Annotated in this window: 50 protein-coding genes (1 of these 50 cut by a window edge); 19 read left to right on the top strand and 31 right to left on the bottom strand. The window is 70.9% G+C overall.

What is annotated here, in order from left to right:
- The 6 genes from C8E84_RS15790 to C8E84_RS15765 all read right to left on the bottom strand — a co-directional run.
- Nucleotides 1-138, bottom strand: the 5' portion of a protein-coding gene (locus C8E84_RS15790; RefSeq protein WP_159903635.1) for a hypothetical protein. Its footprint begins 78 nt before the window's first position; 138 of the gene's 216 nt are visible here — the first part of the coding sequence; the start codon lies at nt 136-138; its stop codon lies off the left edge, out of view.
- A 136-nt stretch (nt 139-274) separates the two neighbouring features.
- Nucleotides 275-700 (bottom strand): PPOX class F420-dependent oxidoreductase, encoded by a 426-nt coding sequence (locus C8E84_RS15785; protein ID WP_281348954.1) that lies wholly within the window; start codon nt 698-700, stop codon nt 275-277.
- A gap of 27 nt (nt 701-727) precedes the next feature.
- Nucleotides 728-2,890 (bottom strand): alpha-galactosidase, encoded by a 2,163-nt coding sequence (locus C8E84_RS15780; RefSeq protein WP_159903633.1) that lies wholly within the window; start codon nt 2,888-2,890, stop codon nt 728-730.
- Nucleotides 2,887-3,813 carry a carbohydrate ABC transporter permease gene (locus C8E84_RS15775; RefSeq protein ID WP_159903631.1) on the bottom strand — a complete coding sequence of 309 codons (927 nt, stop codon included), beginning with the start codon at nt 3,811-3,813 and terminating at the stop codon, nt 2,887-2,889. The genes C8E84_RS15780 and C8E84_RS15775 overlap by 4 nt, the downstream gene beginning before the upstream one ends.
- Nucleotides 3,810-4,730, bottom strand: a complete 921-nt coding sequence (locus C8E84_RS15770; RefSeq protein WP_159903629.1) for a carbohydrate ABC transporter permease — start codon at nt 4,728-4,730, stop codon at nt 3,810-3,812. The genes C8E84_RS15775 and C8E84_RS15770 overlap by 4 nt, the downstream gene beginning before the upstream one ends.
- A 25-nt stretch (nt 4,731-4,755) precedes the next feature.
- A complete protein-coding gene (locus C8E84_RS15765) occupies nt 4,756-6,108 on the bottom strand; it encodes an ABC transporter substrate-binding protein (RefSeq protein ID WP_159903627.1) in 1,353 nt (450 codons plus the stop codon).
- Nucleotides 6,109-6,372: 264 nt separating this feature from the next.
- Between C8E84_RS15765 and C8E84_RS15760 the strand changes: the two genes are divergently transcribed.
- From C8E84_RS15760 to galT, 3 genes are read left to right on the top strand one after another with little or no spacing between them, the layout of a single operon-like run.
- Complete coding sequence (locus tag C8E84_RS15760) at nt 6,373-8,361, top strand: beta-galactosidase (protein ID WP_159903625.1); 1,989 nt, start codon at nt 6,373-6,375, stop codon at nt 8,359-8,361.
- A gap of 2 nt (nt 8,362-8,363) precedes the next feature.
- Nucleotides 8,364-9,194 carry a DeoR/GlpR family DNA-binding transcription regulator gene (locus C8E84_RS15755; RefSeq protein ID WP_159903623.1) on the top strand — a complete coding sequence of 277 codons (831 nt, stop codon included), beginning with the start codon at nt 8,364-8,366 and terminating at the stop codon, nt 9,192-9,194.
- A complete protein-coding gene (galT, locus tag C8E84_RS15750; RefSeq protein ID WP_246196981.1) occupies nt 9,191-10,309 on the top strand; it encodes a galactose-1-phosphate uridylyltransferase in 1,119 nt (372 codons plus the stop codon). The genes C8E84_RS15755 and galT overlap by 4 nt, the downstream gene beginning before the upstream one ends.
- 66 nt (nt 10,310-10,375) lie before the next feature.
- Here galT and purN read toward each other — a convergent pair whose 3' ends face one another.
- The 4 genes from purN to sucC all read right to left on the bottom strand — a co-directional run bounded on the left by purN (nt 10,376) and on the right by sucC (nt 14,523).
- A complete protein-coding gene (gene purN, locus C8E84_RS15745) occupies nt 10,376-10,987 on the bottom strand; it encodes a phosphoribosylglycinamide formyltransferase (RefSeq protein WP_159903621.1) in 612 nt (203 codons plus the stop codon).
- The gene (locus C8E84_RS15740; RefSeq protein ID WP_159903619.1) at nt 10,984-12,279 is read right to left on the bottom strand and encodes a cell division protein PerM; all 1,296 of its coding nucleotides are present in this window, start codon (nt 12,277-12,279) and stop codon (nt 10,984-10,986) included. The genes purN and C8E84_RS15740 overlap by 4 nt, the downstream gene beginning before the upstream one ends.
- Before the next feature lie 137 nt (nt 12,280-12,416).
- Nucleotides 12,417-13,310 (bottom strand): succinate--CoA ligase subunit alpha, encoded by an 894-nt coding sequence (sucD, locus tag C8E84_RS15735; RefSeq protein WP_159903617.1) that lies wholly within the window; start codon nt 13,308-13,310, stop codon nt 12,417-12,419.
- A 34-nt stretch (nt 13,311-13,344) separates the two neighbouring features.
- Nucleotides 13,345-14,523, bottom strand: a complete 1,179-nt coding sequence (sucC, locus tag C8E84_RS15730) for an ADP-forming succinate--CoA ligase subunit beta (protein WP_159903615.1) — start codon at nt 14,521-14,523, stop codon at nt 13,345-13,347.
- A gap of 178 nt (nt 14,524-14,701) precedes the next feature.
- Between sucC and C8E84_RS15725 the strand changes: the two genes are divergently transcribed.
- Nucleotides 14,702-15,643, top strand: a complete 942-nt coding sequence (locus C8E84_RS15725; protein WP_159903613.1) for an esterase/lipase family protein — start codon at nt 14,702-14,704, stop codon at nt 15,641-15,643.
- A 272-nt stretch (nt 15,644-15,915) separates the two neighbouring features.
- Nucleotides 15,916-16,614 (top strand): M23 family metallopeptidase, encoded by a 699-nt coding sequence (locus C8E84_RS15720; RefSeq protein ID WP_159903611.1) that lies wholly within the window; start codon nt 15,916-15,918, stop codon nt 16,612-16,614.
- Between the two features lie 6 nt (nt 16,615-16,620).
- Here C8E84_RS15720 and pcrA read toward each other — a convergent pair whose 3' ends face one another.
- Complete coding sequence (gene pcrA, locus C8E84_RS15715; protein WP_159903609.1) at nt 16,621-19,044, bottom strand: DNA helicase PcrA; 2,424 nt, start codon at nt 19,042-19,044, stop codon at nt 16,621-16,623.
- A 48-nt stretch (nt 19,045-19,092) separates the two neighbouring features.
- Between pcrA and ligD the strand changes: the two genes are divergently transcribed.
- On the top strand, nt 19,093-20,082 hold the full coding sequence (gene ligD / locus C8E84_RS15710; protein ID WP_159903607.1) for a non-homologous end-joining DNA ligase: 990 nt from the start codon (nt 19,093-19,095) through the stop codon (nt 20,080-20,082).
- Nucleotides 20,079-20,528 (top strand): alternative ribosome rescue aminoacyl-tRNA hydrolase ArfB, encoded by a 450-nt coding sequence (gene arfB / locus C8E84_RS15705; protein ID WP_159905030.1) that lies wholly within the window; start codon nt 20,079-20,081, stop codon nt 20,526-20,528. Before ligD ends, arfB begins: the two co-directional genes overlap by 4 nt.
- A gap of 82 nt (nt 20,529-20,610) precedes the next feature.
- Here arfB and C8E84_RS15700 read toward each other — a convergent pair whose 3' ends face one another.
- The 3 genes from C8E84_RS15700 to mmsA form a co-directional block, all read right to left on the bottom strand.
- Nucleotides 20,611-21,717: a substrate-binding domain-containing protein gene (locus C8E84_RS15700; RefSeq protein ID WP_159903605.1), complete on the bottom strand. Its 1,107-nt coding sequence runs from the start codon at nt 21,715-21,717 to the stop codon at nt 20,611-20,613.
- A gap of 100 nt (nt 21,718-21,817) precedes the next feature.
- Nucleotides 21,818-23,110: a multiple monosaccharide ABC transporter permease gene (mmsB, locus tag C8E84_RS15695; protein ID WP_159903603.1), complete on the bottom strand. Its 1,293-nt coding sequence runs from the start codon at nt 23,108-23,110 to the stop codon at nt 21,818-21,820.
- A gap of 23 nt (nt 23,111-23,133) precedes the next feature.
- Nucleotides 23,134-24,714 carry a multiple monosaccharide ABC transporter ATP-binding protein gene (mmsA, locus tag C8E84_RS15690; protein ID WP_159903601.1) on the bottom strand — a complete coding sequence of 527 codons (1,581 nt, stop codon included), beginning with the start codon at nt 24,712-24,714 and terminating at the stop codon, nt 23,134-23,136.
- A gap of 255 nt (nt 24,715-24,969) precedes the next feature.
- Between mmsA and C8E84_RS15685 the strand changes: the two genes are divergently transcribed.
- Nucleotides 24,970-26,169 (top strand): ROK family transcriptional regulator, encoded by a 1,200-nt coding sequence (locus tag C8E84_RS15685; RefSeq protein WP_159903599.1) that lies wholly within the window; start codon nt 24,970-24,972, stop codon nt 26,167-26,169.
- Here the strand turns inward: C8E84_RS15685 and C8E84_RS15680 are convergent.
- Complete coding sequence (locus C8E84_RS15680) at nt 26,126-27,109, bottom strand: FAD-dependent oxidoreductase (RefSeq protein ID WP_170296292.1); 984 nt, start codon at nt 27,107-27,109, stop codon at nt 26,126-26,128. The two genes, C8E84_RS15685 and C8E84_RS15680, sit on opposite strands and share 44 nt — an antisense overlap.
- A 56-nt stretch (nt 27,110-27,165) precedes the next feature.
- Between C8E84_RS15680 and C8E84_RS15675 the strand changes: the two genes are divergently transcribed.
- From C8E84_RS15675 to C8E84_RS15665, 3 genes are read left to right on the top strand one after another with little or no spacing between them, the layout of a single operon-like run.
- Nucleotides 27,166-28,002, top strand: a complete 837-nt coding sequence (locus C8E84_RS15675; RefSeq protein ID WP_159903597.1) for a uracil-DNA glycosylase — start codon at nt 27,166-27,168, stop codon at nt 28,000-28,002.
- Nucleotides 28,003-28,060: 58 nt separating this feature from the next.
- Nucleotides 28,061-29,047, top strand: coding sequence for a quinone oxidoreductase family protein (locus C8E84_RS15670; RefSeq protein WP_159903595.1), 987 nt, complete (start codon nt 28,061-28,063; stop codon nt 29,045-29,047).
- A gap of 37 nt (nt 29,048-29,084) precedes the next feature.
- Complete coding sequence (locus C8E84_RS15665) at nt 29,085-29,441, top strand: ArsC/Spx/MgsR family protein (RefSeq protein ID WP_159903593.1); 357 nt, start codon at nt 29,085-29,087, stop codon at nt 29,439-29,441.
- Between the two features lie 35 nt (nt 29,442-29,476).
- Here the strand turns inward: C8E84_RS15665 and C8E84_RS15660 are convergent, their stop codons facing one another.
- Genes C8E84_RS15660 through C8E84_RS15650 form a run of 3 tightly spaced genes read right to left on the bottom strand, consistent with a single transcriptional unit; the run spans nt 29,477 to nt 31,861 of the window.
- Nucleotides 29,477-29,818, bottom strand: a complete 342-nt coding sequence (locus C8E84_RS15660) for a hypothetical protein (protein ID WP_159903591.1) — start codon at nt 29,816-29,818, stop codon at nt 29,477-29,479.
- A 25-nt stretch (nt 29,819-29,843) separates the two neighbouring features.
- Nucleotides 29,844-30,572, bottom strand: a complete 729-nt coding sequence (locus C8E84_RS15655) for a LuxR C-terminal-related transcriptional regulator (RefSeq protein WP_159903589.1) — start codon at nt 30,570-30,572, stop codon at nt 29,844-29,846.
- Entirely contained in the window at nt 30,569-31,861 is a 1,293-nt protein-coding gene (locus C8E84_RS15650) for an ATP-binding protein (RefSeq protein ID WP_246196980.1), read from the bottom strand. The genes C8E84_RS15655 and C8E84_RS15650 overlap by 4 nt, the downstream gene beginning before the upstream one ends.
- 126 nt (nt 31,862-31,987) lie before the next feature.
- On the opposite strand from C8E84_RS15650, the gene C8E84_RS15645 reads away from it, so the two are divergent.
- Together C8E84_RS15645 and C8E84_RS15640 are read left to right on the top strand one after the other, a co-directional pair.
- Nucleotides 31,988-33,394 (top strand): PspC domain-containing protein, encoded by a 1,407-nt coding sequence (locus C8E84_RS15645; protein ID WP_159903587.1) that lies wholly within the window; start codon nt 31,988-31,990, stop codon nt 33,392-33,394.
- Nucleotides 33,394-33,762: a hypothetical protein gene (locus C8E84_RS15640; protein ID WP_159903585.1), complete on the top strand. Its 369-nt coding sequence runs from the start codon at nt 33,394-33,396 to the stop codon at nt 33,760-33,762. The genes C8E84_RS15645 and C8E84_RS15640 overlap by 1 nt, the downstream gene beginning before the upstream one ends.
- 9 nt (nt 33,763-33,771) lie before the next feature.
- Here the strand turns inward: C8E84_RS15640 and C8E84_RS15635 are convergent, their stop codons facing one another.
- Nucleotides 33,772-34,440, bottom strand: coding sequence for an NUDIX hydrolase (locus C8E84_RS15635; RefSeq protein ID WP_159903583.1), 669 nt, complete (start codon nt 34,438-34,440; stop codon nt 33,772-33,774).
- Entirely contained in the window at nt 34,437-35,573 is a 1,137-nt protein-coding gene (locus tag C8E84_RS15630) for a glycosyltransferase (RefSeq protein WP_246196979.1), read from the bottom strand. The genes C8E84_RS15635 and C8E84_RS15630 overlap by 4 nt, the downstream gene beginning before the upstream one ends.
- A 36-nt stretch (nt 35,574-35,609) precedes the next feature.
- Between C8E84_RS15630 and C8E84_RS15625 the strand changes: the two genes are divergently transcribed.
- Together C8E84_RS15625 and C8E84_RS15620 are read left to right on the top strand one after the other, a co-directional pair.
- Complete coding sequence (locus tag C8E84_RS15625; protein ID WP_159903579.1) at nt 35,610-36,458, top strand: PIG-L deacetylase family protein; 849 nt, start codon at nt 35,610-35,612, stop codon at nt 36,456-36,458.
- A complete protein-coding gene (locus tag C8E84_RS15620; protein ID WP_159903577.1) occupies nt 36,455-37,498 on the top strand; it encodes a lysylphosphatidylglycerol synthase transmembrane domain-containing protein in 1,044 nt (347 codons plus the stop codon). The genes C8E84_RS15625 and C8E84_RS15620 overlap by 4 nt, the downstream gene beginning before the upstream one ends.
- On the opposite strand, the gene asnB is transcribed toward C8E84_RS15620, so the two are convergent.
- The 3 genes from asnB to C8E84_RS15605 all read right to left on the bottom strand — a co-directional run bounded on the left by asnB (nt 37,489) and on the right by C8E84_RS15605 (nt 42,308).
- On the bottom strand, nt 37,489-40,179 hold the full coding sequence (asnB, locus tag C8E84_RS15615; RefSeq protein WP_159903575.1) for an asparagine synthase (glutamine-hydrolyzing): 2,691 nt from the start codon (nt 40,177-40,179) through the stop codon (nt 37,489-37,491). The genes C8E84_RS15620 and asnB overlap by 10 nt on opposite strands.
- A 113-nt stretch (nt 40,180-40,292) precedes the next feature.
- The gene (locus C8E84_RS15610) at nt 40,293-41,216 is read right to left on the bottom strand and encodes an alpha/beta hydrolase (protein WP_159903573.1); all 924 of its coding nucleotides are present in this window, start codon (nt 41,214-41,216) and stop codon (nt 40,293-40,295) included.
- A 336-nt stretch (nt 41,217-41,552) separates the two neighbouring features.
- Nucleotides 41,553-42,308, bottom strand: a complete 756-nt coding sequence (locus C8E84_RS15605; protein WP_159903571.1) for a cutinase family protein — start codon at nt 42,306-42,308, stop codon at nt 41,553-41,555.
- A gap of 275 nt (nt 42,309-42,583) precedes the next feature.
- Here C8E84_RS15605 and C8E84_RS15600 point away from each other — a divergent pair, with 275 nt between their 5' ends.
- Entirely contained in the window at nt 42,584-43,765 is a 1,182-nt protein-coding gene (locus C8E84_RS15600) for a sensor histidine kinase (RefSeq protein ID WP_159903569.1), read from the top strand.
- A complete protein-coding gene (locus C8E84_RS15595) occupies nt 43,762-44,457 on the top strand; it encodes a helix-turn-helix domain-containing protein (RefSeq protein ID WP_159903567.1) in 696 nt (231 codons plus the stop codon). Before C8E84_RS15600 ends, C8E84_RS15595 begins: the two co-directional genes overlap by 4 nt.
- Nucleotides 44,458-44,568: 111 nt before the next feature.
- Here C8E84_RS15595 and guaA read toward each other — a convergent pair whose 3' ends face one another.
- The 3 genes from guaA to C8E84_RS15580 are packed head-to-tail and all read right to left on the bottom strand — an operon-like array spanning nt 44,569 to nt 47,296.
- A complete protein-coding gene (guaA, locus tag C8E84_RS15590) occupies nt 44,569-46,182 on the bottom strand; it encodes a glutamine-hydrolyzing GMP synthase (RefSeq protein ID WP_425495959.1) in 1,614 nt (537 codons plus the stop codon).
- Between the two features lie 3 nt (nt 46,183-46,185).
- A complete protein-coding gene (locus C8E84_RS15585; protein ID WP_170296251.1) occupies nt 46,186-46,554 on the bottom strand; it encodes a DUF3817 domain-containing protein in 369 nt (122 codons plus the stop codon).
- Complete coding sequence (locus C8E84_RS15580) at nt 46,541-47,296, bottom strand: SURF1 family protein (protein ID WP_159903561.1); 756 nt, start codon at nt 47,294-47,296, stop codon at nt 46,541-46,543. Before C8E84_RS15580 ends, C8E84_RS15585 begins: the two co-directional genes overlap by 14 nt.
- Before the next feature lie 71 nt (nt 47,297-47,367).
- Between C8E84_RS15580 and C8E84_RS15575 the strand changes: the two genes are divergently transcribed.
- Together C8E84_RS15575 and C8E84_RS15570 are read left to right on the top strand one after the other, a co-directional pair.
- Nucleotides 47,368-49,149 (top strand): ABC transporter ATP-binding protein, encoded by a 1,782-nt coding sequence (locus C8E84_RS15575; protein ID WP_159903559.1) that lies wholly within the window; start codon nt 47,368-47,370, stop codon nt 49,147-49,149.
- A complete protein-coding gene (locus C8E84_RS15570) occupies nt 49,149-50,924 on the top strand; it encodes an ABC transporter ATP-binding protein (protein WP_159903557.1) in 1,776 nt (591 codons plus the stop codon). Before C8E84_RS15575 ends, C8E84_RS15570 begins: the two co-directional genes overlap by 1 nt.
- A gap of 26 nt (nt 50,925-50,950) precedes the next feature.
- On the opposite strand, the gene C8E84_RS15565 is transcribed toward C8E84_RS15570, so the two are convergent.
- The 5 genes from C8E84_RS15565 to C8E84_RS15545 form a co-directional block, all read right to left on the bottom strand.
- Complete coding sequence (locus C8E84_RS15565; protein ID WP_159903555.1) at nt 50,951-51,634, bottom strand: DedA family protein; 684 nt, start codon at nt 51,632-51,634, stop codon at nt 50,951-50,953.
- 67 nt (nt 51,635-51,701) lie between these two features.
- Complete coding sequence (locus C8E84_RS15560) at nt 51,702-52,010, bottom strand: DUF1905 domain-containing protein (protein WP_159903553.1); 309 nt, start codon at nt 52,008-52,010, stop codon at nt 51,702-51,704.
- On the bottom strand, nt 52,007-53,812 hold the full coding sequence (locus tag C8E84_RS15555; protein WP_246196978.1) for a GMC family oxidoreductase: 1,806 nt from the start codon (nt 53,810-53,812) through the stop codon (nt 52,007-52,009). The genes C8E84_RS15560 and C8E84_RS15555 overlap by 4 nt, the downstream gene beginning before the upstream one ends.
- Entirely contained in the window at nt 53,809-55,398 is a 1,590-nt protein-coding gene (locus C8E84_RS15550; protein WP_159903551.1) for a succinic semialdehyde dehydrogenase, read from the bottom strand. Before C8E84_RS15550 ends, C8E84_RS15555 begins: the two co-directional genes overlap by 4 nt.
- Before the next feature lie 163 nt (nt 55,399-55,561).
- The gene (locus C8E84_RS15545; protein WP_159901161.1) at nt 55,562-56,860 is read right to left on the bottom strand and encodes an IS256 family transposase; all 1,299 of its coding nucleotides are present in this window, start codon (nt 56,858-56,860) and stop codon (nt 55,562-55,564) included.
- Nucleotides 56,861-57,261: the final 401 nt, after the last annotated feature.

Raw genomic sequence — 57,261 nt, 5'->3', positions numbered from 1 at the left:
ACCGGGGAGGCCACCACTGTTCACGAGCTTGTGGACCTGGCCGAAGCACGCGGCCTGTGCCGGTGCGGCCCGGGCGGTGCTGGAGAAGCCGACCATGGCGAAAGCGGCAACTGCCCCTGCGACGAGAAAGCGCTTCATGATGCGTCCCTTCAGTTGGTGGGGTGCCTCTCTGCACCCGCTGACAGTCATTCCGTGAAGGGGGCGACCCCGGATGCACCGTGCCAAAGAATCTTTCCCGGCGCGGTCCGGGGAGAGCTGGTCGACGCTGCCCGGCTCAGGTCGCGTACGGCGAGGGTGGCAGCGGGTGCGGCCAGTCCCCACCGAGCACCCGGTCGACGTCGAGCACGATGACGACTCGCTCGGGGTTCTCGCGCGGCACGCGGTAGCGCTGCGCGTACCGCTGCTCGGCATCGCGCACGGATGCCGGGTCCTCCAGCACCCTCGTCGACCCTTCGAGGGTGATCCAACGACGGGCCTGCACCTGCGACAGCGCCGCCCGGCGGCCGGCGCGGGCCTGGACGACCTTGGCGCTGCTCCGACTCGCGATGACGCGCGCGACGAGCAGGTCGTCATCCCAGGTGAACCCCACCGGCACGACGTGCGGTGATCCGTCAGCCCGCAGGGTGGTCAACGTCGCGAGGTGCCGCTCCGTCATGAACTCCAGAGCGGCGAACGACAGGTGCGAAGGAGGGATGGCCACCGACCGAGTCTGTCACCAGCCGGGCCCTCAGGCGTCGACGCCCTCCAGGTGGAGGAGGAATCCCTGGGCCGGTGCCAGCACGGGCAGGGCCAACCCGACCTCGCCGAGTGCCGCCCCGCTGACGACGATCCCGTCGCCCAGCGCGGCATCCCACCACGCGGGTGGATGCACCTCGATCACGGCCGGCAACCCGGCCTCCGACCGCACCCGCACCCGGTAGCGGCGCCCGGCATCCAGCCCCGGCAACGGCACGACACCGGGCGCGACCCCGCGGCCCGACACCGCCTGGATGACCGTGAACACCGCGGCCGACCGGTCGGCAGCCACCACCCCGCCGACGACGAGGGCCGGGTCCGGGTGGTCCGAGCGCACGGCATCCCCGCCGTGCAGCAGCGGTCGCAGCTGGCGGTAGAGGGCCGACCACGCCCGCAGCGCGTCGAGCTCGTCGGTGCTGCACGTGGTGATGTCCCACTCCAGCCCCGCGTGCCCGCCGAGCGCGACGAGCATGCGCAGCGACAGGTCGAGGTGGCGGTGGGTGGTGTGCGCGGTCGGTGGGCCGATGTGCGTGCCCATCCGCTCTGGCGGCACGAGCAGGCCGGTCCAGCGCTGGATGGCCACCCGTTCGAGGGCGTCGTTGCAGTCCGAGGTCCACACCCGGTCGGTGCGTTCGAGCACCCCGAGGTCGACGCGCGCCCCACCGCTGGAGCACGACTCGATCTCCAGACCCGGATGCCGCCGCCTGAGCTCGTCGAGCAGCCGGTAGGTCGCGCTCGTCTGGGCGTGCACGGCGGGCCGGTCCGTGCCGGAGCCGTCGGTGCGCACCGCCTCGTGCAGGTCGCGGTTGTGGTCCCACTTGATGAAGTCGATGCCGTACTGCGCCACGAGGGCACTCATCGCCTCGAGGACGTGCGCAAAGGCGTGGGGTTTGGCCAGGTCCAGCACGTGCTGGTGGCGCGAGGGCAGCGGCACACCCGCAACCGGGCCGAGCACCCAGTCGGGGTGGGCGCGCACGAGGTCGGAGTCGAGGTTGACCATCTCGGGCTCGAACCAGAGCCCGAACTCCATCCCGAGACCCTTGACGTGGTCGACGATCGGGGCCAGCCCCTCGGGCCAGACCTCCCGCGACACCACCCAGTCACCGAGGCCGCGGTGGTCGTCGCGTCGCGACCCGAACCAGCCGTCGTCGAGCACGAAGCGCTCGACGCCGATCGTCGCGGCAGTGTCGGCGAGGCGGCGCAACTGGTCGAGGTCGGTCTGGAAGTACACGGCCTCCCACGTGTTGAGCACGAGCGGCCGTGCCGTGGTGCGGTACCCCGACTGTGCGCGCTGGTGCCGCACGAGGGATCGGGTGATGCCGTCGAGCCCCTCGGCGGAGTGGACGAACACGACGCGCGGCGCCCGGTAGGTCTCCCCCGGCGCGAGCCTGACCTCACCGGGTGTCAGCGCCTCACCACCACCGAGCACGGCGGCGTGGGCGCCGGCACCCTCGGGCAGGCGCTCGACGAGGTGTTCGTGGTTACCGCTCCACGCGACGTGGGTGGCCCACACCTCTCCGGAGCGGAAGCCGAAACCGGTGGTACCAGCGGCCATGAGCAGGGTCGCGTCGTGGCCGGTGCGCCCCCGACGACCGGTGCGCACCCACGTGCCGTCCGTGAGCGGGCGCCGCTGAGGCGCGCGCTCGAGGCACCAGCGGCCCGTGAGGTCGAGCACCTCGTCGGCGCGGGTCGGCAGGGGCAGCACGGCGCGCAGCGCCCCCACGTCGACGGGCTCGCCATCGGCGGCGGTGTTGGTCAGTTGGGTGTCGACGGTGAGCACCCCGTGCTCGTCGAGGCGGTAGCGCACGACCACCTCGAGACCGACGTCGGATGCCGTCGCACGCACCGTCGCGTCGTGGTCGCCGCCCTCGAGGGTGGCCACCCACCGAGGAGCGGTCCGTCCGCCGGCACGGTGGATCTCCAGCGCCGGCGTGCCGAGCCAGCCCTGGCCCGACGTGGGCAGGACGGAGATGTTCCACGGGGCATCGGGCTGGTTGTGCGGGACGGGCGCGCCGGTGAGGTACGCGAGGTCGCCGAGCACGGCATCCGGGAGGTCTGTTCCCCAGTGGACGACGTGCGGCAGGGCACCGCCCTCGTCCTGCGTGAGGACGAGGGCGGAACCAGCACCACGAATGACGACCAGTGGTGTGCTCATCCCTTGGTTGAGCCGAGGGTGAGGCCGGCGACGAACTGCTTCTGCAGGACGAAGAAGACGATGAGCACGGGCAGGGCGACGATGATCGACCCGGCCGCGACGAGGTTGGTGTCGGCGAAGAACTGGCCGCGCAGGTTGTTCAGGGCGCTCGTGACGGGCAGCTTGTCGCCGCGGGAGATGAGGACCGTGGCCCAGAAGAACTCGTTGTAGATCCACGTCACCTGCAAGGTCGCCAACGCCGCCAGGGCCGGGCGCACCAGGGGCATCGTCAGCTGCCAGTACTGCCGCCACACGCTGGCGCCGTCGAGCTGGGCCGACTCGTAGATCTCGTAGGGCAACGTCTTCATGTAGTTGCTCAGCACGAAGGTGCAGAACCCCATCTGGAAGGCGGTGTTGACCAGGATCAGCGCCCAGAAGCTGTTGAGCATGGTGCCGCTCTCGCTCATGAAGGTCGGCAGCGGGATCTCGCGGAACATCTTGAACACGGGGATGAGCAGGGCCTGGGGTGGCAGCAGGTTGGCGGCGAGGAAGACCCCGAGCAGGGTGAGGTTGAAGCGGTAGGAGAACCGCGCCAGGACGAACGCGACCATCGAGGACAGGAACAGCGTCAGTGCCACCGCCGGGATGGTGATGAGCAGCGAGTTCTTGAGGTGCAGCCCGAAGTTGCCGCGGCTCCAGGCGTTCTGGTAGTTGTCCAACGTCCAGCCGCCGAAGGAGAGGTAGCCGTTGGTCTGCGTGTAGCTGTAGCTGCGGAAGGAGTTGTAGAGGGCCCACAGCAGCGGGAACAGCCACAGCAGGGCGAGCAAGAGCATGACGACCGTCGCGATGGTCCCGCGGCGCTTGTTCATCACCCCGCCGGCGCCCGTGTGGACGGACGGCTTGGCCGCGCCCGTGGTCGAGGGTGACGTGGTCGTGGCGCTCATCGGCGCTCCTCCCGGAAGACGATGCGCAGGTAGATGACGATGAACACCGTGGAGATGAGCATCATGATGACCGCGAGCGCGGAGCCGAAGCCGAAGCGGGTCGCTTCCCCGACGACGTTCTGGGCCACCAGTGCCCCGATGAGCTCGAGCCCGTTGCGGCCCTTGTTGATGATCCAGACGAGGTCGAACGCTCGCAGCGACTCGATGACGACGATGACGAGGACGACCATGTTGATCGGCCGCATCACCGGAAGGATGATGTGGAAGAACGTCTTGACCTCGCCGGCCCCGTCGACGGCCGCTGCCTCACGCAGCGACGCGTCGACGCCCTTCAGGCCTGCCAAGTAGATGAGCATGATGTAGCCGGTGTGCCGCCACGAGGTCGCGCCGAGCACCGACCACAGGTTGATGTCCGGGTCGCCGTACCAGTCGATGTTGGTACCGAGCACGGCGTTGAGCAGACCCTGGTCGGTGGAGTAGAACAGCTGCCAGATGAAGCCGACGAGCGCCATCGACAGCACGACCGGCAGGTAGAAGGCCGTCTGGTAGAAGCGGCTCCCCCGCATCTCCCGGTCGAGGACCACGGCGATGAGGATCCCGCCGATCGTCGGTAGCACGAAGAGGAAGACCAGCCAGATGAGGTTGTTCTGGATGGCCGGCCAGAAGGGCGGGTAGATCGAGACGATGTCCTTGTAGTTCTGCGTGCCGACCCACTCGATCCCGCTGAGCCTGAAGCCGTTCCACCTCGTGAAGGACAGGGCCACCGACGCGAGCGCCGGGAGCCAGACGAGCCAGATGACGAGCAGGGTGGGAACCCCGACCATCGCGATGACGACCAGGCGGTCGCGCGTGCTCTGTCGCTTCTCGACGCGGCGCGTGCTGCCCTTGCTGCGTCGTTTTGTCGTGGCGATGGCCATGGGGTTCCCCTCCTCGCGTCGTTCGTCAGCCGAGGATGGACGCGGCCTGCTGCTGGATGGACGCGGTGATGCCGTCAATGTCGCTGGGGTTCTTGATGAACTCCTGGAGCGACGCGGTGATGACGGTGTTCGCGAGGTCGGCGTTGGTGTCGCGGTCGAGGAACTGCGCGATCGACTTCGCGTTCTGGACGACCTCGGCCGACTTCTTCTGCAGCTCGCCGTACTTGGCGGTGCTGGCGCCCGCGTTGGCCGCGATGAACGGCGCGGATGCCGCGTTGTTCCCCGCATCGGCCGCCTCGGCGGAGCCGAGCCACTTGATGAACGCCTTCCCGGCATCCTGGTTGTCACTGGCGGCCGAGACACAGAAGCCGTCGATCGGCGCGTCGAGCGCGTCGTTGCCGATGGCGGCGTCCAGCGTGGGGAAGGTGAAGAAGTCGAGGTCGTCCTGGGCCTCCGGCGGGACGCCGTCCACGACGAAGGTGCCGAGCAGGTACATCCCGCACTCCTCGTTGGCCATCGAGGTGGCCGCCTCCTGCCAGGTGCGGCCGAGCGAGTTCTCCTGGTGGTAGGGCAGCAGCGTGGCCCAGGTGGAGAAGACGTTCTTGACCTCCGCGCTGTCCCACTTCTGCTTGCCCTGGCACAGCTCCATGTGGAAGTCGTAACCGTTGAGGCGCATGTTGAGGATGTCGAAGGTGCCCATCGGAGCCCAGGCGTCCTTGGCTGCGAACGCGAACGGCGTGATCTTCTTGCCCTGCATGTCCTTCATGAGGGCGTTGAGCTCGTCGAGGGTCGTCGGCTGGGTCCAGCCGTTCTTCTCGAAGACGGACTTGCGGTGGAAGACCGCCCACGGGTAGTAGCTGACCGGCACGAAGTACTGCTTGCCGTCGGGGGCCGTCGCGGACTTCTTGAACGCGTCGCTGAGGCCGTCGATGGGCCACACGTCACTGATGTCGCTGATCAGCTGGTTCTCGGCGAACTGCGCCATGCGGTAGCCGGCGAACCACGTGAAGACGTCGTCGGGCGTGCCCTGGAGGTAGGTGTTGATGCTCTCCTGGAACGTGTTGTGGTCGACCGCGTTCTGCGTGACCTCGACACCGGCCTTCGTGGCGTAGGCGGCGGCCATCGCGGCAAGGCGCTCGTAGGCGGGGCCGGAGCCCTTGGCCTCGTTCATGCCGAACTTCACCGGGCCGGCCGCGGCCGAGGCGCCACCCGAGGCCGAGGGCTCCGTGTCGCTGCCACAGGCTCCGAGGAGCGCTGCGCCTCCGAAGAGGGCCCCCGCGCCGATGGCGCCGCGCAGCAGGCTGCGCCGGTCGACGCCTCGCACGGAGGCGGGGAGGGTGCTCGAGAACTGTGCCTCACGCGAGGTCGGGCGTGCCATGGTGTCTCCTTTGACGGGGGCTGTTCTGACAACTTCGATCAGAAACGAACATCTACGAACCTGAGTGTTCTGGCCAGAGGCAGCCGCTGTCAAGGGGTGTTGGTTACGGATTCGACACGATCGTCGCGCCCACCGTGCAACAAATCGCCCGTTGCATACAGGAATCGGGCCGCTCCGGGCACCGAGGGCGGTTCGCCGAGTCGAGGGAGATGGGCTGTTGATAATTGTTGACAGATGTTTGTTCAAGGTCACAGACTGGCAACCATGCGTCAGTGGCCCGAGAACCGAATCGCCTTCGGCGGCGACTACAACCCTGAGCAGTGGCCCCGTGAGGTGTGGCTCGACGACCTGCGCCTGATGGCGCAGGCCGGCGTCAGCTTCGTCACGCTCGGCGTGTTCTCGTGGTCATGGCTCGAGCCCAGCAAGGGCGAGTACAGCTTCGACTGGCTCGACGACATCATGGACCTGCTCGGCGAGCACGGCATCGCCGTCGACCTCGCCACGGCGACCGCGACGCCCCCGCCCTGGCTCACCTCCGCCTATCCCGAGATCCTCCCCGTGGACCGGGAGGGCCACACCCTGTGGCCGGGCAGCCGCCAGTCCTGGTGTCCGTCCTCGCCGCTGTACCGGGAGTTCGCACTGGCCCTCACCGAGCGCCTCGCCTCCCGCTACCACGACCATCCCGCGCTCGCGATGTGGCACGTCTCCAACGAGTACGCCTGCCACAACCTGCCGTGCTACTGCGACACCTGTGCCGTCGCCTTCCGACGCTGGCTCGAGCAGCGCCACGGCACCCTCGAGGCGCTCAACGACGCCTGGGGCACGGCCTTCTGGAGCCAGCGCTACACCTCGTGGGACGACATCCTCCCGCCGCGCATCACGACGACGTTCGCGAACCCGACCCACGTGCTCGACTACTCACGCTTCGGCTCCGACACCTTGCTCGACTTCTACCGCAGCGAGTACGAGGTCATCCGCCGGCACTCCCCCGCCGTGCCGATCACGACGAACTTCATGACGATGAGCCAGTTCCGCTTCCTCGACTACCACGACTGGGCGCCGCACCAGGACGTCGTCAGCACCGACCACTACGTCGTCAACAGCCTCGAGCACCCCCAGGCCGAGCTGTCCTTCCACGGCGACCTCACCCGCGGGCTGGCCGGGGGTCGTCCGTGGATGCTCATGGAGCACTCGACGAGCGCGGTCAACTGGCAGCAGGTCAACCCCGCCAAGGTGCCCGGAGGCACGATCCTGGACTCCCTCGCCCACGTGGCCCGCGGCGCCGACACCCTGGGGTTCTTCCAGTGGCGCCAGTCGCGGTCGGGCTCGGAGAAGTTCCACTCGGCCCTGGTCCCCCACGCCGGTGAGGACAGTGACCGCTTCCGCGAGGTCTGCGAGCTCGGGGCGATCGCCGACCGGCTCGGCGAGGTCCTCGGCAGCCGCGTCGACGCCGACGTCGCGGTGCTGTGGGACTACGAGGCCCTGTGGGCCATGAGCGGCCCGTGCATGCCGAGCAGCGCCCTCGACTACGCCACCGCGGCGCACACCATCCACCGGCTGCTGCGCGACCGCGGGGTCACCTGCGACGTCGTGCACCCGTCGTCCGACCTGTCGCGCTACCGCGTCGTCGTCGTCCCGACGCTCTACCTCGTGTCCGACGAGGATGCCGCGTCGATCGCCGCCGCTGCCGCCGCCGGCGCGCACGTGGTCGTGACCTACTTCTCCGGGATCAGCGACGCCAACGACCACGTCCGGCTCGGGGGCTACCCGGGGGCGTTCCGTGACCTGCTCGGCGTGCGCGTCGAGGAGTTCTTCCCGCTGAGGGAGCGGGAGTCCGTCGCGCTCTCGGACGGCGGCACCGGCTCGCAGTGGAGCGAGGACGCCACGGCCACCGACGCGCAGGTCGTCACGACCTACGCGAACGGGCCCCTCGCCGGACGTCCGGCCGTGACCCGTCGGGACGTAGACGCCGGGGTCGCCTGGTACCTGGGCACCCTCCCCGACGACGCCTCCCTCGGTTCCCTGCTGGACACCGTCCTGCGCGAGTCGGGCGTCGAGTCGGTGGTGCGCACCTCGCCGGGAGTGGAGGTCGTGCGACGCCGATCCGACTCCGGCAGCTGGTTGTTCGTGCTGAACCACACCGACGACGCCTGCCAGGTCACGGCATCCGGCCACGACCTCGTGTCGAGCACCGACGTCGGGCCGACGCTCCACCTGTCGCCGCGCACCGCGGCCGTGGTGAGGGAGGGGTGAGCGTGCTCGCCAGCCAGCGCCGTTCCGCCATCCTCGCGCTCGTCGAGGAAGCGGGCGCCGCGCGGGTGTCCGAGCTCGTGGACCAGCTCGGCGTGTCCGACATGACCGTGCGCCGCGACATCGAACGCCTCGACGCCGAGGGGCTGCTCGAGCGGGTGCACGGCGGCGCCATCGCCCTGCTGCCACGGGCCGCCGACGAGCCCGGGTTCAGCGCGAAGTCCTCGCTGATGACCGCGGAGAAGCACGCCATCGCGCTGGCAGCGGCTGCCCTCGTCGAGCCCGGGGCCACCATCGGGATCTCCGCCGGGACGACGACGTACGAGTTCGCCCGGGCCATCCGCAACGTCCCCGCCCTCACGGTGGTGACGAACTCCGTCCCGGTCGCCCAGCTGCTCCACGAGGGCAGCGGCAACCACGTGGTCGTGCTCACCGGTGGGGTGCGCACCCCGTCCGACGCCCTCGTCGGGCCGGTCGCCGTGTCCGCCCTGAAGGGCCTGCACGTCGACCGCCTCTTCCTCGGCGCCCACGGCATCGACCGCAACGCCGGGCTCACCACCCCCAACCTCGTCGAGGCCGAGACCAACCGCGCCCTCGTGGGTGCCAGTCGCTCGGTGTGCGTGCTGGCCGATCACACCAAGGTGGGGATCGTCGGCCTCTCGACGTTCATGGCGCTGGACGAGGTCGACACCCTCATCACCGACGCGGGGGTGCCGTCGCGCGCGCGCGGCATCCTCGAGGAGAGCGTCGACCACCTGCTGCTCGCCGACGTGGCCGGGACCCACCTGACCAGCGCCCGGCAGGCCGGCGACGCCGCGAACGGTGGTCGGTCGTGAGCGCCACCACGACGGTGCGGCGCACCGTGCGGAACCTGGCCGACGGCCGCGAGATCATCTACTACGACGACACCCCCGGCGCCCCGCCGCGCACCACCGACGACGACCGCCCCCTGCCTGAGCGGGCCGCCGCCGGGCACCTGCGCTACGACGCGCTCATCGGGGACTGGGTCGCGGTCGCCGGCCACCGGATGAACCGCATCCTGTTGCCCCCGCGCGACGAGTGCCCGCTGTGCCCCACCGGCCGCGGCAGCATCGCGACCGAGATCCCCGACCCCGACTATGACGTCGTCGTCATCGAGAACCGCTTCCCGTCCTACGCCCCCGTGGCGGTGGACGACGCCCCCGGTGAGGCCCCCTTCGAGCACCGCGCCGCGCTGGGCCGCACCGAGGTCGTGTGCTTCACCAGCGAGCACGACACCAGCTTCCGGTCGTTGTCACCGCGTCGGGTGCGCACCGTCATCGACGCCTGGGCCGATCGCACCGCCCGGCTCTCGCAGATCCCCGAGGTCGAGCACGTGTTCTGCTTCGAGAACCGTGGCCCGGAGATCGGGGTCACGTTGCACCACCCCCACGGTCAGATCTACGCCTACCCCTACCTGCCGGCCCGCAGCCGCGAGATCTTGGCGCAGGCCCAGGCCCATCACGCCCGCACCGGTCGCCTGCTCGGCTCCGACCTGCTGCGCGCGGAGCAGGCCGACGGCTCGCGCATCGTCATCACCGGCACCCACTGGACCGCGTACGTGCCCTACGCGGCCCGCTGGCCGGTCGAGGTCCACCTCGCTCCACACCGCGACGTGCCCGACCTGGTCGCCCTCGACGACGCCGAGCGCGACGACCTCGCCACGGTCTACCTCGACCTGCTTGATCGCCTCGACCGCTACCACCGCACCGAGGACGGCGGCCCCGTCGCACTGCCCTACATCGCCGCCTGGCACCAGGCCCCGGTGCGCCAGGGCCGTGAGGTCTCGCGCCTGCACCTCCAGGTGGTCTCGGTGCTGCGCGCACCGGGAACCCTGAAGTTCCTCGCAGGGTCCGAGAGCGGCGTCGGCGGCTGGGTCAACGACGCGCGGCCCGAGGCAATCGCCGCGCGACTGCGCTCCCTCGCCGACTGACGGCTGCTCCGCCCGGTCGAGAGTAGGCGACACGCCGTCTGGCCCGAGCCCCGCGCGGCGATTCCCCTACTCTCGACCGGAGCTCAACCCGTCGGGGCCTTGCCAGGTGCGGTGCTGCGCCAGCGCGCGCACGACCTCGACGAGCATGTCGCGTTCGAGCACCTTGATCCGTTCGTGCAGGGTCTCGACGGTGTCGTCGTCCTCGATGCGCACGGCCCGCTGGTCGATGATCGCCCCCGTGTCGACGCCTGCGTCGACCCAGTGGCACGTGCACCCCGTGACCCGCACGCCGTGCGCCATCGCGTCCCGCACCCCGTGGGCGCCGGGGAAGCTCGGCAGCAGCGCCGGGTGCGTGTTGATCACCCGGTGGCGGGCCAGCACCGTGGGGCCCAGCACCTTCATGAAGCCCGCTGACACGACGAGGTCGGGGGCGGCATCCGAGATCAGGCGCGCCAGCGCCTCGTCCCAGTCGGCGCGGGTCGTGTAGTCGGGGACCCGGCAGACGAACGTGGGGATGCCGTTGCCCACCGCACGCTCCAGGCCGAGGGTGCCGTCGCGGTCGGCCCCGACGGCGACCACCCGGAACGGAGCGCCGGGGTCTGTGGCAGCGTCGATGAGGGCCTGGAGGTTGCTGCCCGAGCCGGAGACGAGGACGACCAGGCGCAGCGGGTCGGTCATCGCCGCAGGGTCCAGGCGTCGCGCAGCACGGCAACCAGTGCGCCGAGAGACAGCTCGAGGAAGAGGACGAACAACAGGCTCAGGTCGGGTGCGCCCACAGCCGACAGTCGGAACTGCCCGGCCGCACCGCCGGCGACGAGGTCGAGAGCGACCACGACCACCGCCGTCACCGCGCAGGCCGACAGCGCAACCGCTGCCTTGGTGCGAAGCCGTGACAGCCGGGCGACCTCGCGCAGCGCACGCCGCCCGATGAACCAGCCCACGCCCACGACGACGAGCACGCTGAGGGCCACGAACCAAGGGAACGCCCCGGGCTGGGGCAGGGCTGCGAGCACCGGAACCATCGGCAGCAGGCCACCCTCCGAGCCCGACCAGGTGACGGAGCCACCTTCGACGACCTGGAACCCCGGGCCGGCGAGGAAGGAGATGACCCACACGCAGATGTTCGGCAGGTAGGCGAGCTGGGCAAGTGCCAGCACCACGCTGCCGACACCCGCGGCGCCGACCTCTGCCGAGATGGTGGACACCTCGCCCCACGAGAGGGCGACGGCGCCCAGGACGACGACGGCCCCGACCGCGAACAGCGCCCGCATTCCCGCCAGGCCCGGGCGGATGCCGCGGCGGACCAGGTCGGGGACACGGTCGGGGTCGAGCACCGGCCCGAGGACGTCGGGTTCGTCGCGCACGAGGGGGCGCACGGCCAGGGCGACGGCGAGGAGCGGGACGAGCACCAGCGGTAGCACGAGGCTGAGCGCGGAGACGGAGAACGGCCCGAGGGTGGCGAGCCCGACCGCCGCGGCGACGGCGACGGCATACCCGCCCCACCATGCGCCGACGGCGGTCGCGAGCGGGGTGGGGAGCAGGCCGCGCCAGTGCTCGCCCTCGGTGGTGACCTCCGCCAGAGCCTCACCGGCGCCGCGCCGCGCCACCACGACGAGCAGGGCCAGAGCCAGCAGCGGCACGAGGGAGAGCGCGACCGGCCCCATCGAGAGGTGCCCGCCGGAACTGAGCAGCCAGAACGCTGCGCCGGTGCCGACGGCTTGCGACACGGTGCTGCCCTCGATCGGGTCGGTGAGCCAGGCCAGCACCACCGGTGCGAGCACGATGAGCAGGGAGGCCAGCCCCGTCACCAGGCCGACGGCGGTGGCGTGCCACCACGGTGCGGTCTCGGCGGTCTCGGCGGTCTCGGCGGACTCGAGGGGGTGCGGGGTCGAGCCGTCGGTGGGCTCGGCGTCGTCCCCGGGGTCGGTGGAGCCGGGGAAGGCGGAGCGGAGGCGGTCGACGACAGACATCTGCACCAGTGTGCGCGAGGAGAGGCCGACAGTGGCTGAGCAACGCCGTGCCGCACCCCGACTACTCGCGACGTATTGCACTGCAGCCACCCGGATCCGGGTGGCTGCAGTGCAATAAGTGCGGGGTGTGAGTCCGGTCAGGCCTGGAGGCCCTGCATGATCTCGCGCATCAGGTGAGCGGCCTCGGACGGCGTCTTGCCGACCTTGACCCCGGCCGCCTCGAGGGCGTCCTTCTTGGCCTGCGCGGTGCCCGAGGAGCCTGACACGATGGCGCCTGCGTGGCCCATGGTCTTGCCCTCGGGGGCGGTGAAGCCCGCCACGTAGCCGACGACCGGCTTGGTGACGTGGTCCTTGATGTAGGCCGCGGCCCGCTCCTCGGCGTCGCCACCGATCTCGCCGATCATGACGATGGCGTCGGTGTCGGGGTCGTTCTGGAACGCCTCGAGGCAGTCGATGTGGGTGGTGCCGATGATCGGGTCACCACCGATGCCGACGCCCGTGGAGAACCCGAAGTCCCGCAGCTCGTACATCATCTGGTAGGTCAGGGTGCCCGACTTCGACACCAGCCCGATGCGGCCGGGGCCGGAGATGTCGGCCGGGATGATGCCCGCGTTGGCGGCACCGGGGCTGATCAGGCCCGGGCAGTTCGGCCCGATGATGCGGGTCGTGCCCTTGTCCTTGGCGTAGTTGTAGAACTCGGCGGTGTCCTTGACGGCGACACCCTCGGTGATGACGACGGCGAGCGGGATGCCGGCGTCGACGGCCTCGATGGCGGCGGCTTTGGTGAAGGCAGCGGGCACGAAGATGACGCTGACGTCAGCCCCGGTCTGCGCCATCGCCTCGGCGACGCTGCCGAACACGGGGACGGTCCTGCCGCCCTCGAACTCGACCGTGGTGCCGGCCTTGCGGGGGTTGACTCCGCCGACGACGTCGGTGCCGGAGCGCAGCATCCGCTGCGTGTGCTTCATGCCCTCGGAGCCGGTCATGCCCTGGACGATGACCTTGGAGTCTGCGGTGAGGAAGATGGCCATGGGTTGTCTACGTCTCTCTTCGCGCTCGGGTGGGTCAGGCCTGGGAAGCCAGCTCGGCGGCACGGCGCGCGGCGCCGTCCATCGTGGCCTCGATGATGACTCGGGGATGGTTGCGCTCCGCGAGGATGCGCCGACCCTCCTCGACGTTGTTGCCGTCGAGGCGGACGACCAGCGGACGGTCCTCCTCGTCGCCGAGCGCGTCGAGCGCCCCGACGATGCCGTTGGCGACCGCGTCGCAGGCGGTGATGCCGCCGAAGACGTTGACGAAGACGCTCTTGACCTGCGGGTCGGAAAGGATGATGTGCAGCCCGTTGGCCATGACCTCGGCGCTCGCGCCGCCGCCGATGTCGAGGAAGTTGGCGGGCTTCTGACCCCCGAACTCCTCGCCGGCGTAGGCCACGACGTCGAGGGTGCTCATGACCAGACCCGCACCGTTGCCGATGATGCCGACCGAGCCGTCGAGCTTGACGTAGTTGAGGTCCTTCTCCTTCGCGGCGGCCTCCAACGGGTCGGTCTCGGCCTTGTCCTCGAGCGCCTCGTGCTCGGGGTGGCGGAAGAAGGCGTTCGCATCGAGGGAGACCTTGCCGTCCAGCGCCACGATGTCGCCGTCCTCGGTGCGCACGAGGGGGTTGACCTCGACGAGGGTGGCGTCCTCGTCGCGGTAGACCGCCCAGAGGGTCTTGAGCACGGGCTCGATCTTCGCGGCGGTCTCGGCGTCGAAGCCGGCCGCCTCGACGATCTCGCGGGCCTTGGCGTCGTCGATGCCGACGTTGGGGTCGACGGCGACGCGCGCCAGGGCCTCCGGCCGCTCGACGGCGAGCTGCTCGATGTCCATGCCGCCCTCCTTGGAGCACATGGCCAGGTAGGTGCGGTTCGCGCGGTCGAGCAGGATCGAGAAGTAGTACTCCTCGTCGATGCGGGCCCCCTGGGCGATCATCACCTGGTGCACGGTGTGGCCCTTGATGTCCATGCCGAGGATCGCGGCCGCGTGCTCCTGCGCCTCGTCGACGGACTTCGCGACCTTGACGCCGCCGGCCTTGCCCCGGCCACCGACCTTGACCTGGGCCTTGACGACGGTCACCCCGCCGCTGGCCGCGCCGATGCGCTCGGCCGCATCTCGGGCCTGTTCCGGGGTCGTGGCGACGGCCCCGGCGAGCACGGGCACACCGTGCTTCTCGAACACGTCACGGGCCTGGTACTCGAAGAGATCCACGGGGCGATCCGTCCTTGCTGTTGGCAGTAGGTGGTCCGGTGGGGAGCCTAACGGGGTCGGCAGCCTCTTGGGCAGCCGAGGTCGGCACAGGGCGCCGGGTGGGACGCTTCTCACGCTGGAAGGTCAGGGTCCGCGACGACCGGCGCGCACGGCATCCGAGCCCTACAGTGGGAGAGCCATGGCGAACTCCCTGCGGCCGGTGGCCGACCCCGAGCAGGACACCGCCCCCACGGGGGTGACGGTGCTGGGTCGCGCGCGGGCCACCGTGGATGCCGTGGTGGGGCTCTCGCGGTCGGCCCTGGACCCTGCGGTGCTCGCCGGCTGCGCCGTGGAGGCGGCCTGGATGACGGCCCACGTGGCGACGTGGCCGCTCGGCCTGGTCGGCAGCCGCGCCTCGCGCACCGGGCCGGCGTACCGGCTCGAGCACCTGCCGCCCGTGCAGCGCGGCCTGCTGGTCTCCAACATCGAGGCCGCCGGGACCCCGATCCTGCTCGTCCACGGCATCGTCAGCAACCGGTCGATCTTCACGCTGCTGCGGCGTGGGCTGACCCGTCGCGGGTTCTCGAACGTCTTCGCGATGAACTACTCGACGATCCTCACCGACGTGCGGTCCGCGGCAGCCGGCCTCGGGGCCGAGGTCGAGCAGATCGTCGCCGAGACCGGCTTCGAGCGCATCCACATCATCGGGCACAGCCTCGGCGGCCTCATCGCCCGCTACTACGTCACCCGGCTCGGCGGGGACGCCCGGGTACACACCCTCGTCACCCTGGGCACACCCCACACCGGCACGTATGCCGCATACGCCGTGCCGACACGGCTGATGGAGCAGATGCGGCCCGGCAGCGGGCTCATGCGCGAGCTGGCCCGCCCCGTGCGGGGCTGCCGCACCCGGTTCATCTCCTACTGGTCGGACACCGACCTCGCGATCGTGCCGCAGCGGGCCGCCGCCCTGCGTCACCAGGACCTCAGCGCCCGCAACGTGCGCCTCCACGGCGCGGGGCACCTCACCCTGCCGATGCTCGGCGAGGTCGTGCACGGTATCTCCACCGCCCTGGCGCACCTGGATGCCGACGGCAGCACCGTGCGCTCGGGCGTCACCCCCCTCGTCCGCGACGAATGACGGCCCGGCGCTCCTGGTCGTGACGGGGATCACGGGAGCGCCAAAAGCCCACGTCAGGGGCATGGGGCACCCGCGCGCGAGTACCTGAGGGGGCCAGCCTGTGGACGCGGAATTTGTGTCACGGAATGGTCACGGTAGTCTGAACCAAGCCCAGTTTCCCCTGACCCTTGAGGACCCTCTTGAGTTCTTCGTCCTATCAAGGGCGTCACTATGCCGGTCGGCACCGTCCGGCTCGCAGTGCGCGCCTGCCTCGATCCCTGAGCTCGAGCTTCGTGCTCCCGACGGCCGCGGCCGCAGCCCTCGTGGTGACGGCGACCGGCGCCACGATGGCTGAGTCCGCCGTTCCGGTGGCTGCCCCGCTGACGCTCGACCTCTCCGGAGCACAGTCGGAGACGGCGCGCACGGAGCAGGCTGCCGACGAGGCGACGGTCATCGACCTCGCCGTGCGCCGACAGGACTCCTCGATGCAGACGGCGGCCCTCCAGGGGCGCGTCGAGGCCAAGGTCCGCGCTGCCCGAGACGCCAAGCGCAAGGCGGCCGAGAAGGCCAAGGCCCGGGCCGAGGCCGAGCGCAACGGCAAGAAGTGGGTGAAGGCGATCCGCACCGGGCGCCACACCTCCGACTTCGGCCCCCGATGGGGCCGCAACCACAACGGCATCGACGTGGCGGCGCCGACCGGCACCCCCCTGTACGCGATGTCCAAGGGCGTGGTGGTGCACGCCGCCTACAGCTCGGTCGCCGGCAACAAGGTCGAGATCAAGTACTGGGACGGCACCTCGTCGACCTACCACCACATGAGCCGGATGGACGTCAAGTCCGGCCAGAACGTCCTGCCCGGCGACGTCGTCGGCGCCGTGGGCAACACCGGGCGGTCGTTCGGGGCGCACCTGCACCTCGAGATCCACCCCGGTGGCGGCGACGCGATCGACCCCTACCCCTGGCTGAAGAAGAAGGGCATCCTCGTCGGCTGAGGCCGGTCAGAGCTTTTCGAGCGGGGCGTAGCGCAGCACGAAGCGCTTGACCCCGAGGTCACCGCCGAAGTCGACCTCGGCCTGGGTCTTGTCACCCTCTCCGAGGGTGCGCACCACCGTGCCGAGACCGTAGCTGTCATGCGTCACCCGGTCCCCTGCCGACAACGCGATGACCGGCCGGTTGCCCGGCGAGCGCACACCCGGTCGAGCGGCGAGGGTCGCGACGGCGGGACGCTGGTCCCGACGGCCCACGGCAGCCGCCCCGGAGAGCTCGCGCTCCCACTGGAGCAGCTCGGCAGGGATCTCGTCGAGGAAGCGTGACGGCGGGTTGTACTGCGGCGCCCCCCACGCCGAGCGCACTGCTGCCCGCGACAGGTGCAGACGCTCGCGGGCCCGCGTGATCCCGACGTAGGCCAGTCGGCGCTCCTCCTCGAGCTCCTTGGGGTCGGCCAGGCTGCGCAGGTGCGGGAAGGTGCCGTCCTCCATGCCGGTGAGGAAGACGACGGGGAACTCCAGGCCCTTGGCCGTGTGCAGGGTCATCAGGGTGACCACCCCGGCGGCCTCGGCCTCCTCGGTGTCGGGGATCTCGTCGGCGTCGGCGACGAGCGAGACCTGCTCGAGGAAGTCCTCGAGGGCGATCACCTCGCCGGTCTCACGGCGGGCTTCGTCGAACTCCTGCGCGACGGCGACGAGCTCGGCCAGGTTCTCGACGCGCGTCTCGTCCTGCGGGTCGCGGCTCTCGCGCAGCTCGGCGACGTACCCCGAGCGGTCGAGGACGGCTTCGAGGAGGTCGGCCACCCCGGCATCCTCGTCGTCACGCACCTGCCCGAGGCTCTCCAGGAGAGCGGTGAACCCCTTGATGGCGGTCACCGACCGGGTGGCGATGCCGGGGGCGTCCTCGGGGCGGCCGAGCGCCGCCACGAACGGGATCCGCTCACGCTCGGCGAGGGCGCCGACACACGCCTCGGCGCGGTCCCCGATGCCTCGCTTGGGCACGTTGAGGATGCGGCGCAGGTTCACCGTGTCGGTCGGGTTGGACAGCACCCGCAGGTAGGCCAAGGCGTCCTTGACCTCGCGGCGCTCGTAGAACCGGGTGCCACCGACCACCTTGTAGGGCAGGCCGACGCGCACGAAGACCTCTTCCAGCGCCCGCGACTGCGCGTTGGTGCGGTAGAACACCGCGACGTCACGGGGCCGGATGCCGTGCTCGTCACCGAGGCGGTCGATGGTGCGCGCGACGAACGAGGCCTCGTCGTGCTCGTTGTCGCCGACGTAGCCGACGATGCGGGCCCCGTCACCGCTCTCGCTCCACAGGTTCTTCTTGCGCCGCTTCTCGTTGCGGGCGATGACCGCGTTGGCGGCCTGCAGGATGGTCTGGGTGGAACGGTAGTTCTGCTCGAGGAGGATCGTGCGAGCGTCGGGGTAGTCGACCTCGAACTCCTCGATGTTGCGGATCGTCGCCCCGCGGAAGGCGTAGATCGACTGGTCGGCATCACCGACGACGACGAGCTCGCTGGGTTCGACGCCGTGTTCTGCCCTGGTCTGGTCGGACCCGACGAGCTCACGGATCAGCTGGTACTGCGCGTGGTTGGTGTCCTGGTACTCGTCGACCATGACGTGGCGGAAGCGCCGGCGGTAGTGCTCGCCCACGTCGGGGAAGGCCTGGAACATGTGGACCGTGGTCATGATGAGGTCGTCGAAGTCCATGGCGTTGGCCTGACGCAGGCGGCGCTGGTACATCGAGTAGGCCTCGGCCAGCACCTGCTCCTGGTGCGGGCTGGCTTCGCCCGTACGGCTGGCGAACGTCTCCTCGTCGATGAGCTCGTTCTTGAGGTTGGACACCTGGTGGCTGAACGAGCGCGGGTTGTAGCGCTTGGGGTCCAGGTCCAGGTCGCGCAGGACCATCGACATCAGGCGCTGCGAGTCGGCGGCGTCGTAGATGGAGAAGGTCGAGCGCATGCCGACCTTGTCGGCCTCGCGCCGCAGGATGCGCACGCAGGCGCTGTGGAAGGTCATCACCCACATCGCCTTGGCCCGCGGGCCGACGAGGGCGGAGACCCGCTCGCGCATCTCGGCGGCGGCCTTGTTGGTGAACGTGATCGCGAGGATCTGGCCCGGCTGCACCCCGCGGGCGGCCATGAGGTGGGCGATGCGCTGGGTGAGCACCCGGGTCTTGCCCGACCCGGCACCGGCGACGATCAGCAGCGGCCCACCGTCGTGGAGCACGGCTTCGCGCTGCTGAGGGTTCAGGCCGACGAGCAGCTCCTCGGGGTCGGTGCGCACCGGCCCACGCTCGCCGGCGCCGGCGGCGGGGCCGCCGTCAGGCCCGCGCCCGGCAGCCGCGGCCTGGGCCCACGTCGGAACCCCGGAGGCGTCGACCTTGGCAGGGTCGAGCTCACCGAAGTCGAGGCCATCGAAAAGAGTGCTCATGTCGTGGCCAACCCTACGTCCCCCCGCTGACGGCATACGGTGTCGGTCATGGCCTCGCGCAAGGGTGAGTTCGGGGAGCCCGTCATCCTCGACGTCGAGGGCTTCGACGTGCGGGTCTCCAGTCCGAACCGGGTCTACTTCGCGGCCCGGGGCGAGACCAAGCTCGACCTGGTGAACTACTACCTGTCCGTCGGCGAGGGCATCGTGCGGGCCCTGCGCGAGCGGCCCTGCATGCTGCACCGCTTCCCGGACGGGGTGAGCGGGCCGAAGGTGCACCAGAAGCGACTCCCCCGTGGCGCCCCGCCGTGGGTCGAGACGGTGCGGTTGCACTTCCCGCGCTACGGCCTGCACGCCGACGAGCTGTGCGTGACCCGCCTGGCCGACGTGGCATGGGCCGTGCAGATGAGCACCGTGGAGTTCCACCCGTGGAACAGCCGACGCGCCGACACCGAGAAGCCGGACGAGTGGCGCATCGACCTCGACCCGATGCCGGACGCCCCGTTCTCCCGCGTGCGCCGCGCGGCGCAGGTCACCCGCGAGGTGCTCGACGAGCTCGGCGCCGTCGGGTGGCCGAAGACGAGCGGCGGCAGCGGCCTGCACGTCTACGTCCGGATTGCTCCCGACCACGGGTTCGGCGACGTGCGCCGAGCCGCCCTGGCCTTCGCCCGCGAGGTCGAACGCCGCCTGCCCGACGACGTGACGACCACGTGGTGGCGCAAGGACCGCGACCCCGGAGCCGTCTTCATCGACTACAACCAGAACGCCCGCGACCACACCATCGCGGCCGCCTACTCGGTTCGTGGCAACGACACCGGCACGGTCTCGACACCGATCCGCTGGGACGAGATCGACGACGTCGAGCCACGAGAGCTCACCATCGCCACCGTCCCGGCCAGGTTCGCAACCCTCGGCGACCTGCACGCCGGTATCGATGGCGCCGTGTTCGACCTCGCCCCGCTGCTGGAGTGGGCCGAGCGCGACGAGGCGCAGGGGGCGCCGCCGGCCCCCGAGCCCGAGGACGACACGGGCCGGACCTGATGGACCTCGTCATCGCGCCCGGGCCGGGCGTTCCGAAGGGGTTGACGATTCCCGCAGGTGAGCTCGTCGAGCGGTTCTCCCGCTCGCAGGGGCCCGGCGGCCAGGGGGTGAACACCGCTGACAGCCGCGTCGAGATCGAGCTCGACGTCGTGACCTGCTCGGCCTTCACCGACACGCAACGCGAACGGGTGCTGCGCGTCCTGGACTCGCGACTGGTCGGGGGTCGCCTGCTCGTCGTCGCCGCCTCCGAGCACCGCCAGCAGCGCCGCAACCGGGTGGCCGCCCGCGAGCGGATGGCTGACCTGCTGCGCACCGCGATGGCCCCTCCGCCGGCTCCGCGTCGAGCCACCCGCCCCACCCGTGGCTCGACGGAACGTCGCCTCGCCGCCAAACGGCACCGGGGCGAGACGAAGGCGAAACGCGCGCGACCGGCATCCGAGCCCTGAGCCGCGCCGCAGACGGCGATCGGCCCGCCTGCCGGAGCAGACGGGCCGATCGAGTGGTGCTTCGTGGCCCGGAGGCCGTGGCTCACTTGGTCAGCGGGCCGAGCACCGGGTCGTTGGCGTAGGCCTCGGCGGCGTTGGCCTTGGTGACGATGACCGGCTCGAGCAGGTTGGCCGGGACGACCTTGACGCCGTTGTCGTAGGACGTGGTGTCGGTGATCGTCGGCTCCTCACCCTTCTGGAGTGCGACGACCATGGCGATCGTCTCCTCGACGAGCTTGCGGGTGTCCTTGTTGATCGTGGAGAACTGCTCGCCCGCCATGATCGACTTGACCGACTCGACCTCGGAGTCCTGACCGGTGACGACCGGGATCGGCTTGCCGGCGGCCTTGACCGAGGTGATGATCGCGCGGGCCAGGGTGTCGTTGGGCGACAGGACGCCGTCCAGCGCGGTGGACCCGGTGTAGGAACCGGCGAGGAGGGTGTCCATGCGCTTCTGCGCGTTCTCGGCCTTCCAGCCCTGGGTGACGGCCTGCTCGAAGCTCTGCTGACCGGAGACGACCTTCAGGGTGCCGTCGTCGATCTTCGGCTTGAGCACCTCCATGGCGCCGTCGAAGAACACCTTGGCGTTGTTGTCGTCGGGCGACCCGGCGAACAGCTCGATGTTGTACGGGCCGGCCGGCTTCTTCATGGCGAGGCCGTCGAGCAGGGCCTGACCCTGCAGCTGGCCGACCTTGAAGTTGTCGTAGGCGATGTAGTAGTCGACGTCGGCCGTGTTCGTCAGGAGACGGTCGTAGGCGATGACGGTGGCGCCGGAGTCCTTGGCCGCCTTGAGCTGGGTGCCGAGCTGCGCGCCGTCGATGGCACCGACGACGATGACCTTCGCACCCTTGGTGATCATGGCCTGGATCTGGTTCTGCTGCTCGGAGACGCCGCCGTTGGCGAACTGCACGTCGCCCTTGAAGCCGGCGGACGTGAGGCCCTCGTTGAACAGGTTCTCGGCGAGAACCCAGTTCTCCGAGGTCTTCTGCGGAAGGGCGATGCCGATCGCGGAGTCAGCGGGGAAACCGCCGGCTGCCGCGGTCGAGCCGGAACCCGATGCCTCGGGGGTGGCCTCCTCGGAGCGGCCGCAGCCGGTGAGAGCCAGACCCAGCGCCGCGGTGACGGCGACGGCCTTGGTGAGTGATCGCATGGTTCTTCTTTCTGTGGGGTGCGTTCGCGTGAACGCGGGTGGTGTTTGTGTCAGGTACTGCGGAGGTCGGATGCCGGGTCGCGGCGACCGAGGTGGTGGATCAGCCTTCGGTCTTGACGACCGTCGAGGTGTCGGTCACGGCAGCGGACGCGGGGTTGCCGGCATCCACGGCTGCGGGGGCGGCGGGGGCGGCTGCGGTCTTGTTCCGCATGAGCAGCCCGGTGATCGAGGGCTTGCCCTGCGACTTGTTGTAGACGTCGAACGCGACGGCGATGAGCAGCACCAGACCCTTGATGACCTGGGTGCGGTCGGCGCCGATGCCGAGCAGCTGGAGGCCGTTGTTGAGCACGGCCATGACGAGGCCACCGACGATGGACCCCACGACGGTGCCGACACCACCGGTGACTGCTGCGCCACCGATGAACACGGCGGCGATCGCGTCGAGCTCCCAGCCGACACCGTCGAACGGACCGGAGGCGTTGGAGCGGGCGACGAACATCATGCCGGCCAGCGAGGCGAGCACCGCCATGTTGGCCATGACGAAGAAGTTGACCTTCTTCGACTTCACACCGGAGAGCTCGGCCGCGTGCCGGTTGCCACCGACGGCGTAGATGTGCCGGCCGAGGATCATCTTGTTGGCCAGGAAGCCGTAGCCGATGACGAGCGCGACGAGGATCAGCCCGGAGACCGGGAAGCCCTTGCGCCCGGAGGCGATGATCATCATGACGCCCATGATCACCGCGGAGATGAGTGCCAGCCGCGTCCACATGACCCACGACTCCTCGACGTCGGCGCCGATCTTGGTGAGCTTGGCGCGACTGCGCAGGGCCCCGGCGATGATCGCGGCGCACCCGGCGATGCCGAGCAGCAGCGTGAGGTTGTTGTAGCCCGTGTTCGGGCCCCACTCGGGCAGCGAGCCGGCACCGATGACCTGGAAGCCCTCGGGAACGGGGACGGTGTTGGACTTGCCGATCCACTGGTTGAGGCCGCGGAAGATGAGCATGCCGGCCAGCGTCACGATGAACGCGGGGATGCCGACGTAGGCGACCCATAGGCCCTGCCAAGCGCCACACAGGGCACCGACGCCGATGCCGAGGAGGACCGCCATGGGCCAGGGCAGTCCCCAGTCGGTGATCGCCAGGGCGACGACGATGCCGACGAACGCGGCGATCGACCCGACCGACAGGTCGATGTGGCCGGCGATGATGACGAGCACCATGCCGATGGCCAGGACGAGCACGTAGGCGTTGCCCTGGATGATGTTGTTGACGTTGTCCGGGGTGAGCGTGAGGCCGCCGGTGCGCCACTGGAAGAAGGCGATGAGGGCGATCAGGGCAAAGATCATGCCCAGCTGGCGGGAGTCTCCGCCAACGATCTTCTTGATGACATTCATGTCTCGCGGGGTCCTGTCTGTCGTCAGGAGGCCACGGACGCGGTCGTCCGGGCCTTCGTCATCAGCTTCATGAGGGATTCCTGGTTGGCTTCCGCCTTGTCGAGCACACCGGTGATCTGGCCCTCGAAGAGGGTGTAGATCCGGTCCGAGAGGCCGAGCAGCTCAGGCAGCTCGGAGGACACGACGATGACGCCCTTGCCCTCGCTGGCCAGCCGCTGGATGATCCCGTAGATCTCGTACTTCGCCCCGACGTCGATGCCGCGGGTCGGCTCGTCGAGGATGAGCAGGTCCGGCTCGGTGAACAGCCACTTGGCGAGCACGACCTTCTGCTGGTTGCCACCGGACAGCTTCGAGACACCCTCGTCGACGTTGGGAGCCTTGGTGCGCAGGTTGACGCGGTACTCCTCGGCGTAGCGGTACTCCTCGCTGGAGTTGACCACCAGTCCCTGGGTGATCCGCTTGAGGTTGGCCGAGACCGTCGTCGTCTTGATGTCGTCGAGGAGGTTGACGCCGAGGGTCTTGCGGTCCTCGGTGACGTAGGCGATGCCCTCGTGGATGGCGTCGGCGACGTGGTGCAGGACGAGGTCCTTGCCGTCCTTGGTGATCGTCCCGCCGAGCACGGTGCCGTACGAGCGACCGAAGATGCTGCGCATCAGCTCGGTGCGGCCGGCGCCCATGAGGCCGGCGAACCCGACGATCTCACCGCGGCGGACGACGAAGGAGCTGTCCTTGCAGACGAGGCGGTCGGCCCGGGTCGGGTGCTGGACGCGCCAGTTCTTGACCTCGAAGAACACCTCGCCGATCTGCGGGGTGTGCTCGGGGAAGCGCGACTCGAGGTCACGGCCGACCATGCCTCGGATGATCCGGTTCTCGTCGACACCACCCTCGTCGACGCGAAGGGTCTCGATCGTCCTGCCGTCGCGGATGATCGTGATGGCGTCGGAGATCTGCTCGATCTCGTTGAGCTTGTGGCTGATCATGATGCAGGTGATGCCGCGCTGACGCAGCCCGTCCATGATCTGCAGCAGGTGCTGCGAGTCGCCCTCGTTCAGGGCGGCCGTGGGCTCGTCGAGGATGAGGAGCTTGACCTCCTTGGACAGCGCCTTGGCGATCTCGACGAGCTGCTGCTTGCCGACGCCGATGTCCTTGGTCTTGGTGAGCGGGTCCTCGGACAGCCCCACCCGCTCCATGAGCTCGGCAGCCATCTGCCGGGTCTTGAACCAGTCGATGACCCCGCCCTTGGAGGCGCGCTCGTTGCCCAGGAAGATGTTCTCGGCGATCGACAGCTCGGGGATGAGCGCGAGTTCCTGGTGGATGATGACGATCCCGTCGCGCTCGCTGTCGCGGACGTTGGAGTACTCGGCGAGCTTGCCGTTGAAGTGGATCTCGCCCGTGTAGGACCCCGTGGGGTGCACCCCGGACAGGACCTTCATGAGGGTGGACTTCCCGGCGCCGTTCTCACCGCAGATGGCGTGGATCTCACCACGCCTCACCGCCATGTCGACATTGGACAGGGCCTTGACCCCGGGGAACTCCTTGGTGATGTCCCGCATCTCGAGGATGTAGTCGGGCCGACCTGCGCCCGATCCCTCTGGTGATGTCATGTGTGCTCCTTTGCACAGCTTGAGTGGGGGTGATCCAGCACGACGCCAGCGTCGGTTGCCGAGTGTGCCAGAGCGGTGTGACGGCCTGTAGAGGCTGGAGCGAAGTGTCTACGCACGTTCTCAAATCGTCACCTTGAACCGGAGTCGTGGCGCTGTGGCGCCGGCCCCGGGTCCTACGACTTATGAAGTTTTATCGGACAATATCGTTGGGAATAACTCTTGTCAATGGCCTATTTCTGATCCTAGAGTCCTGTCATGGAGTCCGAGCAGCCCGCGTCGAGCCGTCGGCACCGCACCAAGGAGCAGGTGACGGCGCTGATCCGTCAGGGACCGCCCCCCACCAGGGCCGACCTCGGTCAGGTGACCGGCCTGTCGCGCAGCGCCGTGGCGGCCGTGGTCCAGGAGCTTCTCGACGAAGGCGTCATCGAGGAGGACCTCATTCCCCCGGGTGGGCGCGGCTCCGGTCGCGGACGCCCGTCGGCCATGCTCGTGCCGAGCACGCCCCGAGGCCACGTCGTCGCCATGGACTTCGGCCACAACCACGTGGCCGTGGCCGTCGCGGACGCCGAGGGACACGTCATTGCCGAGCGGTGGACCCACCTGGACGTCGACGGCCAGGCCCAGGCCTCGCTCGACGCCGCGGTCGAGATCGTCGGCGCCCTGCTCGACGACGCGGGCATCGCCGCGTCGGACATCCGGTGCGCTGCGGCCGGCATCCCCGCACCGATCGACTCGCACACCCACGAGATCCGCTCCATGTCGATCATGTCGGACTGGGTGGGCGTGAACCCGCAGGTCGAGCTGTCGCGCTTACTCGGGTGGCGCGTCGTCGTCGCCAACGACGCCGACATGGGAGCGCAGGGTGAGCTGCGCTACGGGGCGGCTCGCGGCATCCGCGACCTCGTCTACGTCAAGCTGGGCGACGGCGTCGGTGCGAGCCTGATCCTCCAGGGCCTGCCCTACCCGGGTGTCGACGGACTCGCCGGGGAGGTCGGGCACACCCAGGTCTCCGACCAGGGCGACTGGTGCCGGTGCGGCAACCGCGGCTGCCTCGAGACGGTCGCGTCATCGACCTTCGTCCACAGCCTCATGGCGGATGCCGGCCTGACGCCGCACGATGACGCCTTCCCCCTGCGCGATGCTGCCGAGCACCCAGCCGTCGCGCGCTTCGTCGAGGAGTCCGGGCGCACGGTCGGTCGCGTCCTGGCGGACCTGTGCAACTGGCTCAACCCGCGCGGCATCATCATCGGCGGGGAGCTGAGCACCGTGGGCAGCCCGCTGGCCGAGGGGGTGCGCGAGTCGATCAGGCGCTACACGCAGCCCGCGATCGCGCAGTCCGTCGAGGTGCGCATCGCCGAGCTCGGGCGCCGCTCCGAGCTGCTTGGCTGCGTGGCGGTGGCCTGCCGCGAGCTCAGCTACCGGCCCTGGGGTCGACCGCAGGTCTTGACGGGCTGACCCGCACCGCCTCCTCGACGAGGCGGACGACCTCCTCGGCGCACCCCCACGACAGGGTGACCCCGGCGCCGCCGTGACCGTGGTTGGTCACCACCGTCCGCCCTCCGACGTCGGATGCCGTGAGCGACACCTCGGGCGCGACCGGGCGCAACCCCACGCGGGGTCCGATCACCCGGGCCGCCGCGAGCGCGGGGACGGCGTCACGAACCCGCTGCACGATCGCCGCGTGCACCTGCGGGTCGGGTTCGGTGTCCCATGAACCGCTGACATCCGTTCCGCCGCACACGACCCACCCCGGGTGCGGCAGCACGTAGAGCAGGCCGTCCGGGTGGTCGTCGTCGATGAGCCAGCGGGTCAGCCCGGGGTTCTCCAGCAGCGCGACCTGGCCACGCGACGGCATCCCGGCGTCGTCGTCCACCAGGGCGCCCGACCGCAGCCCGGCCGCGACGACGACCACGTCGCCCTCGAGGTCGTCGAGGGAGCTCACGTGGGCCTGCTCGAACTCCACTGCGGCGTCGACGCACTGCGCCTCGAGCCACGGCAGGAACACGGGCATCGTCACGAGCGGAACGGTCGCGACCACTCCCCCGGTGGCACCCGGTGGCAGCTCGGCGGCCGACGCCTCGCGCCACGACGGGACGCTCGTGGTCCACCAGCGATCGGCCGACCCCCGCTCCACGAGCAGCCCCTCGCGCATCATCACCCCGGATGCCGGGTCGCTCGCCAGGTCGGCGAACCGGGTCAAAGCCACGGCGCCCCACGCGACCACGCGGTCCCGCGGCTCGACGTGGTACGGGAACCAGAGCCCTCCGGCCACCGCTGACACCGTCTCGGCGACCGGCTGGTCCCGCACGCAGCGCACCTCGTGCCCGGCGCGTGCGAGCTCGAGGGCACAGGTCAGCCCCACGACACCTCCACCGACGACCGTCACCTCTGCCATGAGGTGATCCTCGCGCATCGGTTCCCTCTCGGGGCCCTCGGTGTCAGGGTGAAGCCATGGACGAGCAGGCCCCCCACCCGGTGACCGGGCAGCTCTTCGACAGCCCGGTGCCACCGGGCACGGGGTGGCCGGGCGATCCGGCGACGGCCTCGACCCCTGTTGCCCGCACCGCTGCCGCGGTGAGGCGACTCGCCGCGGGGGCGGACGGCATCCCCGATCTCCAGGCGCGGGTCTCGGTGTGCCGAGCCTGCCCCCGACTCGTGAACTGGCGTGAGGACGTCGCCCGTACCGGCCGGAGGGCGTCGTTCGCCGACCAGCCGTACTGGGGGCGGCCCGGCCCGTCGTTCGGCGACCCGGACGCCGACGTGCTGCTCGTCGGGCTCGCACCGGCGGCCAACGGCACCAACCGCACCGGACGGATGTTCACCGGCGACCCCTCCGGTGACGTGCTGTGGGCCGCGTTGCACCGCACGGGGTTCGCCGCGCTGCCGACCTCGGTGAGCGCCGGGGACGGGCAGGCACTCACGGGCATCCGGATCGTCGCGGCGGTGCGGTGCGCCCCACCGTCCAACAAGCCGACCCCCACCGAGCGGGCCACGTGCTCGGCCTGGCTCGAACGCGACCTCGAGCTCACCGAGGCCTCGGGCCTGTGGGCGATCTTGTGCCTCGGGGCGATCGGCTGGGACGCCACCCTCGGCGCGGCCCGGGCGCTCGGGTGGGGGGTGCCGCGTCCGAAGCCGCGGTTCGGGCACGCGGCGGAGGCCACCCTGCGGACGCCGCAGGGGCGGGCGGTCCGGCTCGTCGGGTGCTACCACGTGAGCCCGCACAACACGTACACCGGGCGGCTGACGCCGAAGATGCTGGATGCCGTGCTGCTCTCGTTGCGCTCCTGACGGGCCTCTGCCCCTTCGACGGTAGGTGCGGTGCCCAGAAAGTTCTAGGCTGGCGACCATGAGTCAGTCGACCACCCGCGCCCTCGTCGTCACCCGCCCCGGAGGGCCGGAGGTGCTCGAGGTCCAGGACCGCGAGACTCCGGTACCCGGCCCCGGCGAGGCCCTGATCGCGGTCGCCGCGGCCGGCATCAACTTCATCGACGTCTACCAGCGCGAAGGCATCTACCCGACGCCGACCCCCTTCGTGCTGTGCCGCGAGGGAGCCGGTGTCGTCATCGCCGTCGGCCCTGACGTCGACGGCGTGGCACCCGGGGATCGCGTGGCATGGCCCTTCGCCGACGGCAGCGCAGCCAGCCAGGCGTGCGTCCCGGCTGACGGGCTCGTGACCGTTCCCGACGGAGTCGACCTCGAGACCGCCGCAGCCTCGCTCCTGCAGGGACTCACGGCCCACTTCCTGACCCGCAGCACCTTCCCGGTGGGCCCGGGCACGACCGCACTCGTGCACGCGGCTGCCGGCGGGGTGGGCCAACTGCTCGTCCAGATGATCAAGGCGCTCGGCGGAACCGTCATCGCCACCGCTGGCAGTGACGAGAAGTGCTCCACCGCCGCCGGGCTGGGCGCCGACCACACGATCAACTACCGCACCGTCACCGATCTGGCCGCCGCGGTCCGCGAGGCCACCGGCGGCACCGGGGTCGACGTCGCGTACGACGGAGTCGGCAAGGACACCTTCGACGCCTCGCTCGCCTCGCTGAAGCCGCGGGGTCTGCTCGCGCTCTACGGCGGCGCCTCCGGCCAGGTTCCGCCGTTCGACCTGCAACGACTCAATGCCGCAGGGTCGCTCTTCGTGACGAGGCCCAGCCTGCCCCACCACATCGCCACGCCCGATGAGTTGGCCTGGCGGGCCGGCGAGCTCTTCCAGTCCATCGAGGACGGCAGCCTGCGGGTGAGCATCGGGGGCCGCTACCCGCTGAGTGACGCCAGCACCGCCTACGCAGATCTCGAGGCACGACGCAGCCAGGGCAAGCTGATCTTCATCCCGTGACGCAGAGGTGCGGTGACGCAGGGGCTACCGTGACGCCATGAGTGACGTGACGATCCTGCACAACCGGAACTGCTCGACCTCGCGGTTCGCGACCGAGACCGCGGCCTCGGCCGGCGTGGCCGCCGACGTCGTCGAGTACCTGAAGAAGCCACTCGACGCCGCGGCCCTGGCCGACCTGCTCGACAAGCTCGAGGACCCCGCGACCGATCTCGTGCGCCGCGACGCGTTCTTCACCCAGGTCGGGCTCACCGACGCCGACGTGCAGACTCGCGAGCAGGTCATCGCGGTGCTCGTGCAGCATCCTCGACTGCTTCAGCGGCCCGTGCTCGTCAAGGGCGATCGGGCGATCATCGGCCGACCCAAGGACCGCGTGGCCGACTTCCTCGACTCCTGACCGGGCCGGCGAGCGACAGGCTCACCGCCCGCGCGTCACCACAGGACGGCGATCGCGGTGTTGAGCAGCGCCAAGGCACCCGCCGCGGTGACGAGCTGAGCCCGCTCGTCACCCTTCTTCGCCGTGGCCGCAGCGATCTCGGCGCAGGCCGCGACCGCGATGGCGACGAGGAGCTTGATTCCGACCTTGGCGTGGTTGACGTCGCCGTCGCCCATCTCGGCCAGACCGACGAGGAGCAGGCCGGTGACCAGCTGGGCCCGCGCGCCCCAGACCAGAGCGGGCGTGACCGTCCCACGGGCGACGAACACGGCGCTGCCGACGATCGCGGCCATGCCGAGCAGGTGGACGAGGACGAGCAGGTGTTCGACGATCTCCATGGGAGCAGCCTAGGAGACCACCGGGTCAGAGCAGACGCCGCCCCATGGCCCACGCCGTCAGCTCGTGCCGTGACGACAACTGCAGCTTGCGCAGCACCGACGACACGTGGGTCTCGACCGTCTTGACGGAGATGAACAGCTCCTTGGCGACCTCCTTGTACTGGTAGCCGCGGGCGATGAGGCGCATCACCTCGCGCTCCCGCGCGGAGAGCCGGTCGAGTTCCTCGTCGACCTCGGCGATCTCGCCGGCAGCCGCCCCGAAGGCGTCGAGCACGAACCCGGCCAGCCGCGGCGAGAACACGGCATCCCCGTCCGCGACGCGCCGGATGGCGGTGATGAGGTCGCGCGCCCCGATCGTCTTGGTGACGTACCCCCGCGCCCCGGCGCGGATGACCGCGATGACGTCCTCCGCGGCATCCGAGACCGAGAGCGCGAGGAAACGCACCGGCGCCCCCGCATCGGTCTCGACCCCGTAGGAGCCGCGGATGACGTCGGCACCACCGTTGCCCGAGCCACCGGGCAGGTGCACGTCGAGGAGCACGACGTCGGGACGCTCGGCCCGGATCACCGCGATCGCCGTGTCGACATCGGGCGCCTCCCCGACGAACTCACACGCGGCAGCCCCACCGGCGGCGGCCATCGCCTCGGTGAGCTCGGCACGGACCCCGGCGCGGAACATCCGGTGGTCGTCGACGAGCACCACCCTCACCGCGGGACGGGGCGAGCTGCCGGATGCTGCTGAGGTCGTGGTCATGGCTGTTCTCCTTGAAGGGGTGGCAGCCGCAGCTCCACCTCGGTTCCGTCGTCGCGGCGGCGCACGCGGGCGCTGCCACCGTGTCGTTCCATCCGCCCAAGGATCGACTGCCGCACGCCGAGTCGGTCGGCGGGCACGTCGTCGAAGTCGAAGCCGGCACCTCGGTCACGCACGAAGGCCTCGACCCCGGCAGGCCCGATCTCGACGTAGGCCGTCACCGGGGGGTGTCCGTGCCGCACGGCGTTGAGCAGTGCCTCGCGCATCGCCTGGGCGAGCGCCGCACCGTGCGGCTCGTAGGGGCGGTCGCCGGTGACGACCAGGTCGATCACCTGTCCGTGGAGGTCCTCGACCTCGTGGGCGACCTCGGTGACGGCCGCCGCCAGCGTGGACTGCGAGCCCTGGGGTCCGTCGTACAGCCACGACCGCAGCTCGCGCTCCTGGGCCCGGGCGAGGCGGGTGACGGCAGCGGCATCCCCCGACTGGCGCTGGATGAGGGCCAGGGTCTGGAGCACCGAGTCGTGCAGGTGCGCGGCGATGTCCGCGCGCTCGGTCGCGCGAGCGGAGGCCACCTGCTCGCGCCGGAGGTCGCCCCAGAGGCGTAGCGCCCAGGGGGCCGCGATGATGAGGGCGCCGACGAGCACCGCGATGGCCGCCAGGAGGGCGTCCCACACCGCCGAGATGGACTGACCGCGGGTCACGAGCACGAGGATGCCGGCCACGGTCAGCCCCACGCCGAGCGCGACCCGCATCCACCCGAACCGGTTGGTCCCCGAGCCGGAGTCGAGCCAGCGAGAGCGTTGGGCGTCGTCGAGGTTGGACCACGCGACGATCGCCCCGACCGCGATGGTGAACAGAGGGACGAGCACCGAGCCGATCAGTGAGCCGCCGAGCACCGGCAGGACGAGAACGCCACCGACGAGAACGAGCGCGACGCCGATGACGATGATCGACCCCCACCGCCGCCGATCGGATGGCACAGCCGCCTGATCGGTCGCGGCGTCGGCCAGGTCACCCTCGGGAGTCAGGGCCCACAGGAAGGCGTAGGCAACGACACCGGCCCCGCCGATGAAGGTGAGGATGACGAAGGTCCACCGCACCACCCGGGTCGACAGCCCGAGGTGGCGGGCCACGGCAGCGCACACTCCGGGCGTCCAGCCGCGGCCGCGCGCCCGCACCAGGGGCGGTCGTGGTGGGCCCGTCGGCCACCCCGTGCCCGCCGGCCCCGCGTCAGGGGTCGGCGGCAGCCCGGAGCGCGAGGGCGCTGCAGCGGGTTCGTAGGGTGTCGGCACCCCCCCATCCTGACGTACCCCGGGACGGTTGAGGACCCGGCCGGGGGTCGGTCTGGGGTGCGGTCAGGGGGTGCTCAGGGTCGACCCTCATGGCGGGAGGCCTGCGAGAAGGACGAGGCTGAAGACATGACGCAGAACCTGCCACCCACCGGCCCGCCTCCGAGCACACCCCCACCCGGTGCGCCGCCCGCCGGGACCTCCTTCCTGGACGACTCCTTCGGTCGGCTGCGCGCCAGCGGTCTCGTGCGTGACTCCGAGGCACGGTGGTTCGGCGGCGTGTGCTCGGGCCTAGCCCACCGACTGGGTGTCGACCCCATCCTCATCCGGGCCGCCGCGATCATCCTGACCTTCGTCGGGGGCGTCGGGCTCACGGCCTACGTGCTGCTGTGGCTGCTCATGCCCGACCGCCACGGGGTGATCCTCGCCGAGCGCGGCATCCGTCACGGCGACGTCGGGGCCATCGCCCTGCTCGTCCTCGCAGGGCTCCTCGTCTTCGGCGGCATTGCCTCCGTCGGCTCGGGCGACGGGTGGATCGCGCCGCTGTGGCTCATCCCGGTCGCCCTCGTCGCGTGGTTCGTCCTCAACCGGCGGGGCACGCTCGACGGACCGGCCCAGGGAGCCATCGGATCCGGGCCCTCCCCTGCCGCGCCCTACGGCCCGCCACCTCCCCCGCCCGCTTCCGTTCCCTACGGCGCGACCCTTCCCGTGTCCGCGCCCTACGGCGCGACCCCACCCATGTCCACCCCCACAGGAGAGACCATGTCCGCACCTCCCACCTCACCGCCCTACGGCGGGTACCGCGCTCCGGCCACCGGGCAGTACGCAGCCCCGTACGGAGGTCGGCCCACTCCCCCCGTGCCGCCGCGCCCCGTGGCTCCGCCCCCTCCGCCGAAGCCCCGCCGCCGCCGGCCCAGTGCCTTCATCGGGTTGGTCTCCCTCGGGATCGCCATCATCGGCATCGGCCTGGGCGCTGCCCTCGACGGCCCGACGGGCTTCCCCGGCAGTGCGCCCACCCTCGCGTACCTCATCGCCCTCACGGGGGTCAGCCTCGTGGTCCTGGTCCTGGGGCTGCGGGGCCGCGCGTCCGGCTTCAGCGGTTTCCTCGTGTTCGCCCTGTCCTTCCTGCTTGCGGTCTCCCTCATCGACGCACGGGTGCCCACCAGCGACGGTGTCGGTGAGCGCACGTGGAGCCCGGTGCCGGCCGCCGGGACGACGACCTTCGAGCTCGGAGCCGGGGATGCCGTCCTCGACCTCGACGGGCTCGTCACCACCACCCCCCGCACGACCCCCCAGACCATCGAGGTCGACATGGGCGCCGGCGAGCTGACCATCCTCGTGCCGGAGGGCCTCGACGCCCGGATCGACGCGAACGTCGGGTTCGGCAGCATCCGGCACACCGGCAGCACCGTCACCGACGTCGACGAGAACTCGGGCGCCGACCGCAGCACCTCCATGACGATCGGCGACACCCCCGTCGAGGTCATCATCGACGCCGAGCTCGGTCTCGGCCAGATCACCATCCAGGAGCAGTGATGAGCACGCCCAGCACGCCCGACGTCCCTCGCGAGGACACCCTCAGCAGCGCGGTCTTCGACGACGCCCCCTCCCCCACGACGGCGACGGCCCCGGCGTCCTCGGCCGCCACCGCCACCCCCACGGCCACCAGCCCGGTGCCACAGGCCCCGGCGCTGCCCGAGCCCACTTACCTGAGCGGTCCCGCACCGTTCGCGGTCGTGCTCGGCCTGCTCGGGCTGCTGTTCGCCGCAGCGACGCTGTTCGCCCAGCTCACCGACGTTGCCGTCCCGTGGACTGACCTCGGCCCGTGGACGGTCGTCGCGGCGGGCCTGCTCGTCGTCGTGGTCGGCGCGATCGGTCTGCGCGGCAGCCGAACCCGCGACTGACCCGTGACCTCAGGCGAGACCGACCGCGCGCAACGCCACGGGCACGCTCGCCACGACCTCGACCGACGAGAGGTCGTCCAGGGGAACCCACCGAGCGTCGGACGTCGACCCGCCCACGTCATGCACGACGGGGTGGGTCGGCCTGGCGCACCGGGCCGTGTGCAGCACCCGCACCGCGTGGTAGTCCTCCAGCCCTCGCGCGGACCGGCCCACCCAGTGCTGGGTCATGACGTCGATCAGCCGGACGTCGTCGACGACCTGGCTGGTCTCCTCGGCCACCTCGCGCACGACCGCTTCGACCGGCGACTCGCCCGGGTCGACGCCGCCGCCGGGCAGGTTCCACCGGCCGGCAGCACCGGTTCGCGGGGCCAGTTGCGTGAGCAGCAGGCGCCCCTGCTCCACGACGACCGCGTACGCCGCCACCCGCTGGTGCGGCACGATGTGCACCCGCTCGGCGCGCGACAGCCCCGGCCCCTCGGGCCCTACCGGGTCGTTCACCGACCCACCCTCCAGGGGAACCACGGCATACCGGAAGGTCAGGTCGCCGAGCACCCCCTCGACCGCCTCGACCTGCGCGTCCCAGCCGCGGGCCCCCAGCCCCGCGACCGGGTCCTCCCCGTGGGCCAGGGCGAAGCTCACCACCTCGCGCCCCGCGTGCTCCCCGACGACGGTGATCACCGCGGGACCGCCCCGGCCCTGCGGTACTCACCGAGCGTCGACGTGATGACCCCGGGCCAGTCCTGGGCAGGTCGGGAGGCCAGCAGGTGAGCGCGCATCCGCTCGCGCAGCGCCCGGTCGCCGGCCAGGTGGGCCAGGGCGCCGGCCAGGGCGGCGTCGCTGTCGGCCAGCAGGCCGCTCACCCCGTCCTGAACGACGTCGTCGGTGCCGGTGCCGCGCCGGGCGAGGATCGGCAGCCCCGCAGCCTGCGCCTCGAGCGCGGCGATGCCGAACGCCTCGAGCAGCGCCGCGCTGAGGTAGAGGTCCGCGCCCTGGTGCAGGGCCCTCAGCTCGGCCTTGGTCACCCGGCCGGGCAGGTCGACCCAGTCGAGCCCGAGGGTGCGCAGCCGGTGCTCCATGACCCGACGCTGCGGCCCCTCACCGACGATCGTCGCGCGCAGGTCGACCGCTGGGTCGAGCACGCAGCGGGCCTGCTCGAGCACCCGCAGCATCGCGAGGGGGCGCTTTCGCGACACCAACCGCATCGCGGAGACGACGTGCACGGAGCCGTCGTGGGGCGCGGATGCCGTGGCGTCGCCACCCGGGTGCCACCACGCGGCATCCACGCCGTTGGGCACTACCTCGACGCGGGCTCCGCGAGCGGCGTCGGACACCCGCTGGGCAGCCATCGACGACACGGCGCTGAGTGCCACGCCGCGTCCGGCCCAGCGGGCAAGGTGCCCGATCGCCCGGAACACCACGGCGGACCGCTCCAGGACGCAGTGGAACGTGGCCGCGACCGGCAGGCCGACGTCCAGCGCGACCGGCACGAGGTCGGTCGCGAAGGGGCTCACGACGCCCAGGTGCGCGTGCGCGACGTCGAACCCCCCGGCATCCAGCCGACGGCGGATCTCCGGCGGGGCGAACGGGTTGACGGGGATGCCGCCCGGCACTCCCCACGCGTGCCGGTGCACCGTGACGCCGTCGTCACCGCGTTCGGTCGCGCCGCCGCGCTCGCCGTCGGGCCCGGGGGTGGCCGTGAAGACCTCGACCTCGTGTCCGGCGGCCACGAGGTGGCGGGAGAGGTCGCGGACCTGGCTCTCGATGCCGCCGAGGCGCGGCGGGTAGCAGTCAGAGAGCATGGCGACCTTCACGAGCGGACAGCCTGCCATGCGCGAGGATGGGCGGCGATGTCTGCAACGATCGTGGCGTTCCACGCCCACCCCGACGACGAGGCCCTGCTGACGGCCGGCACGATGGCGCGCCTGGCCAGCGCGGGCCACCGCGTCGTCCTCGTGCTCGCCACCGACGGCGGGGCCGGGCTGGCAGCGGCCGAGCTGCGCGCCGACGGGCAGCTCGGCGGCCTGCGCCTGAACGAGGCGCGGCAGTCGGCGCAGGCGCTCGGGGTGGCCCGCGTCGAGTGGCTCGGCTACGCCGACAGCGGCAGCGGGCCGCAGCCGGAACCCGACGTGCCGGGGCAGGTGCGCTTCACCCGCGCCCCGCTCGAGGAGGCCGCCGAGCGACTCGCGGCGATCCTGCGCACCGAACGCGCGGACCTGCTCATCTCCTACGACGCCAACGGCGGCTACGGCCATCGCGACCACGTGCGGGTGCACGAGGTGGGCGCACGGGCTGCCGTGATCGCCGGCACCCCCCGCGTGCTCGAGGCCACGGTGCCGCGCGACACGATCGCCCGGGCCATCCGCGCGGTCGCTCGGGTCTACCGGTTCCCGGCCGAGTTCGACCCGACGTCGTTCGAGCGGGCCTTCACCGCCCGCGCCGACATCACCCACCGCATCGACGTGCGCAAGCACATCGTGGCCAAGCGGTCGTCGATGCGCGCCCACGCCTCGCAGGCGACCGGTGGTGGTGCGGCCGCGGTCGGCGAGGGTGGCCAGACCGGCGACCGGACCCTGGCCGCGTTCCTGCGCATTCCGCGGCCTCTCTACGATGTCGTCTTCGGCCGGGAGTGGTTCCGCGACCCCGCCCTGCCCGGCGGGGGGCCCATCCACACCCAGATCTTCGAGGGAGACGCGTGAACCCGCACGCACGCAAGGTGCTCCAGGGTGTGGTCGGGATCGGCCTCGCCGTGGCTCTGTTGTGGTGGGGCCTGCCCTACTTCGCCAAGACGACGTGGCACGACATCGGCACGGTCATCTCCTCGGTCCCCGTCAGCCACGCCATCGGCTTCCAGGTGCTCATGCTCGCCGGGCTGTGGTGCTACACCTTCACCATCACCGGTTCGCTGCCGGGGCTGACCCACAGCAAGGCACTGGTCGTCAACCTGTGCGGGTCATCGGTCTCCAACCTCCTCCCCGGTGGTGGCGCCGTCGGCCTCGCCGCCACGTACGCGATCTGTCGCTCGTGGGGGTTCTCCCGCCGCGCGACCTCGACCTCGGTCGTCGTCACCGGGGTCTGGAACGTCCTGGCCCGCATCGCCCTGCCCGTGATCGCGATCGCCGTCCTGTGGTTCAGCGGCGTCAGCCTGCCCGGGGCCCTCACCGACCTCGCCGTGGCCGGGATGCTCACGGGTCTGGCGATCCTCACGGCCCTGGTGTCGATCATCGCGAGCGAGCGGGCCGCTCAGGCCATCGGTCGCGGGTTGGATGCCGTGATCGGCCCGTTGGTGAGGCGCCGGCGCCCGGAGTCCACGATGCGGATCTCCGACCTCGTGACCGACCTGCGCGGCCGGATCAAGCACGTCGTGGGACACGCTTGGTGGTCGATGACCCTGGGGATGATCGGGTTCTTCGCCGCCTACTACGTGCTCTTCGTGCTCATCATGCGCAGCACCGGGGTGACGCTGCCCCTGAACCTGCTCTTCGCGGCCTACGCGATCGGCCGGTTGCTCACCACGATCGGCATCACCCCGGGTGGGTTGGGGGTCACCGAGGTCGCGACCTCGGTCGTGCTCGTCGGCTGGGGCGCCGATCCCGGTGGTGCCGCGGCCGGGCTCGTGCTCTTCTCGCTGTTCACCCACCTCATGGAGGTGCCGCTCGGGGCGCTGGGCTGGCTGCTGTGGACCCTCAGCCCGAAGACCGAGCCCCCTGCCGAGGGCGAGGAGCCGCTCTACGCCTGAGCGGTGCCCTCGCGCAGGAAGACCATCGCCATCGGCGTCTGCTGCGAGCCCTGACCGAGCGGGTTGTCGGCGAACATCTCCTCGAACCGGGTCCAGTCACCCGGCACGTCGGAGCCGAGGACGTTGCGGCCGATGTCGTTGGCGTCCATGATCACCGTGCCGCCGAAGGTCGAGCGCCACGGCTCGGGGACCCGCTCGCGGATCGCGGCACTGAGGCGCGCCGCCACGGCATCCGGGTCCTTCGGGGCCAGCTTCGCCGAGACGTTCGACGGGTAGGCGGAGTACTCCGTCGGTCCGTCGATGGCGTTGATCTGGTTGCCGACGAGCTCGTAGAACAGGCCCTTGCGCCCGATGACCTTGCCGATGGCGCCACCGGCCGAGGCGTAGAGCACCCGCGGCAGGCCGGCCTCCTGGATGGCGAGCTGCATGGTGAACGGGCTGCCGAGGCCGATTCCGGCGGGGGTGCGGGTCACATAGCGCGACAGCACGCGGGCCGGTCGACCGACCTTGATGTCCCAGACGAAGTAGGAGCGGCCCTGCGTGATCGCGACGACCTTCTCGGACAGGAAGAACCACCACGGTCCACGCGTCGCGGCCTCGTGGTCGGGGCCGGCGGCGGGCAGCCCGGCGAAGAAGGCGTCGATGTGCTCGAGCACGCGCGCGTCGAGGTCGTCGTCGCGGCTGAACAGCTCGGTGCGCACCGGGTAGCGGCGCACGTCCTCACCGAGGGAGGTCAGGAGGTCGAGGTTCTGCCCCTCGTTGGCCTCGTAGTCGGTCTTGACCCGGGCCGGCGCGGCGGTGACGTCGTCAGGATCCTCGTGCTCGTCGATGAACTCGCGCATCCACAGCTCGAGGTTGATCAGGCGCCAGAAGGTCATCGTGTCGACGTCGTTCGCGCCCTTGATCCAGCCCTCGAACGCCGCGATGACCTCTGTCTGGTTGACGTACGGCCGGTTGGCGAAGGACTCGCTGAGGAAGATGTTGTAGAAGTGGTTCTTCAGCCGCATGAACCACTCGCCCTGGGGGGTGGTGAAGCCGATCTTGTTGCGGCGCCGGTTGATCGACTCGGGGAGCAGGCCGCGGGTCGCGTCGCGCAGCACCCGCTTGTTCCAGCCGTCCTTGATGATCGCCTCGTCGGACAGGCTGAAGATGAACTTCAGCACCTCCTTGTCGAGGAACGGCACGCGCCCCTCGAGGGAGAAGCGCATCGTGTTCTTGTCCTCGTAGCGCAGCAGGCTCGGCAGCGAGTTGTGGAACAGGTCCTCGACGAGGCGCTTCTTGAGGTTGGCACCCTCGGAGCTGTAGCGCTCGTCGCGGTGGGCGGCGACGAACTCCCGGTTGAGCAGCTGGGTCGTCGGGATCGACTTCTTGAACTTGACCTTGGCCTTGAGCTTGAAGCGGCCCAGCCGGTAGAGCACGTCGAGGCTCTTCGCGAGCTCGGCGGCCGCGAGGGTGGCGCCCTGGGCGCGCAGCTGACGTAGGTAGACGAAGTAGTACGGGATGTAGCCGGCCATCATCTCGTCGGCGCCCTGCCCGTCGAGCAGGACGGTGACGTGCTTCGTGGCCTCGCGCATCACCTGGTACTGCGCGTACGGCCCCGAGGAGATGATCGGCTCCTCCTGGGTGCGGATGAAGTCGAGCAGGTCGGCCTTGAACTCATCGGCCGTCGGCAGGATCTTGTGCGCCTCGACGTGCCCCGTGCAGATGTCGAGCACTTCGTCGACGTACTTCTCCTCGTCGTTGATCGACCCGGGGAAGATCGCCGAGAAGGTGTTCTGCCGGGCGCCGACCGCACTGAGGGAGAGCGAGTCACCCTCGTTCAGCAGCTGGTTGATGATGACGGCGACCGCACTGGAGTCCAGACCACCGGACAGGCTGGTGCCGACGGGCACCTCGGACTGCAGGCGCAGCCGCACCGACTCCACGAGGCGGCGCTTGTACTCGGCGGCCGCGGCCTCGTCGTAGGGGCGCTGCACGGAGGCGAGCTCGAGCAGCTCCTCCTTCAGCCGGGTGAACATGCGACGTCGGATGCCGTTCGCGTCGGCTTCCAGCATCTCGCCCGGCGCGAGGCGCTCGATGCCCTCGAAGAAGGTCTCGGTGCCGTCCTCGTGGGCGCGGAAACGCAGGTAGCGGTAGACCGAGCGGTCGTTGACCCGCTTCTCGTAGAGGCCGCTCGCGAGGATCGGCTTGATCTCGCTGGAGAACAGCAGCGCCTCGCCCTCCCCGCTCGCGTTCGGGACCATGGCGACGTAGAGCGGCTTGATGCCGAAGTGGTCGCGGGCCAGGGTCAGCCGCTGCTCGTGGCGGTCCCAGATGGCCAGGCCGAACATGCCGTTGAACCGGTCGAACGCGTCGGCGCCCCACTGCGCGAAGGCCTGGAGGACGACCTCGGTGTCCGAGTCGGTCGTGAAGGTACGACCGAGCGCCTCGAGCTCGCCGCGCAGGTCGAGGTAGTTGTAGACCTCGCCGTTGTAGGCGATCGCGTACCGACCGTCGGCGGTGTCCATCGGCTGCTGGCCGTGGGCGATGTCGATGATCGACAGCCGCCGGTGCGCCAGGCCGCAGGGCCCGTCGACGCAGATCCCGTCCCCGTCGGGGCCTCGGTGCTGCTGGTGTGCGTTCATGCGCTGGAGCAGCGCGGGGTCGGCGGGGAGCCCGTGGTATCCGGCGATGCCACACATGCGTCTGGTCGGTCCTCACGTATCGGGGCTGGCGGTGGTGCCCACCCAGCCTGCCACGGATGCCGCCCGCGTCCGATTCCATCGGCTCGCCCGGGGTGAGCCGGGGCGTTGCATCAGGGCAGGTGGGAGTCCAACCAGGCGACGAGGTCGGCCGTGACCTCGTCACGGTTGGTCTCGTTGAAGATCTCGTGGCGGGCGCCCGGGTAGAGCGTGCAGGTGACGTCGAGAACCCCCACGGAGGTGTACTGCTCGGCCACGGCGCGCGGGCCCTTTCCGCCGTCGCCCACGGGGTCCTTGTCGCCGGCGATGAGCAGGATGGGCAGGTCACGGCGCACCCGCGCGACCTGCCGACGGTCGTTGATCACCTGGATCCCGCCGAAGAGGTCGACGAAGAAGCCGGAGGTGAAGGTGCGACCGCAGTACGTGTCGTCGACGTAGGCGTCGACCTCGGCGTCATCGCGCGAGAGCCAGTCGAACCCGGTGCGGTTGGGCTTGAAGGCCGCGTTGAACTGGCCGAAGGTCAGCTTGTCGAGCAGCGCGCTCACGTGGCGGGGGCCTCGCACCCGCTTCTCCAGCCGGGCCACACCGAGGCCGATCTTGCCGAGCGGGCCGGGGTCGCCGCCCGTGCCCGAGAGCACGAGGCCGGCGAGGTCCCGACTGTCCTCGATGACGTAGGTGCGCGAGAGGAAGGAGCCCATCGAGTGCCCGAGGAGGAAGACCGGTAGTCCGGGGTTCTCCTCCTGGGCGAAGCGGGTGACGGCGCGCATGTCCGCGACGACGGCGTCCCACCCGTTCTCGTCGGCGAAGTACCCGTGGTCGATCTCGCTCGCCGTCGAGCCGTGCCCGCGGTGGTCGTGCGCGTAGACGGCGTAGCCGTGTTCGGTGAGGGCCTGCGCCAGCCGGGCGTAGCGGGCCGAGTGCTCGGCCATGCCGTGGGCGATCTGGACGACGGCCTTGGGCGCACCGTCCGGCACCCACCGGTTCGTGTGCAGGGCGGTCCCGTCGCTCGCCGTGACCGTGGTCGTCGTGCTCTGCATCGGTGCCGCCTTTGGTTACCTGTGAGTATGCCGGGGACAGCCTGCCATGTCGCGGGCCTGCGGGGCAGTGACCCACACCTCAGCGGGACGGCCCATCACCTCGGCGGCAGTCGACGCAGACGGCGAGCCGCGGTGGGACTGGTGGCACGTCGGAGGTGGCGGGACCCTGCACCGTTGGGCACGGCGCGGCCACCGGCAGGATCGGCCGGTGGCCGGGCCAGCGCTCACCCCTCCTGCCTCACCAGCGACCCGGCGAGGAGCCCTGAGAACCATCGTGGTGCTCGGGTGGGGGTCACGGCATCCAACGAATCCGCGGAATTGCCCATCTCCCAGGCCTCAGAGCTTGCCGACGATCCAGGTGCCGTAGGTCGTGGTGAGGGTGGAGTTGCCGTAGCTGGTGTGGATCGCTGCACTGCGGGTGGGGTCCTTGTGGGGCGCATCGCAGGCCCAGTCGCCCTTGGAGCAGTACGAGACGATGCGCGACCCCAGACCGCTCATCTGCCCCGCTCCACGGTCGATGAGCACCCCGCCACCGATGCCGGTCCCCCGGTTGTGCGACTCGTAGGGGCGCCGCACCGGGTCACCCGTGAGGTAGACCGCGGCGATGCGGCTCTTGGCGCCGCTGGTCAGCTTGTTCGGGTTGCTGTTCGACGTGACGTCGCCGACCACGTGCGCGCCCTGCGAGTAGCCGATGAGCACGGTCCTGGAGGATGGGCACAACGTGGCGAGCCGGTTGAGCTCTGCGGCCAGCCGGGCCTTGCCGGTGTCCAGGCTGGAGAAGTACGCGAGCCCACCGAAGCCGATGGCGGCCGGGTACTTCAGCCCGACCGTGCGCACCGACTTCGAGGTCCCACTGGCGACCTTTCCCGCGACCCCGGACATCAGGCCGAGGCCACCGGAGGAGTACACGTTCGTCGTTCCACCGGTGCCGGCGGCCTCGTTCGACCCGCGCGTGACGATCGTGATGACGTTGGCGCAGGTGAGCGTGGAGTTGGTGGCGGATGCCGGAACGGCGGCGGCCTGGGTCGCGACCGCCGCGGCGACGACGGCGGTGGCGGCCAGGACGCGACGCCTCGTGCTGGTGACCTTCATGGTGCTCTCCTTCGAACGACCGGCGCCGGCCCGGTGTCGGGCAGTCATCACGGTGCGCCGCCCATCGGGCCGGCGCGGGGCCAGCGTCGCCGGGCGCGGCCCGCCCCGGCATCCCACGAAACCGCAGAAACAGCCTCTTGGATCCAACGAAAGCGCGGAAGTCGCTCGGATTGACGCGCTGTGGCCCCGGACGGCCCTGAGCACCCTGCGTCGTGGTGGAGGATGCAGGGGACGAACGAACGCACAGAACTGCGGGGAGGTGAGCGATGACCGTCATGACCGATGCCCAGACGGGCACCGACGCGGCGACCCTGCCACGGGCCGAACGTGCCATCGGCCTCTTCGTGGCCGGCCTGCGCCTCGCCACCCTCGCCCAGATGCTCCCGTCCCTGGTGGCTGCTCTCGACCAGGGCGAGCACCGGGCCCTCACCGCGGTGACGTGGGCAGTCGCCAGCGTGATGGCGCTGGCCACCGCAGCCGTGTGCGTGGTGCGACGCCGGCCGCCGGGCACCGCGTGGGCGTGCCTCGACACCGCCGTCGCCGTCGGCCTCATCCTCGTCGGACTCGTCACGGTGCCGGTCGAGCTGCGCACGGGCAGCTGGATCGGCTTCCAGAGCGCCTACTCGCTCTCGGTCGCCGGCTCGCTCGTCGGGGTGCGCGACGTGCGCATCTGGGGGGCACTGATCGGTGCCCTGGTGGCCGCCCGCGCCGTGTACGTGCTGCCGATCATCTCCACGGCTGCTGACGTGCCTACGGTCGTCGGCGAGCTGTTCACCATGCTCGGCCTCGCACCACTGGCCTGGTTCGGTGTCGGCACCGTGCTGCGCATCGCGCAGGATGCCGACGAGTCCAGGGCGTACGCGGCCCGCCTCGCCCGTGAGGACGAGGAACGCAAGGCTCGGGCCGCGATCCACAACGGCACGGCGCTGATGAAGATCCTGGTCGACCAGGGCGCGCTCGGCGCCGTCGACAGCCGCACGCCCTCGCAGGTCTGGGTCCAGGCCGCCACCGAGCTCAACCGCATGCGCGCCTACCTCGCCGGAGGCCCGGGGCAGGCCGGCGACGAACCCCACGACCTCGCCGAGCTCGTCGAGAACATCGCGACGGAGTTCGCCGACCTGCCCCTCGACGTCGTCCCGGACCTCGCCCGGGGAACCACGCTGGGCTCGGAGGCGACCGATGTCGCGACCGCGCTGCGCAGCATCCTCATCAACGTGCGCCAGCACGCCAACGCGACCCGGGTCGTGCTGCACGCCGAGGAGCTCGAGGACACCCCCGGCTGGGCGGTCACCGTGCACGACGACGGGGTCGGCTTCGACACCCGTGAGACGACCTACGGAGTCGGCATCCGCACCCTGACCCTCGACCAACTGAGCCCGCACGGAATCGAGACCACGATCGACAGCGTCCCCGGAGTGGGCACCACCGTCACCCTGACCAGAGAGGGTGACCGGTGACCGACCCCGAGCAGAGTTCCGACGTCCGGTTCAGCCTCGTCGACGACGCCACCGCCGTGCGCGAGTCGCTGTCGGTGCTGCTGCCCGACCTCACCTTCGTCTCCAGCCACCCCAGCCTCGAGGACTTCCTCGCCGCGGCCCCGCGCGCCGACGTCGTCATCCTCGACCTGCACCTGGTCAACCTGCGCCAGCCCGACGCCGCGCAGGGCGTGGCTGCCATCCACGCCGCCGTGGATGCCGGGTACCGCGTCTGCGTCTACACCCAGGAGGAGCGCCGCTTCGTGCTGGCCTCGTGCCTCGCGGCCGGTGCGACCGGGGTGGTGTCGAAGTCGTCAACCCTGGCCGAGACGCGCACGGCGTTCCTCGCCGTGTCGCGCGGCGAGCTCGTGGCACCGCCGAGTGTCACCGGGCTCATCGAGGCGCTCGTGCGCCGTGGGCGGGTCACGGTGCTCAACAAGCGCCAACGCGAGGTGCTGGCCGGGCGGGCCCGTGGGCTCACGTACGCCGAACTGAGCCGGACGTTGTACCTGTCGGAGTCGACGCTGCGCGGCTACTGGCGCGACCTCTCGGGGGTGGTGTCGAGCTACCTGCAGGACTCCTCGCCCGGTGACATCGAACGAGCCCTGGGCCTTGGCCCCGGCGACCTCGTCGACCACTGGCCGACGCGCTCAGCAGCCGACGACCTCGACTGAGTCTGAGTTCCGACCGGCGCGGTCGCGCAGCGGTCGTCTGAGCCGTCGAGAGTAGGCGAATCGCCGTGTGGCAGGACTGCCACACGGCGATTCGCCTACTCTCCACTGGGGCTACTCCCACTCGATGGTGCCCGGCGGCTTGGACGTGATGTCCAGGACCACCCGGTTGACCTCGCGCACCTCGTTGGTGATGCGGGTCGAGATCTTGGCCAGCACCTCGTAGGGAACACGGGTCCAGTCAGCGGTCATCGCGTCCTCGGACGACACCGGGCGCAGCACGATCGGGTGACCGTAGGTGCGCCCGTCGCCCTGCACCCCGACCGAGCGGACATCACCGAGCAGGACGACGGGGCACTGCCAGATCGAGCGGTCCAGGCCCGCCGCGGTCAGCTCCTCGCGGGCGATGAGGTCGGCCGCACGCAGGATGTCCAGGCGCTCACCGGTGACCTCGCCGACGATGCGGATGCCGAGGCCCGGGCCGGGGAACGGCTGGCGCCAGACGATGGCCTCCGGAACCCCCAGTTCCAGACCGACCTGACGGACCTCGTCCTTGAACAGCAGCCGCAGCGGCTCGACGAGCTTGAACTGCAGGTCGTCAGGCAGGCCGCCGACGTTGTGGTGCGACTTGATGTTGGCCGTGCCCGTGCCGCCGCCGGACTCCACGACGTCGGGGTACAGGGTGCCCTGCACGAGGAACTCGACGGGGTGGTCGTCCGAGCCTGCGTGCGAACCGACGACGTCTCGTGCGGCCTGCTCGAAGACCCGGATGAACTCACGACCGATGATCTTGCGCTTCTCCTCGGGGTCGGACACCCCGGCCAGGGCCGTGAGGAAGCGCTCCTTGGCGTCGACGACGACGAGGTCGACCCCCGTGGCTGCGACGAAGTCCTGCTCGACCTGCTCGGCCTCACCCGAGCGCAGCAGCCCGTGGTCGACGAACACGCAGGTCAGCTGGTTGCCGACGGCCCGCTGGACCAAGGCTGCGGCCACCGACGAGTCGACGCCACCGGACAGGCCGCAGATGACGCGCGCGTCACCGATCTGCTCCCGCACCGACGCCACGAGGTCGTCGACGACGTTCGCAGCCGTCCACTCCCCCGTGAGACCGGCGCCGCGCAGCAGGAAGTTCTCGAGCACCTGCTGGCCGAACGTCGAGTGGAGCACCTCGGGGTGCCACTGCACCCCGTAGAGGCGACGCTCGTCGTCCTCGAAGCCCGCGACGGGCGCCCCTGAGGTCGTGGCCGTCACCGTCATCCCCTCCGGTGCGGCCGACACGGAGTCGCCGTGGCTCATCCACACCGACTGCTCGACGGGCTGGCCGTTGAACAGCGTGGACGTGCTGTCGAGGATCGTGGCGGGGGTCGCCCCGAACTCGGAGAGCCCCGTGCGCTCCACCGTGCCGCCGAGCGCCTGGGCCATCGCCTGGAAGCCGTAGCACATGCCGAAGACCGGCACCCCGGCCTGCAGCAGCGCCGGGTCCAGGCTCGGTGCGCCGTCCTCGTAGACCGACATCGGCCCGCCGGAGAGGATCACGGCGGCCGGGTCCTTGGCCAGCATCTCGGCCACGGGCATCGAGTGCGGCACGACCTCGCTGAAGCAGTTGGCCTCACGCACCCGTCGGGCGATGAGCTGGGCGTACTGCGCCCCGAAGTCGACGACGAGCACCGGACGGTCGGCAAGGTGGGTGCTCTCGGGCTGCGTGCTGGGGGTCTCGCTCACCCGCACAGGTTACTGGCGCGCCGCCGCCAGTTCGGACTCGACCTGTCCGGCGACGCGGCGCTCGACCCAGAACGACAGGAAGGGCACGCAGCCGGCCAGCATGACGAGCACCATCTTCGTCAGCGACCAGCCGACCTTGAACCCGAGCAGGGCGGTGGCGACGAGGTAGACCATGTAGATGAAGCCGTGCGGCTGGGGCCACCAGTACAGCGGGTTGTCCTCACCCTTGAGCCCGAAGCCGTAGGACAGCACCATCTCCACGACGAGCACGAGCAGACCGACGCCGACGATGAAGGCCATCACCTTGAAGAAGGTCAGCCGCGAGCGGGCCCCCTCGACGTCGTCGATGGTGTGGGTGCGGGAGTCAGGCGTCGTCACGGGACCCAGTATCTCCCGGCGCCTCGAGCCGCTCTTCACGGCGGGTCTCCTCACGCACCATCCGGAACCACACCCAGAGAGCGAACAGCGCGAAGACCCACCACTGCACGGCATACGCGGCGTTGCGCCACTGGATGCTCGTGTCCGGCAGCGGCGTCGGCACCCTGGTCGGCTGGTCGGCAGCCTGCGGGGTCTCGGACTCCAGGAAGACGAAGGCGTTGTACAGCTCTCCCGGCCAGGTGTTGACGAGCAGGGACAGGTCCACCGACCCGATCTCCCCCGCGGCCACCGGCACGGAGGACGGCGACTCCCCGGGCGCCAACCCACCCGCGATGGTGAGGGAGCCTGACGCGGGCGCCCCGGCATCCGCCGGGTCTGTGACGAATCCGCGCACGACCGGAAGCGTCGCCCCCGAGCCCTCGACGACGAAGGGCGTGAGCACCCACGACCCGGCCACGCCGTCGAGGCGCCGATCCGGCACGAGCAGCTGACCCTCGGGTGCGTAGCTGCCCTGCGCCGTCACCGGGCGCGAGGACAGGTCACCGCGAAACGGCGCGTGGGGCTCCAGCACCGAGGTCAGCGCGGTCGGCTCCTGGGCACGGGCCGCCTCGACGGCCTCGCGGTACGAGCGGCTCTCGGCGACCCCGAGCTGCCAGCGGCCGAGGAAGGCGAAGGCGATCCCCACGACCACCACGAGACCGAGGAGGCCGAGAAACCGAGGCCGAAGGGCGGTCCGCAACACGCCATCGAGGCTACGTCACCGCGGAAACTCGGTGGCCGAGGGGTGGCGGCGGCGCCTAGCGTGGGCGGGCGATGTCCCCTCACCCCTGGCCCTACGCGACCGCCCCCGACGCAGCCCCGCCGCTGGACGCCGACCGCCTCATCCTGTGGCTGGCCCGGCACCAGTGGCGCACACTCGTCGGCGGGGTGCTCTTCGGCGTGCCGTGGATGCTCTCGATCGCCTTGGTGCCGGCGGCCATCGGCAAGGCCGTCGACGACGGACTGGTCGCCCGCGACCCCCGCGCGCTCGTGACGTGGGCTGCGGCGATCATGGGTCTCGGGCTGGTGAGCGCGGTGACGACGAACGGTCGGCACTGGTTCGCCGTGCGCAACTGGCTGGTGTCGTCGTTTCGCACGGCGGTCGTGACCGAGCGCGCGGTGCGGCGGGCCGGGCCGGCCGTCACCCGGCAGATGCCGGCCGGCGAGGTCGTCACGAGCTTTGCGAGCGACTTCTGGCGCATGGGTGAGGTCTTCGACGTCACCGCCCGCCTGGCCGGCGCGATCGTCAGCTTCATCGTCGTCTCGGCGATCCTGCTGCGCGGCTCGGTGCTGCTGGGCGTCATCATGCTCGTCGGCGGTCCGCTGCTGCTGGCGTCACTCGCCCTCGTCGTGCGACCGCTGCACCGGCGCCAGCAGGCACAGCGGGAGGAGGCCGGGCAGCTCACGGCACTCGGCGCCGACACCGTCGCCGGGCTGCGCGTTCTGCGTGGCATCGGCGGCGAGGACACCTTCCTCGCCCGGTATGCGGCGCAGTCGGAGCGGGTGCGTCTCGCCGGGGTTCGCCTCTCGCCGGTGCAGGCGACGTTGGATGCCGCCCAGGTGCTGTTGCCGGGGATCTTCGTCGTCGTGGTCACCGGCATCGGCGCCCACCTGGCCGTCGCCGGGGAGATCACCCCCGGTCAGCTGGTGGCCTTCTACGGGTACACGGCGTTCCTCACGATGCCGCTGCGCACGGCGACGGAGTTCGTCGACAAGCTGACCCGCACCCGGGTGGCTGCGCGCCGGATCGTGAAGATCCTCACGATCGAGCCCGACCATGCACCGGCCGGGCGTACCTCCGGTGACCTATTGGTCGATGTCGGTACGCAGGCCGGGCGTACCTCCGGTGACCTATTGGTCGATGTCGGTACGCCGGAGGTGGACGTGATGGCGGACCTGGCCGACGCGGCATCCGGCGTCGTCGTCGCTCCCGGGCAGTTCACCGCCCTGGTGAGCGCCGACCCCGAGGACACCGCGCAGATCGCCCAGCGCCTCGGCCGGCTGCTGCCCGGGCGCCACGGCGTGCGTTGGGGCGACGTCGACCTCGACGACCTGCCGATCGAGCGGGTCCGCTCGCTGGTCGTCGTCTCCGGTGCCGACCCCCACCTGTTCAGCGGGCCGGTGCGCGACACCCTCGGCGGCGCCGACGACGCCGCGCGCGAGGTCGCGGTGCACGTCGCGAGCGCCTCGGATGCCGTCGACTCCCTCGACGGCGGCCTGGATGGCGAGCTCGAGGAGCGCGGCCGGGCGCTGTCCGGCGGGCAGCGCCAACGTCTCGCCCTGGCGCGGGCGGTGCTGCGTGACCCCGAGGTGCTCGTGCTCGTGGAACCGACCAGTGCCGTCGACGCCCACACCGAGGCCCGCATCGCCCAGCGACTTGCCGCGCACCGTGCTGGGCGGACCACCGTCGTCGTCACGGCGAGCCCGCTCCTGCTCGACACCGCGGATGCCGTGCTCTTCGTGCAGGGCGGCACGGTCACCGCCACCGGGCGCCACCGCGACCTCCTGCGCACCCACCCGGCCTACCGCGACGTCGTGCTGCGGGGTGAGGACTGATGTCACCGCTCCTCGGCCGCACCGACCACGCGGCGCGCACCCTGCCCATCGCGACGAATGCGACGGTGCGGGCCCACAGCAAGGAGCTCCTTCGCCACCACCTCGGTCCCCTGACCTGGGTGCTGCTCTGGCACGGCATCGCCGCCCTCGTGGCCCTGGTCGGCCCGTGGGTCGTCGGCCAGGTGGTGCAGGAGGTCACGACCGGGTCGCCGAGCCTGCGCCGGGTGGACGTCCTCATCGGGCTGCTCGTCGCCGCGATCCTCGCCCAGACGGTGCTCACCTGGGTGGCCAGACGCGCGTCGTTCGTGCTGTCCGAGCGCATCTTCGCCCGCCTGCGCGAGGACTTCATCACCTCGTCGGTGCGCCTGCCCCTGTCGACGGTCGAACGCGCCGGCACCGGCGACCTCGTGGCACGCACGACCAACGACATCGACTCGCTGGCGCACATCATCCGCTTCGGCATCCCGGCCATCGTCGTGGCGATGACGACCGTGACGGCCACTGGGGTCGCGGCCCTGCTCACCTCCCCGCTCGCGGCGCTCGCGCTGCTGACGGCGGCTGCCGTGCACGTGCCGACGTCACGGTGGTACCTGCGCCGCGCCGGCGACGGCTACCTGTGGGAGCACGCCTCCTACGCCCGGCTCAACGGGGTCGCGTCGGAGACGATCGAGGGTGCCGGCACGATGGACGCCCTCGACCTCCAGGGCGCCCGCGGCCGTCGCTTCCAGGAGGCGATGGACGAGTGCGGCGACGCCGAGGCCTACACGCTCGGACTGCGCCTGCGCTGGTTCCCGTGGCTGGAGATCGGCTTCTTCCTGCCCATCGCCACCTCGGTGCTCTGGGGTGGGTGGCTGGCCTGGGAGGGCCACATCTCCATCGCGGCGGCCACGGCCGTGACGCTCTACGTCCAGCAGCTGCTCGACCCGCTCGGCGAGCTCATCTCCTGGCTCGACGAGATCCAGTTCGCGGCGACCTCGCTGGCTCGCATCCTCGGGGTGGCCGAGGTGCCGCCCGACCGGGTCGCCTCCGGGGCCCAGCCCGTCGGGGAGCGGATGGAGGTCGACGACGTCCGCTACTCCTACCGCCAGGGCCGCGACGTGCTGCACGGTGTCTCGCTGCGCCTCGAACCCGGCGAGCGGCTGGCCATCGTCGGCCCGTCGGGTGCGGGCAAGTCGACCCTTGGGCGCCTGCTCGCCGGCATCGACGGGCCGCGCACGGGACGGGTCACCGGTGGTGGCGTCCCGCTGGTCGACCTCGAGCTGCCGGTGCTGCGCGGCGAGGTGGCCCTGGTGACCCAGGAGCACCACGTGTTCGTCGGCACCGTCGCCGAGAACCTGCGGCTGCCCCGCCCGGACGCCACGGATGAGGAGCTGCACGAGGCGCTGGCCGCGGTGGATGCCGCGGGGTGGGTCGCCGCTCTCCCCCACGGTCTGGACACCGTCGTCGGCTCCGGTGGGCACCCACTCACCGAGGCGCAGGGACAGCAGCTCGCGCTGGCACGGCTCGTGCTGGCCGACCCGCACACCCTCGTGCTCGACGAGGCGACGTCGCTGCTCGACCCGCGCGCGGCCCGCCACCTCGAGCGCTCGCTCGCGGCGGTGGTCGACGGTCGCACGGTCGTCGCCATCGCCCACCGGCTGCACACCGCGCACGACGCCGACCGGGTCGCCGTCGTCGAGGACGGCGTGATCAGCGAGCTCGGCTCACACGACGAGCTCATCGCACGGGACGGCTCCTACGCGGCCCTGTGGCGCTCCTGGCGCGACGAGGCCTGAGCGGGCCTGAGCAGGCGACAGCCCGGTCAGCGTGAGGTGAGCTCGAACTCGTTCGCTGCGCGCTCGGTCGAACCGTCGCCGTCCCCCGCGTCGGAGAACGCCCCGTCGACGGCCCGACGGCGGCGCACGACGAGCCACACCAGCGCTGCCGCGAGCGACACGACGACGGCAGTGCTCACCGGCGCGATCCACTGCTCGATGACTGCGTAGTTCTCACCGAGCTGGTAGCCGGCGGCGATGAACAGCGCGTTCCAGATCCCACTCCCCGCGGCGGTCAGCGCCGCGAACCGCGGCGCCGGCATCCGCTCGATCCCTGCGGGCACCGAGACCACCGACCGCACGAGCGGGATGAAACGCCCGAAGAACACGACCGCGCGGCCGTGCTTGGCGAAGAACCGGTGCCCGCGGTTGAGGTCGGCCGTGCTCAGCAGGAAGAACCAGCGGCGACGCGAGAGGTCGAGCAGCCGTTCGTAGCCGAGCGCCCGCCCCAGGCCGTAGAGGATGAACGCACCCACGACGCTGCCCACGGTCGCGGCCGCCCACGCGAGCACCGGGTCGAGCCGACCCGTCGCGGCCGCGTAACCGGCGAACGGCAGGATCACCTCGGAGGGGATCGGCGGCAGCACGGTCTCGAGCGCCAGCAGGGCCCCGACGCCCAGTTCGCCAACGGACTCGATGAGGTCGATGACGGGTTCGGTGACAGCCTGCATACGACACAAGGCTACGGAAATCCCCGACGCTCCTCCAAATCCCGACACGACACGACGTCGGATGCCGTCAGCGGCCCACCAGCCGGATCGTCACCTCGAGCGGGTCGTCGTCACCGACTCCCTCGGCCGTGCGGACCGCCTTCTTCACCGGGAGGACGTAGGCCCCCTGCTCGGTCGACGGGAACAGCGAGGTGAGCCAGGTCGTCGAGCCCACGGTGACCTCGACCCGCACCGACCCGAAGCCCCCGGTGGCATCCCCGACGACCTCGTCGACCTCGTCGCTGACGTCCTCGGGCACGGTGACGAACCGCCACGCGCCGCCCTTCCACTGCCACAGGCTCGTCGTGAAGGTCCAGCCGTCCGGGGGAGCGCTCATGCCCCCATGCTGGCCCGGCCCACTGACAGCCCCACCGGCACCGGCCCCGTCACCGGCACGCGCCGCGGGAACCCGGCCGGAACGGCCGGGTGAGCGGCAGCGATCGGTGCGAGCACGGCATACGGCTCGTCCTGCGCGGGCCGCGGGTCGGCGTCGCCGCGGTTCGGCCACAGCGACATCGCCCGCTCCGCCTGCGCGGTGATGGTGAGCGACGGGTTGACCCCGAGGTTCGCCGAGACTGCGGCCCCGTCGACGACCGAGATGCCGGGGTGCCCCCAGACGCGGTGGTAGCCGTCGACGACGCCGCGTTGTGGCGAGGAACCGATCGTCGCCCCGCCGAGGAAGTGCGCCGTCATGGGCACGTCGAACACCTCGAACCACGAACCCCCGGCAGCGGTGTACTCCCCCGTCGCCTCGGCCAGTCGCCCGGCAAGCGCCTGCATCGCCTCGTGCCCCTCGGGGATGTACGTCGGGTTCGGGGTGCCGTGGCCCTGCCGCGAGGTCAGGCCCGGCCGCCCGAACAGCCCGCGCCGGCCCGACACGGCGAGGGAGTTGTCCCTGCTCTGCATGACCAGCCCGATGACCATCCGCTCGCTCCACCGGCGCGCCATCGGCATCATCCGCAGGAAGCCCCACGGGTCGCGCCCGATCTGGCGTGCGAGCTCGAGCCAGCGCGGCCGTCCGGTGCCACCGGGCACGGCCACCGTCGCGAGCAGCCCCATCGCGTTCGAGCCCTTGCCGTAGCGGCAGTTCTCGACGTGGGTGTGCTCGTCGACGTGGAAGGACGACGTGATCGCCACGCCCCGGGTGAGGTCGACCTCGGCGGGTGGCACGCGCTGACTCATCGCCCCGAGCAGGGCCTCGGAGTTGGTGCGGGTGCGCTTGCCGAGGAAGGGCGAGAGCCGCGGCAGCTCACCGGCGTCGCGCATCGCGTGCAGCAGCGTCTGGGTGCCCCACGCCCCCGCGGCCACGACGACGTGCCGGGCCGTGACGACCTCGACGTCGCGCCCACCGACCGGCCCGGTGCGCTCGTGCAGCACCCGGTGCACCGCGGGCCGGCCACCCGCGGTCGACCCCGGCACCTCACCGAGGCGGGTGACCGTGCGCATCGCGCGGATCTCGACCCCGAGGTTCTCGGCCAGGGCCAAGTAGTTCTTGCGCAACGTGTTCTTGGCGCCCACCCGGCATCCGACCATGCAGTTGCCGCACTCGGTGCACCCCGTGCGCCGCGGCCCGGCGCCGCCGAAGTACGGGTCGTCGACGCTCTCGCCGGGGCGGCCGAAGTAGACCCCGACCGGGGTCTTGCGGAAGCTGCTCCCCACGCCGAGGTCGTCGGCGGTGCGCCGCATCACCTCCTCGACGACACCCTCGCAGGGGTTGGTGACCACCCCGAGCATGGCGCTCGCGGTCTCGTAGTGCGGGGCGAGCTCGGCCTGCCAGTCGGTGATGTCGCTCCACTGCTCGTCCTCGAAGAAAGGGCGCGGCGGCACGTAGAGCGTGTTGGCGTAGTTGAGCGAGCCACCGCCGACCCCGGCACCCGCGAGCACGACGACGTCGGGCAGGCGGTGGATGCGCTGGATGCCGTAGCAGCCCACCTGTGGCGCCCACAGGTAGCGGCGCACGTCCCACGACGTCTCGGGGAAGTCCTCGTCCTCGAAGCGCTGGCCGGCCTCGAGCACGAGCACGCGGTAGCCCTTCTCGGCCAGCCGCAGGGCCGACACTGCTCCGCCGAAGCCGGAGCCCACCACGACGACGTCGACGTCGACGTCCGCGTCGGGCGTCACGGCCGCGTCGGGCGTCACGGCATCCTCAACGACTTCATCACCTTCAGCGCGCCGGTCAGCGCGCGGGCGAACCCCTGGTCACTCATCCCGGCGAACGGGGCGATGCCGATGAGGTGCTGCGCCGAGACGTTCTGCGACTCGGTGTACTTCAGCAGGCCCTCGCGGCCGTGGCGGCGCCCGAGGCCCGAGGACTTCATGCCGCCCATCGGCGCACCGACGCTGCCCCACGCGGCGGCGTAGCCCTCGTTGACGTTCACGGTCCCGGCCTGGATGCCGGCCGCGATCGCGCGCCCGCGGCGCACGTCACAGGTCCACACCGACGCGTTGAGGCCGTACTCGGTGTCGTTGGCCAGGCGCACCGCTTCGTCGTCGGAGCGCACCCGGTAGAGCGAGACGACCGGGCCGAAGGTCTCCTCGTCGCGGCAGGCCATCGCGGCCGTGACCCCTTCGAGCACGGTCGGCTCGACGACGAGGGGGCCGATGTCGGGCCGCTCCTTGCCACCGGTGAGGACGCGGGCGCCCTTGGACACGGCATCCTCGACGTGCGAGAGCACCTTGGCCTTCTGGTCGGCACTGACCAGGCTGCCCATGTCGGCGCCCCAGTGCAGACCCGTCGACAGCCGCATCCGGGAGACCCGCTCGACGAAGCGGGGCACGAACTCGTCGTAGATGTCGGTGTGGACGACGAGCCGTTCGGCGCTGATGCACAGCTGGCCGGCCGAACCGAAGCAGGCCCGCACGGCCCCGTCGACGGCCCGGCGCAGGTTCGCGTCGGCCGCGACGTACATCGTGTTCTTGCCGCCGAGCTCCAGGGAGACCCCCACGAGGCGTCGCCCGGTCGCCTCGGCGACCCGGCGGCCGGTGGCGGTGGAGCCGGTGAAGCTGACGTAGTCGGTGTGGTCGACGACGGCCTGGCCCGTGGGGTCGCCGGGGCCGAGCACCACCTGGAGGACACCGTCGGGGAGCCCGGCCTGGGCCAACAGTTCGACCGCGGCGAGCGCGGTGAGCGAGCCCTGCGGGTCGGGGCGCAGCACGACGGCGTTGCCGGCGAGCAGCGCCGGGATGGCGTCGGAGACCGCGAGGCTGAGGGGGTAGTTCCACGGCGAGACGATGCCGACGACGCCCTTGGGCCGGTGGTGCTCCACGGCCTGGGTCAGCAGCGGGAACGCGCCCGGATGCCGGGTGTCGGCGAGCATGGCCGGCCCGCGGCGGGCGTAGTGGCGGGCCACGATCGCGCAGTCGGCAACCTCCTCGAAGGCGTGGCCGCGGGCCTTGCCCGACTCGAGCTGGACGAGGTCGAGCAGGTCGGGCTGGTGGTCGAGCACGAGGTCGTGCAGGCGCAGCAGGACGTCGGCGCGCTCGCTCAGGGCGGTGGCTGCCCAGCCGCGCTGGGCCGCTCTGGCGAGGCCGACCGCCTTCACGACGTCGCGCGCGCTCGACACGGGCAGCGTCGCCAGCGGGGCCCCGGTGAGCGGGGTGCTCGTGCGCATCTCCGGCTCGTCGCCCGAGGCGATGACACGGGCGGTGAGGGCTCGCACCCGTGCCGGGTCCACGGCATACGTGGCGGCGGGGTCGAGCTCCGGGTCAGCGATGACGTCGGCCATTACCGAAGAGTAGCCAACGGTTCGCCGAGTGAGGAGCCGTTCCCGGATCAGCCCCAGCGGCGTGACAACCCGTGGTCAGCGCGACGTGACTTCCTCGTGGGCTGCGTCGACGAGCCGGGTGGCCCACTCGATGAGCAATAGTCAAGACCTGTGGATCGGCGTGTCACGCGACTTGCTGATCACCTCCTGATTCGAGGCTCGTGTCTTCGGGTCGTTCGACGAGGATCCCTCGCTCGAAGGTGGCTCCGGCTCGCACGAGCGCGACGAGATGGGGCGCGTTGACCGCCCGCCACCGGGCCTGCGCGGCCTGGATCAGCTTGAACGCCATCGCGACCCCAGCAGCGCGCGAGCCAGGGCCCTTGGTGACCCGCTGACGCAGCCGCACGGTCGCGAACGTCGACTCGATCGGGTTCGTCGTGCGCAGGTGGACCCAGTGCTCGGCGGGGAAGTCGAAGAACGCCAGCAGCACGTCGAGGTCATCGATGATCTTCGCGGCCGCCTTGGGCCACTTGACCCCGTACTGCGCCGCGAACGCCCTCGCCGCCGCGGCGGCATGTTCACGGTCTTCGGCGTTCCAGATCTCCGCGAGGGCGGCCTTCGCGCCCGGCTGCGCCGACTTCGGGAGGCAGTTGAGGACGTTGGCGATCTTGTGGAACCAGCAGCGCTGCTCACGGGTGCCCGGGAACACCTGCCGCACCGCGGCCCAGAACCCCAACGCCCCATCGCCGACCGCGAGCACCGGTGCCCTCATCCCGCGCCGCTGGCACGAGCGCAGCAGGTCCGCCCACGACTCGGTGGACTCGCGGTGCCCGTCGTCCAGGGCGATGAGCTCCTTGGTGCCGTCAGCGCGCACCCCGATCATCACCAGCAGACACACCTTGTCCTGCTCGAGGCGGACCTTGAGGTGGATCCCGTCGACCCACACGTACACGTAGTCGACCTCAGCCAAGGAGCGTTGGTTGAACGCCCTGGCCTCGTCCTGCCAGGCCTTGGTCAACCTCGTGATCGTCGTCGGCGACAGCCCGTGGCCGGTGCCCAGGAACTGCGTCAACGCCGGCGCGAAATCCAAGCTCGACAGCCCGTGTAGGTACAACAGCGGCAACACCTCCGCCACCTGCGGGGACTTGCGCGCCCACGCCGGCAGGATCGCCGAGGAGAACCGGACCCGCTGCCCGCTGACCTCATCGACCCGCCTGTCGTTGACCCGCGGCGCCCGCACCGGCACCGCCCCAGCAGCGGTGGTCACCTCCCGCGGCTCGTGGAACCCGTTACGGACCACCAACCGCCGACCGGCCTCATCACGCTCGTGCGCGTGGGCCTCGATGTACGCGGCAACCTCGGCCTGCAACGCCACCGCGAGCAGCTGCCGGGCACCATCACGCACGACCTGGTCGAGCAACGACCCGCCACACCCGGTGCCCTTCTCGTGCGACTCGTTCTCCTCGTGGACTACCTTGAGCATGGGCGTACCTTCCCGAGCCGGCGCGCCAACGCCGACCCTGATCAGACTTGCATGGGCTTCAGATCTTGCTCGGGAGGTACGCCCTCTTCACGACACCTCGCCGAGGCCCATCCACAGGTTCTGATCATTGCTCCCACTCGATCGCCTTCCCCGCATCCGTGGCCGACACCGAGACGGCTTGGTACTGCGATGTGGTCTTGAGTCTGAGCAATCGGCTGAGGACCCTGAGCAATCGACTGAGGACCCTGAGCAATCGACTGAGGACCCTGAGCAATCGACTGAGGACCGGAGCCAGGGCCCTCCCCGCGGGGCCTGATGATCGGAGCTCGGCCACGGCAGCAGTGTGGTCGTCTGCCTTGTTGGTGCGGCCGACCACGCTCAGGCAGATCGCGTCCTTGGCG

Origin of the sequence: Ornithinibacter aureus, assembly GCF_009858245.1 — a bacterium.
GTDB lineage: Bacteria > Actinomycetota > Actinomycetes > Actinomycetales > Dermatophilaceae > Fodinibacter > Fodinibacter aureus.
This window is presented reverse-complemented; position numbering and strand designations above follow the sequence as displayed.

Excerpts from the sequence above, each read along its gene's own strand:
- C8E84_RS15765 (WP_159903627.1), bottom strand. The coding sequence starts at position 6,108 with ATGGCACGCCCGACCTCGCGTGAGGCACAGTTCTCGAGCACCCTCCCC.
- C8E84_RS15775 (WP_159903631.1), bottom strand. The coding sequence starts at position 3,813 with ATGAGCGCCACGACCACGTCACCCTCGACCACGGGCGCGGCCAAGCCG.
- sucD (WP_159903617.1), bottom strand. The coding sequence starts at position 13,310 with ATGGCCATCTTCCTCACCGCAGACTCCAAGGTCATCGTCCAGGGCATG.
- mmsA (WP_159903601.1), bottom strand. The coding sequence starts at position 24,714 with ATGACATCACCAGAGGGATCGGGCGCAGGTCGGCCCGACTACATCCTC.
- C8E84_RS15655 (WP_159903589.1), bottom strand. The coding sequence starts at position 30,572 with ATGACCACGACCTCAGCAGCATCCGGCAGCTCGCCCCGTCCCGCGGTG.
- C8E84_RS15575 (WP_159903559.1), top strand. The coding sequence starts at position 47,368 with ATGTCCCCTCACCCCTGGCCCTACGCGACCGCCCCCGACGCAGCCCCG.
- C8E84_RS15700 (WP_159903605.1), bottom strand. The coding sequence starts at position 21,717 with ATGCGATCACTCACCAAGGCCGTCGCCGTCACCGCGGCGCTGGGTCTG.
- asnB (WP_159903575.1), bottom strand. The coding sequence starts at position 40,179 with ATGTGTGGCATCGCCGGATACCACGGGCTCCCCGCCGACCCCGCGCTG.
- purN (WP_159903621.1), bottom strand. The coding sequence starts at position 10,987 with ATGACCGACCCGCTGCGCCTGGTCGTCCTCGTCTCCGGCTCGGGCAGC.
- C8E84_RS15640 (WP_159903585.1), top strand. The coding sequence starts at position 33,394 with ATGAGCACGCCCAGCACGCCCGACGTCCCTCGCGAGGACACCCTCAGC.
- C8E84_RS15545 (WP_159901161.1), bottom strand. The coding sequence starts at position 56,860 with ATGCTCAAGGTAGTCCACGAGGAGAACGAGTCGCACGAGAAGGGCACC.
- C8E84_RS15670 (WP_159903595.1), top strand. The coding sequence starts at position 28,061 with ATGAGTCAGTCGACCACCCGCGCCCTCGTCGTCACCCGCCCCGGAGGG.
- pcrA (WP_159903609.1), bottom strand. The coding sequence starts at position 19,044 with ATGAGCACTCTTTTCGATGGCCTCGACTTCGGTGAGCTCGACCCTGCC.
- C8E84_RS15680 (WP_170296292.1), bottom strand. The coding sequence starts at position 27,109 with ATGGCAGAGGTGACGGTCGTCGGTGGAGGTGTCGTGGGGCTGACCTGT.
- mmsB (WP_159903603.1), bottom strand. The coding sequence starts at position 23,110 with ATGAATGTCATCAAGAAGATCGTTGGCGGAGACTCCCGCCAGCTGGGC.
- C8E84_RS15685 (WP_159903599.1), top strand. The coding sequence starts at position 24,970 with ATGGAGTCCGAGCAGCCCGCGTCGAGCCGTCGGCACCGCACCAAGGAG.
- C8E84_RS15780 (WP_159903633.1), bottom strand. The coding sequence starts at position 2,890 with ATGAGCACACCACTGGTCGTCATTCGTGGTGCTGGTTCCGCCCTCGTC.
- C8E84_RS15625 (WP_159903579.1), top strand. The coding sequence starts at position 35,610 with ATGTCTGCAACGATCGTGGCGTTCCACGCCCACCCCGACGACGAGGCC.
- C8E84_RS15565 (WP_159903555.1), bottom strand. The coding sequence starts at position 51,634 with ATGCAGGCTGTCACCGAACCCGTCATCGACCTCATCGAGTCCGTTGGC.
- C8E84_RS15660 (WP_159903591.1), bottom strand. The coding sequence starts at position 29,818 with ATGGAGATCGTCGAACACCTGCTCGTCCTCGTCCACCTGCTCGGCATG.
- C8E84_RS15645 (WP_159903587.1), top strand. The coding sequence starts at position 31,988 with ATGACGCAGAACCTGCCACCCACCGGCCCGCCTCCGAGCACACCCCCA.
- ligD (WP_159903607.1), top strand. The coding sequence starts at position 19,093 with ATGGCCTCGCGCAAGGGTGAGTTCGGGGAGCCCGTCATCCTCGACGTC.
- C8E84_RS15605 (WP_159903571.1), bottom strand. The coding sequence starts at position 42,308 with ATGAAGGTCACCAGCACGAGGCGTCGCGTCCTGGCCGCCACCGCCGTC.
- C8E84_RS15610 (WP_159903573.1), bottom strand. The coding sequence starts at position 41,216 with ATGCAGAGCACGACGACCACGGTCACGGCGAGCGACGGGACCGCCCTG.
- C8E84_RS15725 (WP_159903613.1), top strand. The coding sequence starts at position 14,702 with ATGGCGAACTCCCTGCGGCCGGTGGCCGACCCCGAGCAGGACACCGCC.
- C8E84_RS15760 (WP_159903625.1), top strand. The coding sequence starts at position 6,373 with ATGCGTCAGTGGCCCGAGAACCGAATCGCCTTCGGCGGCGACTACAAC.
- C8E84_RS15600 (WP_159903569.1), top strand. The coding sequence starts at position 42,584 with ATGACCGATGCCCAGACGGGCACCGACGCGGCGACCCTGCCACGGGCC.
- C8E84_RS15770 (WP_159903629.1), bottom strand. The coding sequence starts at position 4,730 with ATGGCCATCGCCACGACAAAACGACGCAGCAAGGGCAGCACGCGCCGC.
- C8E84_RS15550 (WP_159903551.1), bottom strand. The coding sequence starts at position 55,398 with ATGGCCGACGTCATCGCTGACCCGGAGCTCGACCCCGCCGCCACGTAT.
- C8E84_RS15675 (WP_159903597.1), top strand. The coding sequence starts at position 27,166 with ATGGACGAGCAGGCCCCCCACCCGGTGACCGGGCAGCTCTTCGACAGC.
- C8E84_RS15570 (WP_159903557.1), top strand. The coding sequence starts at position 49,149 with ATGTCACCGCTCCTCGGCCGCACCGACCACGCGGCGCGCACCCTGCCC.
- C8E84_RS15560 (WP_159903553.1), bottom strand. The coding sequence starts at position 52,010 with ATGAGCGCTCCCCCGGACGGCTGGACCTTCACGACGAGCCTGTGGCAG.
- C8E84_RS15740 (WP_159903619.1), bottom strand. The coding sequence starts at position 12,279 with ATGTCTGTCGTCGACCGCCTCCGCTCCGCCTTCCCCGGCTCCACCGAC.
- C8E84_RS15665 (WP_159903593.1), top strand. The coding sequence starts at position 29,085 with ATGAGTGACGTGACGATCCTGCACAACCGGAACTGCTCGACCTCGCGG.